Origin of the sequence: Sorangium sp. So ce1504, assembly GCF_051521635.1 — a bacterium.
Taxonomy (GTDB): domain Bacteria; phylum Myxococcota_A; class Polyangia; order Polyangiales; family Polyangiaceae; genus Sorangium; species Sorangium cellulosum_B.
In genome coordinates this window covers 7864651-7920098 of the sequence record NZ_CP150365.1, presented here as the reverse complement: position 1 = coordinate 7920098, position 55448 = coordinate 7864651, and the positions used below count along the sequence as shown (strand labels likewise).

The 55448-nt window shown below is 70.1% G+C and carries 53 protein-coding genes and 1 pseudogene (2 of these 54 only partly in view); 17 read left to right on the top strand and 37 right to left on the bottom strand.

Features of this window, described 5'->3' with window-relative positions; genetic code table 11:
• The 6 genes from WMF39_RS29745 to WMF39_RS29720 form a co-directional block, all read right to left on the bottom strand.
• Window positions 1–328 carry the 5' portion of a hypothetical protein gene (locus WMF39_RS29745; RefSeq protein WP_437739866.1) on the bottom strand. 44 nt of this gene lie to the left of the window's left edge, so the window shows 328 of its 372 coding nt (coding positions 1–328); it begins with the start codon at window positions 326–328; the stop codon falls past the left edge of the window.
• 276 nt (window positions 329–604) lie between these two features.
• On the bottom strand, window positions 605–1033 hold the full coding sequence (locus WMF39_RS29740) for a hypothetical protein (RefSeq protein WP_437739865.1): 429 nt from the start codon (window positions 1031–1033) through the stop codon (window positions 605–607).
• A gap of 301 nt (window positions 1034–1334) precedes the next feature.
• Window positions 1335–1682, bottom strand: a complete 348-nt coding sequence (locus WMF39_RS29735; protein WP_437739864.1) for a tetratricopeptide repeat protein — start codon at window positions 1680–1682, stop codon at window positions 1335–1337.
• A 97-nt stretch (window positions 1683–1779) separates the two neighbouring features.
• Window positions 1780–4326 carry a helicase HerA-like domain-containing protein gene (locus WMF39_RS29730; RefSeq protein WP_437739863.1) on the bottom strand — a complete coding sequence of 849 codons (2547 nt, stop codon included), beginning with the start codon at window positions 4324–4326 and terminating at the stop codon, window positions 1780–1782.
• A 5-nt stretch (window positions 4327–4331) separates the two neighbouring features.
• Complete coding sequence (locus tag WMF39_RS29725) at window positions 4332–6527, bottom strand: hypothetical protein (protein WP_437739862.1); 2196 nt, start codon at window positions 6525–6527, stop codon at window positions 4332–4334.
• Complete coding sequence (locus tag WMF39_RS29720) at window positions 6524–7393, bottom strand: hypothetical protein (RefSeq protein WP_437739861.1); 870 nt, start codon at window positions 7391–7393, stop codon at window positions 6524–6526. The genes WMF39_RS29725 and WMF39_RS29720 overlap by 4 nt, the downstream gene beginning before the upstream one ends.
• 25 nt (window positions 7394–7418) lie before the next feature.
• On the opposite strand from WMF39_RS29720, the gene WMF39_RS29715 reads away from it, so the two are divergent.
• Window positions 7419–7688, top strand: coding sequence for a hypothetical protein (locus tag WMF39_RS29715; protein WP_437739860.1), 270 nt, complete (start codon window positions 7419–7421; stop codon window positions 7686–7688).
• 91 nt (window positions 7689–7779) lie between these two features.
• Window positions 7780–9330, top strand: coding sequence for an outer membrane protein assembly factor BamB family protein (locus WMF39_RS29710; protein WP_437739859.1), 1551 nt, complete (start codon window positions 7780–7782; stop codon window positions 9328–9330).
• A 180-nt stretch (window positions 9331–9510) separates the two neighbouring features.
• Here the strand turns inward: WMF39_RS29710 and WMF39_RS29705 are convergent, their stop codons facing one another.
• The 7 genes from WMF39_RS29705 to WMF39_RS29675 all read right to left on the bottom strand — a co-directional run bounded on the left by WMF39_RS29705 (window position 9511) and on the right by WMF39_RS29675 (window position 16334).
• The gene (locus WMF39_RS29705; protein ID WP_437739858.1) at window positions 9511–10062 is read right to left on the bottom strand and encodes a tyrosine-protein phosphatase; all 552 of its coding nucleotides are present in this window, start codon (window positions 10060–10062) and stop codon (window positions 9511–9513) included.
• A 19-nt stretch (window positions 10063–10081) separates the two neighbouring features.
• The gene (gene xseB / locus WMF39_RS29700; RefSeq protein ID WP_437739857.1) at window positions 10082–10399 is read right to left on the bottom strand and encodes an exodeoxyribonuclease VII small subunit; all 318 of its coding nucleotides are present in this window, start codon (window positions 10397–10399) and stop codon (window positions 10082–10084) included.
• 4 nt (window positions 10400–10403) lie between these two features.
• Window positions 10404–12047, bottom strand: a complete 1644-nt coding sequence (gene xseA / locus WMF39_RS29695) for an exodeoxyribonuclease VII large subunit (protein ID WP_437739856.1) — start codon at window positions 12045–12047, stop codon at window positions 10404–10406.
• A 197-nt stretch (window positions 12048–12244) separates the two neighbouring features.
• Complete coding sequence (locus WMF39_RS29690; RefSeq protein ID WP_437739855.1) at window positions 12245–12868, bottom strand: glutathione S-transferase family protein; 624 nt, start codon at window positions 12866–12868, stop codon at window positions 12245–12247.
• Between the two features lie 206 nt (window positions 12869–13074).
• Window positions 13075–14439: an MATE family efflux transporter gene (locus WMF39_RS29685; RefSeq protein WP_437739854.1), complete on the bottom strand. Its 1365-nt coding sequence runs from the start codon at window positions 14437–14439 to the stop codon at window positions 13075–13077.
• A 6-nt stretch (window positions 14440–14445) separates the two neighbouring features.
• Window positions 14446–15423: a phosphotransferase family protein gene (locus WMF39_RS29680; protein WP_437739853.1), complete on the bottom strand. Its 978-nt coding sequence runs from the start codon at window positions 15421–15423 to the stop codon at window positions 14446–14448.
• A gap of 458 nt (window positions 15424–15881) precedes the next feature.
• Entirely contained in the window at window positions 15882–16334 is a 453-nt protein-coding gene (locus WMF39_RS29675) for an ABC transporter permease (protein ID WP_437739852.1), read from the bottom strand.
• Between WMF39_RS29675 and WMF39_RS29670 the strand changes: the two genes are divergently transcribed.
• Entirely contained in the window at window positions 16333–16626 is a 294-nt protein-coding gene (locus tag WMF39_RS29670) for a TetR-like C-terminal domain-containing protein (RefSeq protein ID WP_437739851.1), read from the top strand. The two genes, WMF39_RS29675 and WMF39_RS29670, sit on opposite strands and share 2 nt — an antisense overlap.
• Window positions 16627–16643: 17 nt before the next feature.
• On the top strand, window positions 16644–17945 hold the full coding sequence (locus tag WMF39_RS29665; RefSeq protein WP_437739850.1) for a DUF3500 domain-containing protein: 1302 nt from the start codon (window positions 16644–16646) through the stop codon (window positions 17943–17945).
• Between the two features lie 73 nt (window positions 17946–18018).
• On the opposite strand, the gene WMF39_RS29660 is transcribed toward WMF39_RS29665, so the two are convergent.
• Window positions 18019–19068, bottom strand: coding sequence for an iron-containing alcohol dehydrogenase family protein (locus WMF39_RS29660; RefSeq protein WP_437739849.1), 1050 nt, complete (start codon window positions 19066–19068; stop codon window positions 18019–18021).
• A 260-nt stretch (window positions 19069–19328) separates the two neighbouring features.
• On the opposite strand from WMF39_RS29660, the gene WMF39_RS29655 reads away from it, so the two are divergent.
• Window positions 19329–20381 carry an ATP-grasp domain-containing protein gene (locus WMF39_RS29655; protein WP_437748049.1) on the top strand — a complete coding sequence of 351 codons (1053 nt, stop codon included), beginning with the start codon at window positions 19329–19331 and terminating at the stop codon, window positions 20379–20381.
• Between the two features lie 99 nt (window positions 20382–20480).
• On the opposite strand, the gene msrB is transcribed toward WMF39_RS29655, so the two are convergent.
• From msrB to WMF39_RS29640, 3 genes are all read right to left on the bottom strand, one after another.
• The gene (gene msrB / locus WMF39_RS29650; RefSeq protein WP_437739848.1) at window positions 20481–20876 is read right to left on the bottom strand and encodes a peptide-methionine (R)-S-oxide reductase MsrB; all 396 of its coding nucleotides are present in this window, start codon (window positions 20874–20876) and stop codon (window positions 20481–20483) included.
• A 263-nt stretch (window positions 20877–21139) separates the two neighbouring features.
• The gene (locus WMF39_RS29645) at window positions 21140–21925 is read right to left on the bottom strand and encodes a hypothetical protein (protein ID WP_437739847.1); all 786 of its coding nucleotides are present in this window, start codon (window positions 21923–21925) and stop codon (window positions 21140–21142) included.
• 103 nt (window positions 21926–22028) lie between these two features.
• Window positions 22029–22814, bottom strand: coding sequence for an ATP-grasp domain-containing protein (locus tag WMF39_RS29640; RefSeq protein ID WP_437739846.1), 786 nt, complete (start codon window positions 22812–22814; stop codon window positions 22029–22031).
• Window positions 22815–23613: 799 nt separating this feature from the next.
• On the opposite strand from WMF39_RS29640, the gene WMF39_RS29635 reads away from it, so the two are divergent.
• Window positions 23614–23874: a hypothetical protein gene (locus tag WMF39_RS29635; protein ID WP_437739845.1), complete on the top strand. Its 261-nt coding sequence runs from the start codon at window positions 23614–23616 to the stop codon at window positions 23872–23874.
• Between the two features lie 50 nt (window positions 23875–23924).
• Here the strand turns inward: WMF39_RS29635 and WMF39_RS29630 are convergent, their stop codons facing one another.
• The 8 genes from WMF39_RS29630 to WMF39_RS29595 all read right to left on the bottom strand — a co-directional run bounded on the left by WMF39_RS29630 (window position 23925) and on the right by WMF39_RS29595 (window position 30318).
• Window positions 23925–24554: an SGNH/GDSL hydrolase family protein gene (locus tag WMF39_RS29630; RefSeq protein WP_437739844.1), complete on the bottom strand. Its 630-nt coding sequence runs from the start codon at window positions 24552–24554 to the stop codon at window positions 23925–23927.
• Between the two features lie 196 nt (window positions 24555–24750).
• Window positions 24751–25155 (bottom strand): 1-deoxy-D-xylulose-5-phosphate synthase, encoded by a 405-nt coding sequence (locus WMF39_RS29625; protein WP_437739843.1) that lies wholly within the window; start codon window positions 25153–25155, stop codon window positions 24751–24753.
• 166 nt (window positions 25156–25321) lie between these two features.
• Window positions 25322–25729 carry a VOC family protein gene (locus WMF39_RS29620; RefSeq protein ID WP_437739842.1) on the bottom strand — a complete coding sequence of 136 codons (408 nt, stop codon included), beginning with the start codon at window positions 25727–25729 and terminating at the stop codon, window positions 25322–25324.
• Window positions 25730–25895: 166 nt separating this feature from the next.
• Complete coding sequence (locus WMF39_RS29615; protein WP_437739841.1) at window positions 25896–26312, bottom strand: DUF6210 family protein; 417 nt, start codon at window positions 26310–26312, stop codon at window positions 25896–25898.
• A gap of 169 nt (window positions 26313–26481) precedes the next feature.
• Entirely contained in the window at window positions 26482–27054 is a 573-nt protein-coding gene (locus WMF39_RS29610; protein ID WP_437739840.1) for a hypothetical protein, read from the bottom strand.
• A gap of 108 nt (window positions 27055–27162) precedes the next feature.
• Entirely contained in the window at window positions 27163–27537 is a 375-nt protein-coding gene (locus tag WMF39_RS29605) for a hypothetical protein (RefSeq protein ID WP_437739839.1), read from the bottom strand.
• Between the two features lie 326 nt (window positions 27538–27863).
• Window positions 27864–29294, bottom strand: coding sequence for an SPFH domain-containing protein (locus WMF39_RS29600; protein WP_437739838.1), 1431 nt, complete (start codon window positions 29292–29294; stop codon window positions 27864–27866).
• Window positions 29295–29478: 184 nt separating this feature from the next.
• Window positions 29479–30318, bottom strand: a complete 840-nt coding sequence (locus tag WMF39_RS29595) for an SDR family NAD(P)-dependent oxidoreductase (RefSeq protein ID WP_437739837.1) — start codon at window positions 30316–30318, stop codon at window positions 29479–29481.
• A 31-nt stretch (window positions 30319–30349) separates the two neighbouring features.
• Between WMF39_RS29595 and WMF39_RS29590 the strand changes: the two genes are divergently transcribed.
• The 4 genes and pseudogenes from WMF39_RS29590 to WMF39_RS29575 all read left to right on the top strand — a co-directional run bounded on the left by WMF39_RS29590 (window position 30350) and on the right by WMF39_RS29575 (window position 32265).
• Complete coding sequence (locus WMF39_RS29590; protein ID WP_437739836.1) at window positions 30350–30472, top strand: hypothetical protein; 123 nt, start codon at window positions 30350–30352, stop codon at window positions 30470–30472.
• Window positions 30473–30535: 63 nt separating this feature from the next.
• Window positions 30536–30763 (top strand): annotated as a pseudogene (locus tag WMF39_RS29585) (DUF3072 domain-containing protein); the annotation flags it as partial.
• Window positions 30758–31003, top strand: a complete 246-nt coding sequence (locus WMF39_RS29580) for a DUF3072 domain-containing protein (RefSeq protein WP_437748048.1) — start codon at window positions 30758–30760, stop codon at window positions 31001–31003. The pseudogene WMF39_RS29585 and the gene WMF39_RS29580, both read left to right, overlap by 6 nt.
• Before the next feature lie 110 nt (window positions 31004–31113).
• Window positions 31114–32265, top strand: coding sequence for a HEAT repeat domain-containing protein (locus WMF39_RS29575; protein ID WP_437739835.1), 1152 nt, complete (start codon window positions 31114–31116; stop codon window positions 32263–32265).
• A gap of 136 nt (window positions 32266–32401) precedes the next feature.
• Here the strand turns inward: WMF39_RS29575 and WMF39_RS29570 are convergent, their stop codons facing one another.
• The 6 genes from WMF39_RS29570 to WMF39_RS29545 form a co-directional block, all read right to left on the bottom strand.
• Entirely contained in the window at window positions 32402–32956 is a 555-nt protein-coding gene (locus WMF39_RS29570) for a hypothetical protein (RefSeq protein ID WP_437739834.1), read from the bottom strand.
• Between the two features lie 128 nt (window positions 32957–33084).
• Complete coding sequence (locus WMF39_RS29565; RefSeq protein WP_437739833.1) at window positions 33085–33624, bottom strand: carboxymuconolactone decarboxylase family protein; 540 nt, start codon at window positions 33622–33624, stop codon at window positions 33085–33087.
• Window positions 33625–33699: 75 nt separating this feature from the next.
• Entirely contained in the window at window positions 33700–34164 is a 465-nt protein-coding gene (locus tag WMF39_RS29560) for a MarR family winged helix-turn-helix transcriptional regulator (RefSeq protein WP_437739832.1), read from the bottom strand.
• Between the two features lie 89 nt (window positions 34165–34253).
• Complete coding sequence (locus WMF39_RS29555; protein WP_437739831.1) at window positions 34254–35573, bottom strand: hypothetical protein; 1320 nt, start codon at window positions 35571–35573, stop codon at window positions 34254–34256.
• 60 nt (window positions 35574–35633) lie between these two features.
• Window positions 35634–36374, bottom strand: a complete 741-nt coding sequence (locus WMF39_RS29550) for a HEAT repeat domain-containing protein (RefSeq protein ID WP_437739830.1) — start codon at window positions 36372–36374, stop codon at window positions 35634–35636.
• Between the two features lie 82 nt (window positions 36375–36456).
• Window positions 36457–36852 (bottom strand): type II toxin-antitoxin system PemK/MazF family toxin, encoded by a 396-nt coding sequence (locus WMF39_RS29545; RefSeq protein ID WP_437748047.1) that lies wholly within the window; start codon window positions 36850–36852, stop codon window positions 36457–36459.
• Window positions 36853–37154: 302 nt separating this feature from the next.
• Between WMF39_RS29545 and WMF39_RS29540 the strand changes: the two genes are divergently transcribed.
• Window positions 37155–38531, top strand: coding sequence for a serpin family protein (locus tag WMF39_RS29540; protein ID WP_437739829.1), 1377 nt, complete (start codon window positions 37155–37157; stop codon window positions 38529–38531).
• A gap of 91 nt (window positions 38532–38622) precedes the next feature.
• On the opposite strand, the gene WMF39_RS29535 is transcribed toward WMF39_RS29540, so the two are convergent.
• Window positions 38623–40140, bottom strand: coding sequence for a xylulokinase (locus tag WMF39_RS29535; protein WP_437739828.1), 1518 nt, complete (start codon window positions 40138–40140; stop codon window positions 38623–38625).
• A 136-nt stretch (window positions 40141–40276) separates the two neighbouring features.
• Between WMF39_RS29535 and WMF39_RS29530 the strand changes: the two genes are divergently transcribed.
• Both WMF39_RS29530 and WMF39_RS29525 read left to right on the top strand, forming a co-directional pair.
• On the top strand, window positions 40277–41311 hold the full coding sequence (locus tag WMF39_RS29530) for a zinc-dependent alcohol dehydrogenase (RefSeq protein ID WP_437739827.1): 1035 nt from the start codon (window positions 40277–40279) through the stop codon (window positions 41309–41311).
• Window positions 41312–41469: 158 nt separating this feature from the next.
• Window positions 41470–42228 carry an SDR family oxidoreductase gene (locus tag WMF39_RS29525; protein ID WP_437739826.1) on the top strand — a complete coding sequence of 253 codons (759 nt, stop codon included), beginning with the start codon at window positions 41470–41472 and terminating at the stop codon, window positions 42226–42228.
• Window positions 42229–42283: 55 nt separating this feature from the next.
• On the opposite strand, the gene WMF39_RS29520 is transcribed toward WMF39_RS29525, so the two are convergent.
• Window positions 42284–42445 (bottom strand): hypothetical protein, encoded by a 162-nt coding sequence (locus WMF39_RS29520; protein WP_437739825.1) that lies wholly within the window; start codon window positions 42443–42445, stop codon window positions 42284–42286.
• Between the two features lie 573 nt (window positions 42446–43018).
• On the opposite strand from WMF39_RS29520, the gene WMF39_RS29515 reads away from it, so the two are divergent.
• A complete protein-coding gene (locus tag WMF39_RS29515) occupies window positions 43019–43174 on the top strand; it encodes an alpha/beta hydrolase (protein ID WP_437748046.1) in 156 nt (51 codons plus the stop codon).
• Between the two features lie 16 nt (window positions 43175–43190).
• Here the strand turns inward: WMF39_RS29515 and WMF39_RS29510 are convergent, their stop codons facing one another.
• The 3 genes from WMF39_RS29510 to WMF39_RS29500 all read right to left on the bottom strand — a co-directional run bounded on the left by WMF39_RS29510 (window position 43191) and on the right by WMF39_RS29500 (window position 49725).
• Window positions 43191–44048: a hypothetical protein gene (locus WMF39_RS29510; RefSeq protein WP_437739824.1), complete on the bottom strand. Its 858-nt coding sequence runs from the start codon at window positions 44046–44048 to the stop codon at window positions 43191–43193.
• A gap of 58 nt (window positions 44049–44106) precedes the next feature.
• Complete coding sequence (locus WMF39_RS29505; protein WP_437739823.1) at window positions 44107–44478, bottom strand: hypothetical protein; 372 nt, start codon at window positions 44476–44478, stop codon at window positions 44107–44109.
• A 216-nt stretch (window positions 44479–44694) separates the two neighbouring features.
• Window positions 44695–49725 (bottom strand): CARDB domain-containing protein, encoded by a 5031-nt coding sequence (locus WMF39_RS29500; RefSeq protein WP_437739822.1) that lies wholly within the window; start codon window positions 49723–49725, stop codon window positions 44695–44697.
• Window positions 49726–49937: 212 nt separating this feature from the next.
• Here WMF39_RS29500 and WMF39_RS29495 point away from each other — a divergent pair, with 212 nt between their 5' ends.
• Both WMF39_RS29495 and WMF39_RS29490 read left to right on the top strand, forming a co-directional pair.
• The gene (locus tag WMF39_RS29495; RefSeq protein ID WP_437739821.1) at window positions 49938–50765 is read left to right on the top strand and encodes an SDR family oxidoreductase; all 828 of its coding nucleotides are present in this window, start codon (window positions 49938–49940) and stop codon (window positions 50763–50765) included.
• A gap of 121 nt (window positions 50766–50886) precedes the next feature.
• Window positions 50887–52107 carry a lanthionine synthetase C family protein gene (locus tag WMF39_RS29490; RefSeq protein ID WP_437739820.1) on the top strand — a complete coding sequence of 407 codons (1221 nt, stop codon included), beginning with the start codon at window positions 50887–50889 and terminating at the stop codon, window positions 52105–52107.
• A 43-nt stretch (window positions 52108–52150) separates the two neighbouring features.
• On the opposite strand, the gene WMF39_RS29485 is transcribed toward WMF39_RS29490, so the two are convergent.
• Window positions 52151–53086 (bottom strand): hypothetical protein, encoded by a 936-nt coding sequence (locus WMF39_RS29485; RefSeq protein ID WP_437739819.1) that lies wholly within the window; start codon window positions 53084–53086, stop codon window positions 52151–52153.
• 351 nt (window positions 53087–53437) lie between these two features.
• Between WMF39_RS29485 and WMF39_RS29480 the strand changes: the two genes are divergently transcribed.
• Window positions 53438–55448, top strand: partial view of a PEP/pyruvate-binding domain-containing protein gene (locus WMF39_RS29480; protein WP_437739818.1) — the 5' portion only. The gene runs 995 nt beyond the window's last position; only the first 2011 of its 3006 coding nucleotides appear in the window; it begins with the start codon at window positions 53438–53440; the stop codon falls past the right edge of the window.

The window sequence follows — 55448 nt, the reverse complement described above, 5'->3', positions numbered from 1 at the left end:
CGCGCACCGGGAGCGAGGACGACCGCTCGCCGAGCAGCTCGAGCACGTCCTCGTCGTCCTCGCCGCACGAGAGCTGTACGGCCGCGACAACGGCCCCGTCGCGCTCGACCGCCAGGTCGAAGATCCCCTCCTCGTCGCTCACCGGCGCGCCGAGCAGCGCCGACAGCCGGCGGCCAAGGAGCTCGGCCAGCGGCTCGTCACCGTCGAGGCTCGCCTCGTCGGGCTCGATGGTGGCCTGGACCGCGCGCGTCGGCGCCCCGCTCACCTCGGCGCCCTCGCGATCGAGCCGGAAACGAAAGCCACGCGCCTCGAAGAACCCCGTCGTCACGCGCGCGATCAAGGCACGCCGCGGGCGCCGGGGCAAGTCCTGCGGGAAGGTTCTCCGAGCGCGGCGCTCTTCTAATAAAGTCATCGCGGACGAGCAGCTACCACAACGCGGGAGGCGGGAAGGCATTGCGTACTCATCGACGACGGTCGTCCCGGCGCGCCCGATCCAATCTCCTGTTGGGCGGAGTACGCACCACGGACGACACGATGCATTCCTCAGATCGGACCGCACGCGAGCACACCTTCGAGCTCCTCGACTTCGATCCCGGGGGCAACCTCACCAGACCGGCTTTCCTGTCCGCTTGAGCGACTGGAGGAAGCGCAGCCGATCGGCCTCGGGCGGCAGCGGATCCGAGCCCTGGGCTTCGACGATGAGGAAGCAGGTCATGTCCTCGAAGTCCACCGTCCGCTGGTGTGCCGCCGGCGGCGTCCCCTTCACCTCGATCCTGTCACGGCCGGGCGCGCGCGCCTCCGGCCCGAGCTTTCCATCTCGCCGCGCCATGCAGCTCGCGCTGAAGGCGAGCCGTCCAGGCGTCTTTCCGCCGACCGTGTGCGTGCGCAGCTCCACGTCGTCGGTGGCCCGGGCGCGCGTTCGAAAGTCGTTGAACGGGAGCGGCAACTCCACGGAGAAGGCGCCTTCCGTCGATCGCGCGAGGTGCCAGCCATCTCCGAGCGGCTGGGTGGCCTGCACTCTGTGCATCGTCATGAAGACGCCTGCGCCGATTTCACGCTCCTCGCCCGGGCCGATGCCCGCCAGTCGCTCGGCCACCTCGTTCTTCGAGGGCGCGGCCTGCCCAGCGACCGGTGCAGCGTGCGATTGTGCCGGTGCGATCGTGCCGCTGGCGGGGGCCGTCGCGCTCGCGGTTGAAATCTCGTTCGATTGTGTGGGTGCTCTTTGGCACCCGCAGAGGGCCACGAACAGCATCAGAGGAAACCGCCTCCTTCTTTCGAGCGCGCTCTTCATGGAAGCTCCTCGTGTCGCGGGCTTTCTGGGGATGTCGCGACCCCTACTCGTCCGGCTGATGCTCGAGGCCGAGCTCGGCCGCGAGCCGGTAGAAGTGCTCGGCCTCCTCTCGGTTGCCAAGCAGCTCATGGGAGCGGCCGAGGTTCACATACAACGAAGGGTAGAAGCTCTGGACACGTTCATCGTCGACCTTCCTTGCGCGAACGAGCGCCTCTCGATTCCACGACATCGCCTCCTCCGGCGTGTCCTGAAACCGTGCGACGTAATGCGCCGCCACGCAGGCGTCGTAGTCGTCCTTGCAGACAGCCCACGCCTGACGATAGAGCTCCCGGGCATCCTCTTTCCTGCCTTCGAACTCCGCCCGGGTACCCTCCGCACAGAGTCGAATCACGGGATTATCGAGGTCCATGCATCACCTTCGTGCCTACCTCGATCCCGGGGAGTGCCTTGCTGGTGAGGAGGCGTCGACCCCGCCCTCGCTCGCCGTCTCACCCGCCCGTGCCACGGAGCCCCGCCTCGGTGACGGCGCGCTCCACGCGGTCGGGCGACCATGCGCCGGCGTGGCGCGTGAAGAGCGTTCGCCCCTTGAACGCGCGGCCCGCGAGCTCCGCGGGCATGTCGGGCCAGCGCGCGACGAAGCTCCCCTTCGGCGCCCCCTTGCGCGCGGCGACCCACGGAGGGGCCCCGCCCTCGATCGTGAACCAGTCGATCACGCGCTCCACGTCCTGGGCCGCCTCGAGCCGCCCGATGAGCTTCGTGCTCGTGTTGCCGAACACGTTGTAATCCACCGATCGAGGGCTCTGGGTGCACAGCAAGCAGCCGACGCCGTACTTCCGGCCCTGGGTGAACAGCCGGATGAGCGGCTGCTTGGCGGGCGGCTTGCTGCCGCCGGCCGGGATCCAGTCGCGCGCCTCGTCGATGTAGAAGAGCAGGTTCACGCCGCCGGAGGTCGCGTCCACGGTCGTGATCATCCAGCGGTACAGCTCCGTCGCGAGGGCGGCGAGGAAGAAGTGTTTCTCATCGTCGTTGCTGAGCGCGTTCAGGTAAACGATGTTGAGCGGGACGCGCCCCGGCTTCGAGGGCCGTAGCAGCTCGGTGAAGTCGAGGCGCGTTCCGCCCGAGAAGAGCCGCGCAGACGGGCCCTGCACGAACGTGTTGAGCTTTCGCGCGAGCCGCTCGCGCTCGGATTTGCGGATCAGGCTGTCGACGTCGTCGATGCCGAGGTCCTCGGGCGCGGTGACGGCGGCCACGATGTCCCTCAGCCGGACCGGCGCCGCGCGCGGCAGGTGCCGCAGCACCTGGTAGAGGAACGTGCGCTGCGACTCCTCCTCGCCGCCGCACGCGCACAGGCTGACGAGGTTGGCCGCCACCGCCACGAGCAAGCCCTCCTCCTCCTCGGCGCGGAGCGCGGGGTTCGCGATGTGCGAGAGCTCGCCCGCGCTCGGGAGCCGCAGGGGGTCGAGGCAGAGCCGCAGGCCGTGCGAGGACCCGGGCGTGAGGATGCGCGGTTCCATGCGCTCCCTCAGCTCCTCCCACGCGCGGTGCAGCTCCGCCGGCACGTCGGACGGCGGGCGCGCTTCCATCATCTGGACGAGATCGCCCTGGGGGTCGATCGCGACGACGGGGACACCGGCGCGCAGCGCCTCCTCCGCGATGACCTTGGCCATCCACGTCTTGCCGCTCCCCGCCGCGCCGACGACCGAGACGTGCGTCCGGAGCACCGCAGGGTCCACGCGGACGGGCGAGCCGCCGTCGTCGAAGCCGAGGAGCATGCCGGTGACGCTCGCGGTCCGGGCCTCCGGCGGCCTCGCTCCCGCGTCGAGCGCCGCGGGGGTCGAGCGCTCACCGCCTGGCGGCGCCTCCGGCGGCCTGGCACCGCCTGGCGGCGCCTCCGCCGGCCTGGCGCTGGTACCGCCCGGCGGCGCCTCCGCGGGCGCCTTTCGCCCGCGGCCCCGCGCCGGCGCCGGCTTCGGGCGCTCGACGGCCGGCTTCACGACCGCCAGCGCCTCATCGAGCTCGGGATCGTCCTCCACCATCGGCTCGTCCGCGGCCGGCTCGTCCGCCGCCGGCGCGCTGGCCGCGGCGGGCTCGCGCCCCTCCGGCGATCCGCCGCCGCGCGTGGCCTCCAGCGCCGTCCAGCGCCTGTCCCACGCGCCCACGTCCTTGTGGCCGAGCTGCGCGACGCACGCCCCGGAGCGCTCGTGCTTGCAGCCGCCGCAGTACGCGCGGTCGCCCGGCGGGGCGAGCCCGCCCGCGCCCACCGCGTGGTCGGACCAGGCCACCATGCTGGCGATGAGCTCGTAGACCTTGCCGCGCTTCGCCTCGATCTCCTCCCAGCGCGCCTCGCGGACGCTGCGCGTGGGGTGCAGGTAGAACACCGCCACGTCCGGCCGGGTGCCGTGCTGGTGGTGGTGCATCAGCGCGTACGTGAAGATCTGGAAGAGATCGCTGTTCGGGGAGGTCGCGGGCGTGAGCTTGTAGTCCACGATGCGGTGCTTCCCGAGCCGCGGATCGAAGTACACGTAGTCGATCGCCCCGGTCACGTGGACGTGGACGTCCTCCCCCACGTGGAACGTCACGTCGACCCGCTTGCGCGAGTCCCCGAAGAGCTGCGCACGGAGCTCCGCCGCGGGCAGGCCCGCGGCCCTCGCGTGCGCCGCGAGCCGCGCGAGCTCCTCCATGTAGAGCTGGACCGCGGAGATGAAGCCCAGCCGCAGCGGCACCGGGCGCGCCGCGAGCGCGTCGAGGTTCAGGCAGGAGGCGTTGAACCAGCGCATCAGCGCCTGCTGGAGGCCCGGGGCGTCGCCGGCGGCCTCCAGCGCCGCCAGCACCTCGTCCGAGCTCGCCGCGGCGGCGTTGAAGCGCTCCACCGCGGTGTGGAACAGCGCCCCGCAGCCGGGCGCCTCCCCGCCCTTGCGCCAGATGCGGCTCACGACCGTCCGCCCGTCCTGCCGCTCGGCCGTGGCGCGCGCGTCGAACCAGTGGAGCCTCGGGCACGTCGCCGCGACGCGGAGCTGGGTCACGTTGACGTGCACGAGCCTCACTTCTTGCCCCGCAGCTGGACGAAGAGGTCGTCGTCGGTCGCGGTCGCGTGGACGTGGCCCTCGTCATGGAGCGCCTGCGCCGTCTTCTTGATGTGCGACCACACCTCCGGGAAGCGCTTCTCGTGCAGCTTCTTCCGGCTCGCGAAGATCTGCGCGAGCTCCTTCGCCATCAGGCCGAGGCGCCACGACAGCTCGGCCATGATGTGCTCCCGCGTCTGCTGCGGATCCCACGCCGGGGGCGGCGTCGAGTCCCCGCCGCCCTTCACGATCTCCTCGGTGAGCAGCTCGCGCAGCAGCGGGTGCGCGAGCAGGAGGCTCTGGCGCTCGAAGGACGCCAGCACCTCGGCCTCGGTCACCTTGCGGTACTGCCCGCGGGGGTGCTCGATCTCGAGATCATGGCTCCTCGCGGCGCCGAGGAGGCCCACCAGCGAGTCGAGCTCCGCGTGCCCGGCGAAGTCGAGGTGGAGGTGGAGGAAGCGCTGGCGGCCCAGCTTGCAGAGCGCGTCGTACGCGGCCTTGCCGGCGCCGCCGAGCCGCAGCGGCCGGCGCTCCTCGTCGGTGACCAGGATGCGCTTGTCCGTGTGCTTCGTGTCCTCGACCATGCGCTGGAGCGGCAGCCGCGCGCCGTGCCCGCTCGGCGCGCAGAGGAACGTCACGCCGGTCGTCACGATGACGCCGTCCGCGCGCTTCTCCTTGGCCACGAGGTGGTGCGCGGGGGCGGCCTTGCCGCGCTTCTTCGCGGTGGCGTGCTCGACGCTCAGGAGCGTCGAGGCGCCCTTGCCGGCGCACCTGGCGAGCAGGTGGTGCGTCAGGCTCGCGAGGTTGTCCTCGTCGGGCGGCAGCGACGCCTGCTGCAGCCGGCGGCGGGTCGTGCCCTCGACGAGCTTCTTCTTCACCTCGGCGTCGATGACGTCCTCCAGCTTCACCGGCGGCGGCTTCGGCCCGTCCTCGGGGCCGGGCCACTCCTTGAGCCAGCGCTTGCCGCCGACGGCCGCGAGCCGGTCCTGCTGCGCCTCCCAGCGGTCGCGCGCCCAGAGGATCGCGTCCCGCGGCCGGAGCTCCTGCACGCCGTCGAGGCGCCGCTCGAGCCACGCGCTGCCGAGCGGGAAGAGCCGATCGCGCTTGCGCGCGGCGATGACCTCCTCGATCTCCTTCTCCTCGAAGCCGGAGAGCGCGGCGTCGAGCCGCCCCTCGAGGATGGCGCGGGCCTCCTCCGGCGAGACCATGTGCAGCTCGAGGATCCGCTCCGCGATGCGGTCCCACGCGGCCGCCGGGATCACCTCGCCGGTGCGCAGGGAGAGCATCGACTGCTTCACGCCCGAGACGATCACGACGAGGTGCTTCGCCCGGTCGAGCAGCGCGTGCGCGTACGACATCAGGGCGCGCACGGCCTCGGCGTCGAGGTTGTCGATCTGGTCGAGGCAGAGCACGAGCGGGAGCTCGGCGAGGGCGCACAGGTGCGCGAGGACGTGGAGGACGCGCTCCACCGCGGCGTCGTCCGCGAGGGCGAGGCCGTCCTCCCCGGCCGCCTGGTCGAGCAGGCGCGCCTCGTCGGGCCCGAGGGTCTCGCCGGAGAGCCACAGCACCGCCGCCTGGGCGCGCTTCTCGGCGCCGGCGTCGCCGAGGCTCGCGTGCGACGTCCCGGTGAGGAACGCGTTGAGCACGGGGATGACCGCGTTCTGCGGGTCGATCTTGGCGCCGAGGCGGGCCAGCGCCTCCTTGCGCGCCTCGATCTCCTTCGGGCCCGTCATCATCCTGCGGCCCTTGAGCGCGCCCGTCCGGATGACGGCGCGGTTGAGGACGGTGTAGAGGCGCGACTGCGTGTAGTCGCTGCCGCGGTGCCCCGCGAGGTCGCTGACGGTCGCGTTGAGCACATACCGGAGCATCCGCTCGGGCGAGGCGAGGATGTTGTGCAGGTAGACGACCGTCGCCCTGTCTTCCCCGGCCCACTGGAACAGCCGCGCGAGCAGGTGGCTCTTGCCGACGCCTGGCGCGCCGATGAGCAGCGCGCCGATGCTGACCGGCTCCTTCGCGGCGTCCTGCACGACGCGCACGAGCTTGGTGAAGGCGTTCTTGTGGATCGACTCGACCGTGGCTTCGCCGCCCCCGACGTCGGTGATGCGGTGGCTGCGGAACGGGTTGGTGCCCCGGACCGCGGCGAGGAAGCGCTCGAACGTCGGCTCCTCGCTCATGCGTCGTCCCTCCGCGCCACGTAGACGAGCAGGTTCCCGGCCTCCATGATGCCGGCGTCGCGCTCCGCCTCGGCCATCTGGTGGTGGCGCCCGTCGGATGGGTCGAGCGAGTAGCGCCGCTGCCGCCGGAGCGCGGCGAGCTCCTCGTCGAAGGTGGCGCGCGGGATGTCCGGCAGCGCGGCGCGGAGCGCGTGGAGGGTGACGTAGTTGAGGCGGCCGGAGGCGCGGTCGAGCGAGGAGAAGGCGGCGTCGAAGCGATCGGCGAAGGAGATGGCCGGCGCGCCGGGGCCGCCGGGGGCCGATGTGCCGGCGCTGCTGGGGGCCGAGCTGCCGGGGCCGTCGGCGGCCGTGGGGCGGGCAGCGCCGTCGGTCGCGATCGCGGCGGGCCGCGCCGGCGCGCCGGCGGCCGGGAGGACGGCGTCTGCGAGGAAGAAGAGCAGCGGCTTCTTCCCGAGCAAGGCGCCGATGGTGCGGGGGAGCCGGCGCTCGGCGATGCGCTGATCGAGCGCCGCCTTGAACGCGCGGCTCAGGGCGGGAAGGAGGCCTTTGGGGAGCTGCGCCAGGTCGACCGCGGGAGCGTCGGCCGTCCGCGCCGACTGGAGCTGCACCTCCAGGAGCCGATCGGACTGCGCGACCGCCTCCAGGTCCTCCGCGAGCAGCACCAGCGTGGCGCTGGGGGCTGGCTTCTTCTTGCCTCCCGCGGCGCGGGAGAGCAGCACGCGCCCCTTCGCCTCCCTGGTCGTCAGCGCCTTGCTCGTCACCGCGAGCGTGTCACCGGTCAGCTCCGTCAGCCGCTCGAGCGTCGGCGGGTACGACGCGCCGCCGAGCTGCTTCTGGGACTCCAGGACGCCGAGGAGCTTCGGCACCGGCGAGGGCGGCGGCTCCTTCTTCTTGCGCGCCGCGCCCTTCTGCCTCGCGGGAGCCTTCGGCGCGGCAGCCTTCCGCGGCGCGGCGGACTTCTCCGGCTCCCCGGCGCTGCTCTTCCTCGCTGCAGTGGTCTTCGTGGTCGTCGCCCGCGAGCGCGGACTCGATGTGCTGTTCCGGTTCGTGGCCCACCTCCCGAGGGGCCGAGATTACCCCGGTATCCAGCCATGGGAAGGGGCTCCGCGCCGCCGCGCCGCCTTTCTCTATCCGATTGACGCCCAGCTCGGTTCCGCGTGACCTAGACTTGGGGCCTCGTGCTGCAGAGGCGACGGAACTGGCGTATCGGGAGGCCGATCGCCGCTCACCTCGATGCCCCAGGAGGAGCACCATGAAACGCATCTTCTGGGTCCGGTCCGCGATCGGGGCCGCCCTATGTCTTGCCTTGCTCAATGTCGTCCTGGGGAGCACGGCCATGGGCACGGGCGCCGGGCGCTGGACCGTCTATGGCTACGATCTGGCCAACACGCATTACGCGCGCGACGAGCACCACCTCGGACCATCGAACGTCGCATCGCTCGCCGTGAAGTGGGCCTTCACCACGACCGGCATCGTCCCCGCGACGCCGGCCGTCGACCACGGCGCTGTCTACTTTCCGGACGGGGGCGGCAAGCTGTACAAGCTCGACGCCAGGACCGGGCACCCGATCTGGACGCGCACGATCGCCGCCCTCACGGGCACGGCCGGCGCCGTCTCGCGCACGACCCCCGCGCTCCACGGCCACACGATGTTCCTCGGTACCCTCGCCGGCGCGCACATGATCGCCGTGGACACGCGCACCGGGGCGCTCCTGTGGAAGAGGCAGCTCGACACGCACCCCGCGGCGATCATCACGCAGTCTCCCGTCGTGCATGGCGGCCGCGTGTACGTGGGTGTCTCCTCGCGCGAGGAGCTCTTCGCGGCGGACAACGCCTATCCGTGCTGCAGCTTCCGCGGCAGCGTGGTCGCGCTCGACGCGGGGACCGGGGCGGTGCTCTGGAAGCGCTACACGGTGCCCGCCGGCTACACCGGCGGCGCCGTGTGGGGCGGCGCGCCCGCGATCGACCTCAAGCGCCGCACGCTGTACGTGACCACCGGCAACAACTACACCGTGCCGCCGTCCGTCTCCGCGTGTGTGGAGGCCGCCGGCGACGACGCCGTCGCCGCCGAGGCCTGCCTTGCGCCGGACGACTATATCGACGCCGTCCTCGCGCTCGACCTCCGCACCGGCGCGCTGAAGTGGGCGCGGCGGCTCCAGGGCTTCGACGCCTGGACGGGAGCCTGCTACTTCGGCGGCGACTGGTGCCCCGATCCGGCGGGCCCGGATTACGACTTCGGCACGGGCGCCACGCTCTTCACGGCCGGCGAGGGGGCGGAGCGCCGCGATCTGGTCGGCGCCGGCCAGAAGAGCGGTATCTTCTGGGCGCTCGATCGGGACGACGGGAGCGTGGTGTGGAGCACGCTGGTCGGTCCCGGCGGGGAGCTGGGCGGCATCATGTGGGGAGTCGCCGTCGACGAGAGCAGGATTTACGTGCCGATCGGCAACAACGGCCAGGTCGAATACACGCTGCAGCCCTCCGGGGAGGTCATCCACTGGGGTTCGTGGAGCGCGCTCGACGCCGCCACGGGCGACATCCTGTGGCAGACGCCCGATCCCACGCCGGGCGCGCAGACCAGGGGGCCGCTGACGGTCGCGAACGGCGTTGTCTACGGCGGCTCGATGAGCGGTGACGTCCACGCGCTCGACGCCGAGACGGGCGACGTCCTCTGGAGCCATCCGGCCGACGGCTCCGTCAACGCCGGGCCGGCGGTGACGCGCGGTACGGTGTTCTGGGGGAGCGGCTACGAGAGCTTCGGCATCGGCACGCCGGGCAACACGCTCTTCGCGTTCGGCTTGCCGTAGCGCTGCCCGCCGCCGGACGGCGCACGCCGGCGCCCGGCCGTGCCGTGATGCCAGGCGCGGGCGCCGGTGGCCGTCCCCGCGCGCCGCCCCTGCGACCTGCGCGCCGATCCGGCGCGACCTCAACCTGGGTGACCTGGGTCGCCTCGATGGTCCGATCGGAAACCCCTGCGTGTCGGCGGCTCAGCTGCCTACGTCCGAGGTCAGCGCGCCTCGCAGCCTTGCCCTGTCGACCTCGGCGGACGGCAGCCACTCCAGGATGCCCTCGATGGCCCGGTCGATGGCGATGCGGTCGGCGCCGTCGCTGAGCATGTACTCCTCCGCGACGACCTGCCGCGGGACGTCGATCGCCAGCAGCGCCGCCGCGATGACGACCCCGGTCCGGTCTCTCCCCGACGTGCAGTGGACGTAGACAGGCCAGGGGAGGGCGGGGGCCGCGAGCGAGGAAAGAGCCTTTCCGATCCAGCTCCTCACCCGTCGCTGCCGCGTGTCGTAGTTCTCGATGTCGTCCTCCGCGGCGACGTGGACAACCTTGATTCCCGTGAGGTGACCAGGATCGGCGCCGCGCCGGAGGTTCAGTATCGTCCCGGGGAAACCGAGGTCGCTCGCCGCTGTCATGAGATCGAATCGCCCGCCGCGGAGCAGGCGGCCGGCAGGGATCGGCGAGACGTCGAGCCAGAGCCCGAGCATCTCGCCGACATCCCGGTAGTTGGCGGGCCGGAACGTCGCGCTCATAGGGGTCGCCGGCGCCCGCCTACTCGTCGTCTTCGTCGTCCTCGTCTTCGTCGTCCGCGTCCGTTGTCACCGGCGCCTCGCGCTCGAGCTGCTCGGTGATGGTCTGTACCTGGATCTCCGCGGCGTGGATCTTCTGGCGGCAGAGCGTCACCAGATCCGCGGCCTCCTTCACGAGCGCGGAGAGCGCGTCGATGTCGACCTGGCCTTCCTCGATGTTCTGCAAGATCTCCTCGAGGCGCGACGACGCCTCGCCATACGAGACCTCTTTCGTGGCGCGCTGCGGGCTTGCCGTGTCCCCGTCGGACAGCTCCTTCGTCCCGCGCTTCGGCTTTGCCATGACCCTATGTCTCCTCCGATCCGTCCGAGCGAAGCCGCAGCACGCCCAGCTTCAGCTCGGCGATGAGCGTCGTCCCCTGGGGTGCGCGCGCCGCGTCGGTGAGCACCGCCCCTTCCGTCGTGCGCAGGATCGCATATCCCCGCTCCACGACGCGGCGCGGATCGAGGAGGCGCAGGCGCCGTTCGCGCGACTCGAGGCGCTCGGATTCGAGCGCGAGCCTCCGGGACGAGCGCGGGCCGAGGAGCGAGGCCATCTCGTCGACCCGATGCGAGGCGGCGTCGAGATCGCGCCTCGCCCCCTGGCGAAGCTGGCGGACCGCCTCCTGGAGCTGGCCCGCGCGGCGCGCGATCAGCAGCGACGCGGAGCGCGGGACCCGGGCCGCCCGGCGGGTGAGATCCGACGAGGCCGACCGGAGGACCCGCCGGCCCTGGTCGAGGATGCTCAGGAGCGACGACTCGACCTCATCCCTCGCCTCCGAGACCCGCTTGACGAGCATCGCGGCCGCGGCGGTCGGGGTCTTCTCGCGAAAGCCCACGAAATCGAGCGCGGAGATGTCTCGCTCGTGCCCGATGCCGACGACCACGGGGAGGGGGAATGTGGCGACGGCGCGGGCGATCGGCTCCGAGTCGAACCAGGCGAGGTCGGTGCGCGAGCCGCCGCCGCGGCAGATCAGCAGCACGTCGAGCTCCGCGGCGCGCGCCCGGAAGTAGTCGAGGGCGTTCAGGACCGATGGCTCCGTCTGCCGCCCCTGGACGCGGACCCCGTGCGCCACGACGCGGAACGCGAAGCCTGACTCCCTGAACGTGCCGAGCACGTCGTTGTAGGCGTCCGAGCCCAGGCTGGTCACGAGGCCCACGCGGAGGGGCAGGGCGGGGAAGGGTAGGGAGCGGTTCCGATCGAGCAGCCCTTCCTCGGCGAGCCGGCGGACGATTTCCTCTCTCCGCCGGGCGGCCTCGCCGAGCGTGTAGCCCACGTCGAGGTCCTCGATCAGGAACCGGTACGAGCCCCAGGGGACGTAGAGCTCCACGCGCCCGCGCACGCGGATCTGGATCTCGTCCTCGATCTGGAACGGGTTGCCCGCCGCGGCGAGGCGCCGCTCGATCTCGGCGCGCGCGCTCTCGAAGAGGGTCGCCTTGACCTGGGCGATCTCCTTTCCGAGGGCGTCGCGCTCGACGAGCTCGAAGCCGACGATGCTCTTGTGGGCGGCCCGGTTGTACCCGCAGACCTCGCCCACCAGCCAGATCGAGGCTGGAAACGCCGCCTCGAGCGCGGCGCGGACCTGCCCGTTGAGCTTCGAAACGGTGAAGTCGGACGCGGCCACCGCTGGCCTCGGCCGCGCGTCCCCGTTGCGCGGCTCATCGGCTCGGGCTGGCTCCGCGGTGGGGAGCGGCGTGACGCCCCCTTCGTCGAGGGCGAGGGCCCCGCCGCGTTCCCGGTAGAGGCGCTGCGTCACCTCGCAGAAGCCGAACCCCTCGGCGAGCAGCACCTCCACCACCGCGACCACGTGCGTCTCCGGGACGCGCCAGGTCTTCTGTTCGGGATTCCAGCGGCGGGACGGGAGCGACTTCACGACGTCCACCAGCCTGCGATCGAAGGCGAAGTGGATCTGGAGGCTCCCGGTCCCGTCGCTGCTGACGCGGCGGCTCATCGCGCCACTCTATCATCGCGCATCGCGGGTCGCGCACGGGCATCGCGGGGGATCTCCCGGCCGGCCTGACGGGGCGCGCGGACGCGCCGCGCGGTCGCCGAGCGTGCGCTGCGTGGCGGCCGAGCGCGCGCTGCGTCACGGCGGCGGCGAGCAAGCCCTCGGCCTGGAGGACGAGAGCTCCTCCAGCCACCTGCCCCTCACGCGTTGAGGCTGGCGAACGCCTGGGCGATGCGCGGGGCCGCGTGCGGCCGGGCGTACATCCGATCCATGTAGGTCCGGAGCTGCGGGAAGTCGTCCAGGAGGTGGGCCTCGTTGGCCCAGTCGAGGGTGTAGGCCATCACGAGATCGGCCACCGTCACGCTGTCGCCGACGACGAACTGCCGCTGATCCATGTGCTTCTCCAGCACGTCGGCCATGGCCTTGAAGTCCTCGCGGGCGACGGGGATGTCGCCCGGCTGGCGTTTGTCCTCCGGATACAGAAACTTGTGACGCGCGATGCGCCACAGCGGCTGCTCCAGCTCGGTCGCCGCGAACAGCAGCCACTGGTTGACCTTGGCCCGCTCCCTGGGGTCTGCCGGGAGCAGCCCCTTGTCGGGGTACTTCTCGGCCAGGTAGAGCACGATGGCAACGGACTCGGTGAGCACGAGGTCGCCGTCGACGAGAACGGGGAGCTTGCCGGCCGGGTTGAGCTTGAGGAACTCGGGGCGGCGATTCTCGCCGGCCCGGAGGTTGACCTGGATGGTCTCGAACTCCACGCCGAGCTCCTGGAGCGCCCAGCGCACACGGATCGAGCGGGTAGGAGCGAACTCATAGAGCTTCATCGATGCCTCCCTCCTCAGCCGCGCGCTGCGGCTGGTATCGTTGCTTCTGTTTACTTACGTCCGGGCCTGCTGTGTTTTGAGACGAACGGCGCCAACCAGCAGGCGAATGGCCGTGTGTATAGCCGCACCGCGCGACGAGTGTCAATGGACACGTTTGCGGTACGCAGATGGCCTCTGCGCCGTTTTTCGGCGGTCTGGAGGCGGGCTCAGCCCGCGTCAGGCGCTCTTGCCATGTTATGACCAGAACCAGCGTGGGCGTTCTTCAGCAGCACGAAGGAGACGATGCAAAGAATCAGCTCCGAGATCGCCTCGGAGGCCCAGATCCCGGTCAGGGAGAACAGGCGGGAGGCCAGCAGCAGCACCGGCAGCTTGACCAGCAGGATGCCCCCGAGGGTGAGCAGCAGCGCCTCCCTGGCCCGGCCCACCGACTGAAACGAGGCCGCCGTGACCATGGCCACGCCGGTCAGGGGGTAAGAGAGCGCCAGCAGCCGCAACGCTGTCTGCCCTTCAGCGATGATCGTGCTCTCCCTGGAGAGCAGGGCGATCAGCGCGGCTGGCGTCGCCAGGCAGACGCCGCAGACGAGCGATCCATAGACGACCGCGGCGCCAAGGGAGAGCCGGATGGCCTCCCGCACCCGCTCGAGCTTCTTCTGGCCGAAGTTGTACCCCACCAGCGGCTGCATCCCCTGGACGATGCCCGTCAGCGGCGCGAGCAGCCCGGAGTAGAGCCGGCTCACGATCGCGAACACGCTCAGCGCGCTGTCGCCTCCGATCCGCCGGAGCAGGTTGTTGGTGACGATGGCGATCAGGCTGACGCTGGCGCTCTTGATGAGCGAGGGGGACCCGATCTTCACCACCTCGATGATGATGGGCCAGTCCGGCCTGAAATAAGACGCCTTGATGCGATAGGAGCGGTTCTTCCTGAAAAAGAAGAAGTGGAGGCCCATGCCGGCCGAGGTGGCCTGGCAACAGACCGTCGCCAGGGCGGCGCCGGAGACGCCCATCTGCAAGATGAGGATGAAGAGCCAGCACAGGACGATGTTGACGCAGATCGGGATGATCCACATGGCGGTCGAGTACCTGGCGTTGCCATCCGCCCTGACGATGGCCGAGTAGCCGGTGCCGGCGATGGCGCCGAGGAAGATGATCCGCCCGTACTCGATGGCATAGGGGGCGACGCTGTCGGTGGCCCCGAGCAGGTAGACGAGCGGCTCGATGAAGACCGAGCCCAGGACCGTGATGGCGAGCGCCGCCGTCCAGAAGATCAGGAAGGTGCTTGCCACCGTCCGGGAGGCCTTCTCCAGGTCCTGCTCGCCGAGCGCCCTGGAGACCACCGAGGCGCCGCCGGCCCCGACGGTCGTGGCGACGGCGCCGAGGGCGATCTGGACCGGCGAGATGATCGAGGCCGCGGCTGCGGCCAGCGCGTTGACGCCCACGGAGAGAAAGTAGATGTCCGTGAGGCTGTAGACGGTAAAGACCAGCAGCGAGAACGTGGTCTGGGAAGACATCTCCAGCAGCAGCTTCCCGACCCGCTCGGTCCCCAGCTTTTCAACCCTGGAGCTCTCGCCCATGAGCGTTCAGTTTGCGCTCAGCCAGGCCATGTGTTCACCCATCCATTGCCTGGAGAGGTTGAGGACGGAGTCGGTGTCGTAGTTGCGGTAATGACACTCCGTGTTCATGACCAGGGCGAGGTGCAGTGAGTACAAGCGGCATCTTCGCTCTTCTTCGGAGGTGAAGGAGGTCTTGCCGTAGCCGCGCATGCTGCTGGTGATGCCGTCGGAAGCGAGCAGCCGGAACTGGGCCTCCATCAAGGGATCGGCCCAGAGCGCCCTCTCGAAGTCGATGATGCCGGCGACCCTGCCTTCCTTGACGAAGACATTGGGATTCCAGACGTCCCAGTGGACCAGGCAGGGGGTGGCGACCTCCTCCAGCGCGGGGGCGTGCCTGAGGACGGCGGCGCGGATCTCGTCGTAGCCCTGGTCGTACGCCACGCCTTTCCGGGCGCCGTCTTCCAGCACCGACTCCATGATCTTGGTGAACGCCTCTCTCCAGGTGCTCGCGCGCAGGTCCGGGTTCCCATCGTAACCAAAATAGGTGCCGGTGAAGCCGTTGATCGCCCGGACGATCTCGCCGATGTGCAGGTCGATGGACGCCTGCGTCTCCGGGGAAAGGCTCGATTTCACGTGCTCGAGGTTGTCCGCGGCGATCTTCTCCATGAAGAAGTAGTCCGAGTCGCACAGGTCGCGGGTGTCGTCGAAATGGTAGATCTGGGGCACCGGGATGGCCGGGTTTCGCCGGACCAGGCGCATGGCGGCGACCTCGGTGGCCATGATGTTCTTTTCGTAGAACATGACCTCCGCGTCTCTCGGCGGCGCGATCTTGAGGATGACCTCCCGGCCATCGGCGAGCCGGACGCTGTACGCCGCGTTGAACCAGCCGTCTTTCAGCTCGACCACGGCGTCGTCGCCGTCCGCGAGCGTCATGCCGCCAAAGGCCCTGGCCGCCATGGCCGCGATCTGCGGGCGTGTCTTCGTGTTCTTGGTCTTGCTCTCCACGGTCTTCCTTCGTCGATTGGCGGCCCTTGTGATGAGCGAAATGGCGTCCATTGTGCTGGATCCTGGGAAGCTGTCAAGTCGCGACCTGGAGTCGTGCCGGGGCCCGGAGCGAGAGGGGGCTAAAGTCGCCGGCGTGGCCGGCAGGGGTGCACGCGGGTTATCGTGTTATCCTGCGCCCCATGCCGACATACGATCCCGAGGAGAGGTGGAGTCGCGGGGTGCTCGCCATGCGCATCGAGGCGCCCCGCGCTCGGGATGGTCGCAGGCGGGCCGTTTGGAATCGACACGATGCCCTTCAATCCATCTTGCCTGCGCCAGCGATTGGCACCTGGAGCAGCGCGAGCGCATGTACTGCGGCCCATGCGTCGAGGCGCGCAAGGCCGTGTCGACCGGCGCGAGCCGCCGCGCCCGCGAGCTCGAAGGGGCGGCGCCGACGCTCGATCACATCACCTTCCGCTTCATCCCGGATGGGTCAGCGCGTGCTTCGCGCGCGCGGTCAGGCGACGGCGCTCGAGGACCGTGGCGACGGCATAGCCGCCGCCGCCGGCGATGGCGAGGACCCAGAAGAGGCCAGGAGTGCCGAGGAAGAGCGCTGCGGTGGAGATCAGGGCGAGCCAGGTGCCGAGGCCGTAGTGCAGCAGGTTGCGGCGGGCGGCGCCTTCGCTGACATAGATCAGGCCGACGATGAGGCCGGAGCCGGTGGGCCAGAGCATGGGCTGCAGGTCGGGCATGTCGAGGGTGTACGCCAGGCCGGTGATGGCGAGGAACAGCGCGGTGAAGGCGCTGACCCAGGAAGCGCCGAGCAACTTGCCGGACAGGGCGTCGGACTCGCTCACGCCGCGCTGGGCGCGGGTGGCGGCGACGGTGGCGTAGACGGTGCCGACCGCGAGCCCCGTTCCCAGGAGCATCATGGGCACCCGCACCATGTTCGGTGGCCTCTGGATACCCACGCTGGGCGACAGCTCCGTGACCGAGCGGGACCTGACCACGCTCGGCCGGGAAGCCCTGCAAATCCTCATCGACGCCCTCGGCGGCTGCGTCACCGCCGGGCATTCCACCAGCGCCGACCCGGTCGCCGACGCGATCGCGCTGTGGTTCGGCCTGCACGGATTCGCACACCAACGTGCCGTGAGCCGCGTCTTTCCCTGGCCCGCCGACACCGCCGGACGCATCATCACCGCGCTTGCGCACCTCAACACCTGAGCCATGCACCGGCAGACGTGAGCGCCACACCTCGATCCGCGGGACATCGCCTCGCCAGCCCCGGTGACGGCACGATCGCGCGGGCCGGTGCGGCCCCGCGCGCGCGCCAGCCGCGCCGCGCCCGCCCGTCCGGGCCGGGCTCGTGGATCGCGATCCTGCTCGCGCTCGTGACGACGACCTCGTGCAACAGCATGCGAACCCAGGAAGGCCCGGCCGGCGAGCCCGCCGCCGCGCCGGGCAGCCCGTCCGCGCCGGCACAGCAGGCCGCCGGGCAGGGCGCCCTGCCCGCCCCGCCCGAGCCTCCGGCGCCCGCGGGGCCTCCGGGCGCCGCGCCTCCGCCGGGCGGCGCTGCGGGACGCGCCACGGCCGAGGCGATCGCGGCCTCCGCGCGTGCCTTCCTGGACGGCCTCGACGGCGAGGCGCGCGGCCGGGCGCTGCTCGCGTTCCAGAGCGGCGAGCGCGAGGACTGGCATTACGTCCCGCGCCGCCGCGCCGGCCTCGCGATCGGCGACATGGATGGCGGCGAGCGCAGCGCGGCGCACGCGCTGCTCCGGGCCGGCCTTAGCCCGGAGGGCTACCGCAAGCTCGAGGGCGTCCTGCTGCTCGAGGGCATCCTCGGGGGCATCGAGGGCAACCCGGCGTTCCGCGACCCGGGCCGTTACCACCTCGCCCTCTTCGGCCAGCCCGGGCCCCGGGCCCCGTGGGGCTTTCGCTTCGAGGGACACCACGTCTCGCTCAACTTCACCGCTGCAGGAGGCGGCGTTGCCACCACCCCGGCGTTCCTGGGCGCCAACCCGGCCGAGGTGCCCTCGGGTCCCCGGAAGGGCCTGCGCGTGCTCGCGGTCGAGGAGGATCTCGGCCGCGCGTTCCTGGCCTCCCTCACCCCCGCGCAGCGTCAGCGCGCCGTGATCGCCCCCGCGGCGCCGCCCGACCTCGTGACCGAGGCCTCCCGTCGGGCCGCGCTGGCGAGCTTCGACGGCCTGCCCGCCGCCGAGATGACCTCGGCCCAGCGCGCCGCGCTGCTGCGCCTCCTGGAGGTCTATGCCCGCAACTTCCCCGCCGACGTCGCCGACGGGCACCTCGACCGCATCGCGCGCGCCGGCGTGGAGCGCCTGCACTTCGCCTGGGCGGGCGGCGCCGCGCCGAAGCAGTCGCATTACTACCGGATCCACGGCCCCACCCACCTCATCGAGTACGACAACCGCGGCGGCGATCACATCCACACCGTGTTCCGCGACCTCCAGGACGACTTCGGCGACAGCCTGCTGGCGCGGCACCTCCAGGAGGGCCACGGCGCCCCCGCCCGCGGTCGGCCTTAGCTCCGCGCGCGGACCTCCCGCCGCCCGTGGCGGCGCCCCTCCTCGCCGGCGCGGACCGAGCGCGGCTGGCGGGTCAGGCGAAGCACCCCTTCAGGCGCGGATCGGTCCGGAGGATCGCCTCGACCTCGGATACGCAGTCGCGGGAGGAGAGGACCGTGTAGTAGCCGGGCTTGATCTCCGGCGCGACGCGGACCGCCTCGATCCACTCGTCGAGCGAGAACGGGTCTGCCCGGATCGCATCCCAGAAGCCCGTCGCGTCGAGGACGGCGGCGATGAGGTCCGTCTCCCGCCCCTGGAGCTGGCTGACCACGTAGGCGGCCGTGCCTACCTGCAGGCCGTGGAGCCGCGGCCGGCCGGAGGTCTGGTCGAGCGCGTGCGAGATGAGGTGCTCGCTGCCGCTCGCCGGCCGGGACGACCCGGCGATCTCCATGGCGATGCCGTTCAGCATGAGCGCCGTCGCGAGCAGGCGCATGCCCTCGAGGTCGCGCCGGGGGCGCGCCATGAACTGGAACACGGTCGCGTCCGAGAGCAGGGCGGCGAAGTCGTTGACCGGCTCGCCGCGCGCGTGGAACGCGAGCTTCCAGTCATGGACCGCGGTGACCTTGGCCGCGAGATCGCCCACGCCGGAGAGCCACAGGACCTCCGGCGCGCGCAGGCAGACCTCGGTGTCGACCACCACGCCGAACGGCACCGCGCACGGAAGCGAGCGGCGCCTGCCGCCCACCGTGAGGCTCGCCGAAGGGCTGCAGAAGCCGTCGTTCGAGAGCGAGGTGGGCACGGCGAGGAACGGCAGCCGGGCGAGGGACGCGAGGTATTTGGCCGTGTCGAGGGCGCGGCCGCCGCCGAGCCCGACGATCGCGTCGCAGCGCGTTGGGAGCGCGGGCAGGAGCGCCGAGGCCTCCTCGACGCTGGCCGAGGCGACCTCGCGCCGGGCCACGACCTCGATCGCCTGCGCGTCCAGGCCCTCGCGCATCGCCGCCTCGATGGCGGCCGGCGTCCCCGCGCTCGCGAGCAGCAGGACGTGGCGGCGCGCCGCCCGCGCGAGGTAGAGCCCGCTGCGCGGGAGCGCCCCGGGCTTGATGCGCACCAGCGTGGGGATGCCGATCTGGGTGGCTGCGGGCATGCGCGGGTCTCCTAGGCCCGCCGCCGCGCCGCGGCTAGTCGCCGCGGGCTGCTCTACTTCCGGCCGAGCCGAACCGCTCCTACGAGGCCCCGAGCCAAACCAGGACAAGAGTCCTCAAATGAGGACGCGACGCTGTCACCTGGGGCGCCGAGTCGTCCTGATCCAGGGAAAAGTGCGATGCTTGACCCGTGTCCCGCGTCGCTCTCATCTCCGACCTCCACCGTGCCTTCGACGCCCAGGCCGACCCCCGCAACGTGGCCATGATCCGGCGTCGCCATGCGTTCTGGGCCCAGCTCGCCCGCCTTCATGGCTGGGACCTCGCGGTCTGCGACGTCGCCCAGCTCGACGCGCCGCAGGGGGTCCGCGGCAGTGTGTCCTGGATCGATCTGCCGATGCTACCCCGCGCCCCATACCACTCCGTCTTCGCTCGAGCGGTCGCTGCCGGCGCCGCGTGCGTGCTCGACCTCCCCGAGCATGTGGAGCGGGTCCTCGGGCTCGATCGATTCTACTCGGTCCTCACGAACGCCGGTGTCCCCACGCCGCGCACCGCGCTACTGCCCGTGGACGCCGCCGTCGCTGCCGCGATCGACTCGCCCGCGGCCGTGCGCCGTCTGTTGACCGAGGCGATCTACGGCGCCCTCTTCGATGCGGAGATCGATCCCCACGCCGGGGTCTTCGTCCGCGGCTTCTACTCGTCGGCCAAGTCCGCCAACCCCGAGCTCTACTACGGCAGCAACCAGGCGGACATCGAGGCCACGGTCTTCGAGGTGGTCCGCCGCCTGCGTGTCGCTCTCGATGTCGGTGGCCTCGCCTTGCGCGAGCACCTCGACCTCGAGCGCATCGAGCTCGCCACCCTGCCCGGCGACCGCAACGCCATCCGGGTGCCCTTCGAAGTGCGGCTGACGGTGCTGGGTGGCCGTCTCCTCATGGCCAGCTACCACGGCCCCTTCGAGGTCCTCATCGACGACGCGCGCCGGCTCCTCGCCGATGAGCTCACTGCCAGGAGCGACGTGGTGCAGCGGGCGGTTCGCGCCGTCGTCCCAGCTCTCCTCACCGCCGACCTCCCGGCGAACTACGTGGCTGACGTGGCCTTCGCTCGAGACGACCAGCCGGTGGTCCTTGAGCTCAACCCACTCTATGCCGCGGGTTACAACGTGCCCTCCGCGCACGCCCTGCTTGTCGCTGCGCTCGGCGCCGACCTCGCCCACCGTGCCGGGTACGCAGCGTTGCCGTGGACCCAGATCCTCGACAGCGCTGCGGCACTTACCGGCGAACGTGTCGAGCAGAGCCCGGCGGTATGGCTGCTCGGGTAGTGGCCGGCCCCTCGCTTCCTGTTCTGGCATCGTCGGTGAGTGCCTCTAGCCTCACCCCGCCATGGCACGGCGTCGACGTGACGCTCGCCGTCTCGCGAGTCATTCGCTCTCGAACTCGAGGCAGGCGGAATTGATGCAGAAGCGCTCGCCCGTCGGCGCTGGCCCGTCGTCGAAGACGTGCCCCAGATGTCCATCACAGCGCGCGCATACGACCTCCACCCGATCGAGGCCATGCTTCCGGTCGGCTCGGCGCTCGATCCGCTTCTCGTCGAGGACCGCGCTGAAGCTGGGCCAGCCGGTCCCAGAGTCGAATTTCGTCTGCGACGAAAAGAGTTGGGTGCCGCAGCCGGCGCATCGATAGACGCCCGTGCCGTGGTGGTTCCAGTACTGCCCCGTGTACGGACGTTCGGTGTTGCCGTAGCGGAGCATTCGGTAGCGGTGCGGCCCGAGCAGCAAGAGCCACTCGGGTTCGGTCTTGATCTTCTTGTCTGCCATCGCTGGATCCCGTCGTCGGGTCCTGGTGTCACGCGCGTTCGGCTCGGCGTCGCCGGCCCACATGGATCTTAAGCTATCCGCCCCCGCATTGCCAGCGCAGCGACCATCGCGGATCTCGCGGGTGCAGCGGCGGCGATGGCGACCGAGAGCAGATCCCGCGCAGGCACACGCCTCCCGGTCTGGCCCGTCTTGGCACGAGCCCCCGCGCTCCCAACGACCACGGGTGTGTTGCAGGGCGCCGCGCCGTCCGCACCAGCTGCTAGCTAGACTTCATCCTCGGGATCGCGTTCATAGTCCAGAGGTTCCTCCTGAATATGCCGAAGCCATTGCGCGAGATCGGGCGCGTAGTGCATGTAGCCGAGATCGCCGCACACTACACCTGTCGCCGCCACCGGCAACGTCTCCTCCAGCCACTTCTGGAGCGCGGCCACGGAAGGCATCCGCGGTGAGCGCGCGTGCTGGGTGTAGCCTTCGACGTCGCCATACAGTGAGAAGTAGACATCGTGGACGGCGTATTCGACGGTACCGTCGCTTCTCGCATGCCGCATCACACGGGGCTGGTAGTACTTGCCGGAAGCCTCGATGCGCAGCTCGGTCGCACGGCTGCGCGCCACGGACGCGGCGATAGGGTGCGTCGCCGCCGCTCGCGCTTCGGCCAGCTGTTCATACCATGCAGCGCCCCGCTCCAGCGTGCTTCGTGACGACTGGCGCCAAAGACTCAGCGCCTCTTCGAGCAGCTTCGCGGCAGACTCCAGACCGCCGGCGCTCGACTCGATTTCGGCATGGCGCGCGAGCCGCGCCGCAAGCTCATCCGGTGAGACGTGATTCTTTCGCAGCAGGTCAATCAGTCGGCCGTAGAGCATGGACGCCTCTGCCCACCGCTCTCGGCCGTCAAGGTAATCGGCGATCGACTCGAAGGCGCGCACGCGCTCCGCTGCTTCGGTCTCCGCCTCCGCGCAACGAATGGCCCGCCCAACGAGCTCGTCGGCACGGGCCGGGTTGTCTCGGTGGTTCCATCGGGCATCATCCAGCAGAGTCTTCCACGCCATGGCTTCACCAGGTCATCGATGCCAGTCTGACGACCTGACGGTGCGCCGCGGGCGCGACGCGCCCTTCGGCATCAGCGCCTGATTGGGCAGAGGGCGGCATGATCTAGGTTGCCCGCTCCTGATGCTCGGAGACGGTTCGTACGAGGCGCTCCACGTCTGCCGAGTAAAAACGGCTTCCGTTGAAGCAGTTGCACTCGACAATCTTCCACGCGCCGTCGACCCGCGCCACGTCGAGAACAAACACGCTCGCCGGCGCCCATCGCGAGGCCGCTTTCTCCGCGAAGTCGATCAGCTCGCGAGGGAGGTGAAAATCCCCGCTCGGCCGGTACATGCTACCTGTCACGACCTCACCGTCTACGACGAAGAGCCGCCATTCTCCATCGATCTCACGCGGTTCGCCAAGGACGACCTCGGACGTGGGCTCCACCGGCCTCGCTGCGCCTCGTAGAGCTTGAAACAGGGTCACGCACTCCGAGAAGCGAAGAATTTGTCCAGTAAAGTGCTTCAGGTCGTCGTTCGGCTTCAGAAAAACAAGCTCGTTCGGAGCACGTGGCTCGCCGAGGAGCCTCTCCCATGACATGACCTGCGCATCGGCGTTCAGCATCTGGTCGCCGTACGCAGCCACGTAGGATCGATGTTGAAATCGCGCGGGGTCGAAGAAGACTCCATGGCGCCATCTTGGGTGCTCGAAGGCGCGCAGGATCAATGTCGTTCGACCGTGAAGGACGACCGGCCCGTCGATACGCGGCAGCTCAGGGAGCATCGCGGAACCAGCAATGACCGAGACTTCATGGAAGGGCCGCTGCTCCGTGGAACACGCACGACGCAGAGCGGCTGGGGATGTCGATCCAGGCTCGACGTTCGTCTGAACGATCCAGGTGGTTCGCATGGCTCGGATCTCCGCTCGCTGCGGGAAGTCTTGTTCCTCCTGTCCAATGGAAGGCATCCCGGACCGGCATCGTCGTGGTGCGACGCTACCACGTTCTACCGCACACGGCAGCATATGAGCCAGTTCGAGGTGCCATCTGTAACGTTCGGCTTCGTCCGACGGCTTCGCTTGCGCCTGGCAACCACGCGTCGTGGTAGCGCCTGGGTGGGATGGTGTCGGCCGCGCGCGAGCAGCGAAGGAAGCTTTCTGGTGGGCCCCGTGTCGAGGATCTCCCCCTGACGACCGGCCGATCGCGTCCGATCTGGAACCCGGCACGCCTCGAGGTGTCGTGCACGAGGTGGAAGACGTGTCGCCCCCTCGCGCGAGCGGTCCCTATCGGAGCCCCTCGCCTGTTCCTCCAAGCGCTCCGCCTGCACCCCGAGTCGCCGGGCTCGGCCTCAAACCAGGCGCGTGTGCGCTCGCCGTCGTTGTTTCGGCGCTCGTCCATGGAGCAGTCCTCGCAACCTCCGCCGTGGCTGCTCCTGGCACGTGGACGCCGGCGCATCCGGAGCCGCCGGAGGACTTCATGTGGGGCGACGGGGCGTTCTTCGTGCGCGCTGCCCCTATCTGCACCATAGGTTCGTGCTTGACGTCGGGGCCGCCGCCGTCGGAGGTAGCGGTGTGCTACAGCCGCCAGGAGCTCTGCGAAGCAGGCTACGAAGTATCTCGTGCTGAGGCGTATGGATACTCCGCGGCGCGTGAGCGAAGCTGGCTCTCGGTTGCCACAGAAGAGAACCCAGGTGGCGCGACGGTTGTTTCGATGGAGTCGTACCGCGCGCTCATCAGTGGATGCATCATCCGGGGAAGTCGACACGGCGAGGTATTCCTTCGCATCGAGCGACGCCGCGACGGGACCGGGATCGCGCGGGCCGAGGCGCGTGACGGTCAGGTGGAACCGGACCTACTGTGCTGTCTACGCGAAGCCCAGAGCACGCTCGTGCGGGCGCTGCGCCCCGGCACGGCACGCGTGCTCATGGTCCGCTTTGACGGTCGGGGTGGGTTTGAAATGACATCCTTCTGACCGGCGCCGAGTCGAAACGGCGGTCGGCTCGCGCAGCCGCAACGGGCTTTCTAGCCGGCGGTCACGGTCGTCGCTCGCTGCTGGACTGCGGCGGCGCCCAGGGCGCGGACGAGCGCCTGTGCGATCTTCAAGCCGCCGGCGCCCGACGGCTCGATGGCGTTCGCGAAGTCCGCCGCCTCCGAGCAGACAAGGCGGAGGTCGACGACGTCGAGCGCGCGCGAGAAAGCTTGACGAAGGATGACGTCATTGAACGTCATCAAGGCGATGCGAGCCCGCTCCGCCTCACCGGGAGCGAGGTTGCCGTTATAGATCGTGCAGACGGTCGTGGGTCGTCCGAGCGCGACGACGGCCTCGAGCGCCCACGAGTAGGATTGCTCGAACGCGTCCACGCGTTCGCGGAATATGTCCAGCGCCTCGGCCGTCGACCGGACGGGCAGTCCGAGAATGTCGGCGTTCGAGAGCGCGTCGTTTCCGCCGAGCGAGAGGAGGACGTGGGTCGCGTCCTTCGGTATTCGATCGAGCTGGGGTCCGATATCAGAGGTGGTCGTACCGTCGACCGCGCACAGGGTGACTCGCCAGGAGGGTAAGAGAGCGCGGAGGTGCGAGGCGACATCGGGCTCGCCGTTGGTATACGAACCATTGTCGAAGATTGAATCGCCCAAGAGAACGACAGACGACATGATTCTCTCCCGTGAAATGAGCCGCAGCGGCTGGTTCGGCGGTCGGTCGGGTCGATTGAGCGCTGCAGCGCGAGCCCGGGGCCGTCACGTCGGAGGACGAGGCGGATCGGCGTCGGCGGCACCGGAGGGCGGGCCCTCGACGCGCGGAGGAGGCGCGCGGCCATCGCCACCCCGTCGTCATCGGCTGCGCCCGCGATCATGCGCTCGGCCGTGGACGGGACCGGGCGCGGCCCCGGACCCGCTCGTCGTTGCGGCGCGTGGCGCCGGCGGTCCGCGTCGAGGCGCCCGCGCGGTACTCGGTGAGCTCCACGAGGTCGGGCCGCTCGCGGATCCGCGTCCAGTACTCGACCCTGGCGTCCTCGTCGATCTGGACGACGCCGCCGTAGAGCCTGTCGGCGCCGTCCTTGCGTGGGCCGGAGACCCAGTACGCCTCCCGGGTCTCCGCGTCGACGCAGTTGTACTTGTATCCGCTCCCCGTCTTGGCCAGGTGGCGACCGCGGTAATGGTACGTCCGCCCCGATCGGGAGAGCTCGACCCAGCCGATGCGACCGTCGCCATCGAGCCCGCCGCGCTTGTTCTCCACGTACATGATCCGGCGCATGGCGACCCCTCTCGTCTGTTTCTATCACGACTCGAGCTCGAACTCGTCCGCCCGGCGCTCCGAGAGCCGCGGCGGCCGGACCGGCCACGAGCCGGGCGGACCCTCGATCGGCCTCGGGGCCCCCCGCCCAGCAGGTTGGCGATCGAGCCGGCCGACGGCCGCACGGTCAACGTTCGTGCAACACCGCCTCCAGCCGGTGGCCGTCGGGGTCGCGAACGAACGACGCGTAGTAGCCGGGATCGTAGTTCTCGCGAACGCCGGGCGGTCCTTCATCGACACCGCCCTTGCTGAGGGCCTCCGCATGGAAGCGATCGACCGCCTCGCGGCTCGGTGCCACAAAGGCGAGGTGGAAGCCTCGACCGGGTGCCTTCGCGTCAGCACCGGACGCGACGATGGCGAAGGGCGGCTCAGCTTCGTATCCCTCGGGCCCGTACGCCACGCTACGGGCGTTCTGCGAGAGCCGGACGAAACCGAGCGGCGCCAGACAGGCGTCGTAGAACTCCGCAGCACGCTCGAGGTTCTCGACACCGACCGAGACGTGATCGAACACGAAGACTCTGGCGTCCTTGGGCATGGGGACGAGGTACCTCTTGCGGTCGTCCGTGGCAAGCGACAAGGCGCGGGAGGACCTGCACGAACGCGCCGGAGAGAGCGGCACCGAGCGGACAGCCGAAGACTGCGGAGGACAAGGTATGCCCGGCGCTCGCCGCCGAGCAGCTCGCGCCCGACGAGCGCGGCCCTCAATCGGAATTGGGCCAGGTAAGAATCCCAGGACGCGGGTACGGTCCGAACCCAGTGAAAGGGCTCCAATCCGATTCGCCTTCTATCACGGCGTGCACCCACGCTTCGTGTGAGTCTACGAGACGTGCCCGGTCGGTCACGATTCCAACGATGCGACACTCGCGCAGGATGCGGTCAACGACATCCGCGTCCTCCTGGTCGAGTCCTAGCATCGCGCCGCTGCCCATGTACTTCGGTCCTTCGAAGTGCGCCGCGAGGGAGCGCCACCCGTCTTCGGCGTCCAGCGGAACGAATACGCCCTCGATCTCGGGCTGCATGCAAATGTTCCCACAGGTCTGATTCGAGTAGATGACCCCGCTCGGGCAGGGGATGAGCAGGCCGAGGCCTGCGTCGTATAGCCTGATCGTTTTGTTCATCGACCTCGCCTCCCGAACGCCCTGCGCCTCAGCCGCGCCGTGCAGCGGCGTCGATCGCCGCCGCTTGCTGGGCAGCTCGCGCGACGGTTCGCGAGCAAGCCGGCCTATCTGGGTCCGCGATTTTTTGCCCACGAGACAATGGTCCCAGACCGGGGGCCATGGCGCAGGCTCAAGGTGAGAAGTCGAAGGAAGACTCCACCAGCTCAAGGCCAGGCTTCGCGTCCTTCATGTCGTCGTCATAGCATTGCTCCACCGCGATGAACGAACGTTTGTCGTCCGCGTGAGAAAACACTCGAACTGAGCCCGCGCTCACGCCCAGCAGCTTCCCTTTCAGGAGCATGCCTTGTCCGGCGTACTTGCCCCATGTGGTAAACGGCGTGCGGGCAGGCGCAGAGAGCAACTTGGGGACGAACCCGTCGATCTGCGCTTGAACGTTGTCTGCGGGATCGGTCGGCACGTCAAAGACGAAGATCATCGTCATGCACGAACCGGGGCTCTCGACGTTCACGTGGTGATCGGGATCATTCTCCGGGGAGTCCGCCTCGACTCTCCAGTTCCCTGGGTATTTGAAGGAGAAGCCGGGCCGCACATAGCTCTGGGCGCGCACCAGATCGGCAGGCGCCTCGCTGGACGCGAGATCTTCGAGGAACGCAGCGCCGGCCTTCGTCGCTCCGATTCCGGCGAAGAACCCCGCCACGAGCCCGATGAAGAGGAACAGGAAAGCGACGGCGGTCTTGCTCATTCCGCCAGCTGATCGCGGCGGGCCGTGGGGTGTCATCATCGGTAGATCCTGCTGTCTTTCAGGCTGGTGACTACAGCAGCCTGATGCCGTGCCTGTCCAGCGACTCGTTCAGGTGCGCGTGTTTCGCGCGTCCATCGACTCGGTGCCTCCCACGGGGCTGTTTCTGGTGCCGAACAATGCGAGCATCACGAGGACGAGCCCGACCAGCTCCAGGAGGTGAGAGACGAGGCCGGTCAGGTAGGCAACAGGGACCAGTCCTTGCGCTGCGCCACCGTTCCGATAACTGGATATCTGCCAGTACATGTGCGCAGCATTGATGAGCCAGCCCATGACAAACAAGAAGAACCCGCAGCCCGCAAGGAGAGCCGGCTTGCCTTGCGTTGGATAGCGATAGAACGCGAGGGCGATCGCCGCGATGTAGGCGATGAGAGATGGTATGTGGAGGATTTGCGACCCCAGGAACGTCAGCATCGTCTCACCCATGATTGTGCGCAGCTCCTCTCGGGATCCGCCGTTTCTTGTCTGGAGGGTTCATCGCCCGACGTCACAACCAGCTGTGATGCACGACCTGTCTACGCGGTGTTACGTGTAGGCGCGCGATCCGCGTCGACCGCGGTCCCCCCGGCGTCATCAGACCCTTCACCGCTGACCGCGGCCTCAGCGCCGAGCGCCTTGAACTCCGACCCCACCCCGTCGTGCCGCCCCCGCTCATCGTGGAAAGGTAGCGTAGCTGACGGTTACCCCGCCTTGTCAAGGAGACCAACGCGTGATCGCGTGGGCTCCAACGCCGGACGACGGCGCGGACGAGCTCAACGCCGGCCGCTGTCCAGCCCGCTCTCCTCGGTCAGCTCCGCCTTCTGCGCGCGCGCCGACGGCACCTCGAGCCCTGCCGCGCGAGCCAGCCCCATCACCCCCTCCACGGCCGCCGCGATGTATCCGAACGGGTTCGCCCCATCGACGGCCGTCACGTGCACCTCTCCCATCCGCTGCTGGAACGCGGCGGCGAGCGCCGGCATCTGCTGCGCGACCGTCAACCGGATGACCTCCGGCGACACGGTGTTCTCGATCTCCCGGAGCGCCCGCGCGCGGTCGATCTCGATCTCCTGCGTGAGGCGCGCCTTTTTCGCCTCGATCTCGGCGATGGCGAGCTCGGCCTCGGCCACGAGCCGGCGCGCGCCCGCGATCGCCGCGCGCTGCCGGAGCAGGTCGATCTCATGGGCGCTCGCGGCCATCTTCGCCGCGTGGCGCGCCGCCTCCGCCTCCGCCTCGAGCGTCGTCTTCTCGATCTCGGCCCTCAGCGTGACCGCCGCGATCTGCTGCTCGTGGGCCAGCCGCGTCTCCTTCAGCCGCGCCTCGGAGGCGAGCTCCTCGAGCCGGGCCTTCTCGCTGGTCTCCTGGCGTCGCGTGCGCAGCTCGACCTCGGCGGAGAGCCTGGTCAGCTCGATCGCGCGCTGCGCCTCGGCCTCGCCCTGCCGGACCGCGCGCTCGGTGAGCAGCGACGCCTCCCTGGCCTTCCGCTCCTGCTCCTGGCGATAGTGCGCCTGCAGGTTGCCGAACACCGCCGGAGAGAGGATGCGCACGTCCTGGATCTCGATGGTATCGATGAGGACGCCCCACCCCTTGTCGGTGGCGTCCTCGGCGCTGCCGCGCCCGGAGACGACGGGCACGATCTCTCGTATCAGCTCGCTGGCGAGCCCTTCCTTCCGCCGCGTCAGGCATTCCTCGACGGAGAGGTTCGCGACCAGCCGGCGCGCGGCGCCGGCAAACATGTCCACGAGGAGCGCCTCGAGCTTCTCCTGCGCGCGCTCCGGGAACGAGAAGTTCAGCATCCGGAACGCGATGAGCGGCTCCGCGATGCGGTAGACGGCGAGCCCCGTGATCTCCACGCCGACCTTCTCGAGGGTGACCTGGTCGGCCGTGAACTGGAGCTTCTGGACCGTGGTCGGCACGATGGCGACGCTGTCGCCCGGGAGCTTGAAGCACGAGGCGCCCTGACCGGAGGTGGGCCGGAGGCTACCCCGCCGCATGTGAATCAGGTACTCGCTCGGCTTCGCGCTGACACGGCCCCATCTCTTGAGCTTCTCTGGATCTTCGGCCGGCTTGCCGGCGCGCCAGCCCTGATCGTACCGCCCGAGACCGGCCGCCCCGGTCCCGTGATCGTCCGCGTGGAGGACCGCCGCGGCGCCGCCCGGCACGCTGCCCTCATGGATGATGACCCTGCGTTGCTCGATGTGCGTCATGACCTCTACCTCGCGAGAACGGCTTTCGCAGGAAGCGGGCCAGGCAGGAGCCACGGCGAAGGAGGCGTCACGGGGCCGCGCCGCGCGCCGGCGACCCGCGATAGGCGAGGGCCCGATCCGGAATGGAGCGCAGCGCCGATCCGGAATGGAGCGCAGCGCCGGTCCAGGATGGAGCGCTGTCGCCTCATAACCAGGGAATTATCCGTCGGTGCTGCACGAGCTCACCATGAACTGCGCGCGTCGACTCGGCGGGTTGCGTGCAGATCCAGAGGACGTTCTTTGCGGCATCCGCTGGCGACTGCGCCGACGACATGTCGTCGAACCACGGGCGCGACGCGTCGGTGTCCACGAGCCCGGGGCAGAGCGCGGCGATGGTGAGCCCGCGCTGCGCGGCCTCGGCCTGCCGCTGGCGCGCATAGATCTTCATCGAGGCGACCTGCGCGACCTTGGATGGGATATTGATCCACGCCGGCCAGTGGTGGACCTCTGCTTCGCCGCGCTCGACCAGCTCGACGTACTCGTCCATGACGCGCTCGATGTCCTCGAGAGATCGCGTGGCGGGGTCGAAGCGGTGGTGCAGCCGAGAATCCAGCTTACCCAGGGAGCCGAAGGAGCTCGCGACCACGAGGAACCGCCCGCCGTCGCGCAGCAGGTGCCCGAAGGCGCCGATCATCCGGTAGGTGCCGTGGTTGTTCGTGTCGATGAAGGTGCGGACCTGGACCGCCTGCGGCAGGTCCTTCGCGATGCGCGCGGCCGCGTTCGAGAGCACGATATCTATCCCGCCGTGACGGCGCGCCACCGTCTCCGCCAGGGCCTGGACGCTGGCGTCGTCGGTCACGTCCAGCCGGGCCAGCGACGGCTGCAGGCCTTGCTCGCGCAGGCGCGCCACGGCCGCCTCGCCGCGCTCCGGATCCCGCGCCCCCAGGTACACGGTGCTGCCCGGCGGCAACTCCTGGCACAGACGGGCCACCATCGCGTAACCGAGGCCCTGGTTCGCGCCTGTAACGAGTGCGATTTTCGACATCGATCCCTCCTCACTCCCGCGCCGCGAAGACGTGGTGTTCGAGAAGTGCTACCTCAGCCTGGCTCGGGGCGCGACGATCGTCGTTCACGGCGCGCGCGATCCGTTCGACCCGCCCGGCTCCCGCAGGCTGAAGCGCTCGTTCTGCGGGACGTGACGACGAATCGCGCGGCGTCCTCGCGGGCTTGCCACGCGCGCTCCCGGGATTAGGAAACCGGAGATGAGCACGAAAAGAGACCAGCAGACGGCCGATCCCAGGGCCGCGGGGCAAGCAGGCGAACAGCGGCCCTCGAACGTCCAGAAGGATCCGCGCGACTGGAAGACGGGCGACGAGCGGATGACGGGCGCGCAGGCGTCGTACCTGCACACGCTCGCAGAGCAGCACGGCGAAGAGGTCCCCGACGACCTGACCAAGGCGGAGGCGTCCGAGAAGATCGACGACTTGCGGGACGCCGTGGGCGTCTCCGGCGGCGCGGAGGGGGCTGCCGGCGTCGAGAACACGCGCAAGGACCCCGAGCAGTGGAAGACGGGCGACGAGCCGATGACAGGAGCGCAGGCCTCGTATCTCCAGACGCTCTCCCAGGAGGCGGGCGTGGACTTCGAGGCGAACCTGACCAAGGCGGAGGCCTCGAAGCGCATCGACGAGCTGCAGGCGAAGACCGGGCGCGGGCAGAAGCTGCGGGAGTGACCCAGGCAGGGTGGGCGGCCTGAGCGAGGCCAGCCGGAGCGAAATCAGCCCTGCCGAGTCGTGTCGGGCAGCGCTTGCCGACTGCGCGCCAGCACCGCATGCATGGCTCCATGCCGCCCTCGCCCATCGCGCTCCTCATGATGGCGTTCGCCCTCCCTGCCTGCGACGGTTCCGCGGCGTCGGAGGTAGCGCCCGCTCCGCCGCCTCCTCCGCCTGCGGCGGCCGCCTCGCCGCCCACCTCGGCGACCCCTGCCGCTTCGGCCGCGCCCGCCGCTCCGCCGGCGGCCCCGCTGGCCGTGCTGAAGGGGGTCGACGTCTACGGCACCGACCGGTTCGACGGCGCCTGGGTGAAGACGCGCTTCGGCGACGTGCTTCAGCGCTTCTTCGGCACGGAGGACGAGGCGGAGAGGAAGGCCCTCGCAAAGGAGATGGTCGAGGTGATCCTCGCCGAGCACAAGGCGATCGGTTGGATCGAGCTCTCACCCATCATCTATTACGGCAGGGGCGAGGCCCTGAAGGCCTATGTCACCGTCGACGTGGTGGAGCGCAGGGATTTGAAGAAGCGCCTCACCTTCGGCCCGCAGCCCAAGGGCGATTTCGAGGATCCGGCGGGCCTGCTCGCGGCGTGGAAGGACTACCAGGAGACGTACTTCCGCATGATGTATGAGAAGGCGATCGGCCCTGAGCGCGCCGCGTGCCCCGCGTTTCATTGCCTGGGCGGCTACGAGCACGACAAGCTGCGCCCGTACGGCGAGAGATTCGTGAACGACGTTCCGCCGAACGAGGACAAGCTCATCCGCATCCTCGAGGCGGACAAGGACCCGGAAGACCGGGGCGCGGCGGCGTTTCTGCTCGCGCACATCAAGGATGGCGAGAAGCTCGTCTCGCTGATGCTGCCCATGCTGAACGATCCCGACGCCCTCGTGCGGAACAATGCCATGCGCGTGGTCGCGCACGTCGCCATGTTCCACCACGACGTGCCCGTCCCGCTGGCGCCGTTCCTCAAGGCCCTGGACGGCCCGACGACGACGGACCGAAACAAGGCGGCCGCCGTGACGTGGGGCCTCATCGACCGGCCGGAGGGCACGAAGCTTCATGCACAGGTCATCAAGGAGGCGGGGCCGACGCTCCTCAAGCTGCTCAAGCTCGAGCAGCCGAACAACCACGACTTCGCGTACCTGATCCTGAAAAAGGTGAGCGGGAAAGATTTCCCGGAGCGCGATTACGCGGCCTGGGAGAAGTGGCTCGCCGCGGCGGCGTAGCGGGCTTTCGTCGCTGACGCGAGCGCGTCACCGCCATCCCACCGAGGGGAGTCAAGGCCTGCTCGCGCCCGCCCAACGGCCTGCGGCCCTGCCGCCGCGCGTAGCGCGGCCGGTAGCAGCCGCGGATTGGGCCGCGTCAGTACTTGCGGGAAAAGGCACGCTCGACCCACGCCTCGATGTCCTCGTGGGAGCTCCCCGGGCCTGGCTCATCCGTGCCCGCGATGCGGCTGCGGATGTCGGCCATCGGCTTCGAGCAGTCGGTGACGCGCGAGATGCGTCCCGCCTCGAGCTCCACCTCGAGGACGTGGGCGTATTTCCACGCCGGGTGGAAGCCCATGTGAACATACAGATCGAGCAAGAAATCGCGCGCGAGAAGCAGGCCACCGCTGAAGGGGACGTGGAGCCCGACGCCTTCGTAGGCGGCCGTGAATCCCAAGGGCGTCTTCGGCTCCTGTGGCATCCTGTCCAACAGGGGAGGAGCTTCGCCTTCGAGCGCGACGTCCAGGCCGTCGAGGTACAGGGCGTTGTCGCGGAGCTCATAGCGACAAACGAAGCCACGCCAGCACGCAGTGCTCGCCGGGCGAACACGAAGTCCGTAGCTCGCCGGGTCGAACAGCTCGCCGCCGTTCACGCCCGCCAGGCTCCAGTCAGCGCCCGCATAGGCGACGTCGTCACCGATTTGCGCAGTCATACACCTGTTACCTCGAATCCTTCTGTCGTGGAGAGCCAGCGTACCTGACGCTTCCCCCGCCTTGTCAAGGAGACCAACGCGAGATCACCGCAGCGCTTCCGCTCTCGAGCCCCGCGCTTCTGTCGCGATCAGCGCAGCGCGTGGGAGCGGGTCATCCGGTTCGCGAACGTCGACAGCGTGTAGGTGCCGATACCGACGATCACCTCGAGGGCCTGCTCGGCGGTGAAGCCCGCGCCGAGGAAGGCGTCGAGATCGGCGTCCGGCACCTGGCCCCGCTCGCGCAGCGTCGCCTCGGTGAACGCCGCGAGCGCCTGGAGGCGCGCGTCGGGCGCCGGCCTTCGCTCGAACAGCGCCGCGGCGACCTCGGGGGAAGCCCCCGCGCGGAGGAGCAACCCGCGGTGCATCGTGCGGCAGAGATCGCAGCCGTTCTCGCCGGCGACGACCATCACCACGACCTCGCGCTCCACCGGCGAGAGCGTCGCCCCCTCGAAGACCGCGAGGAGCTCATCGAAGGCGCGCACAAGGAGCGGCGAGGTCGCGAAGCGCGCCAAGGGCAGCGGCAGGAAACCGAACTTCCGCGAAGCCCGCTCCAGCGCGGGGCGGGCCGCCGCGGGCGCCGTGTCGAGCGTGTGCGCAGGAAAGTGAGGGGAAGCAGCGGTCTGGCTCATGCGGGTCTCTCCTGAATTGGTTGTCTATGCAATTAATTGATGAGGAAGAAGGCGGCGTGGAGGGCGGGGCTACCTTCAGCCCTCGGGCTCGAGGTTCGCGAGGATGCGCTGCAGCGTGCGCCGGGTCGTGAGGAGATCGTCCTCCGGGATGCCGGCGCGCCCCTCGTCCACGAGGGCCTTGGCCTCGCCCGACAGGGCCTTGCGCAGCGCTCGCCCGCGCGCGGTGAGGTAGACGAGCCGCGCGCGCCGGTCCGTCGGATCGAGCCGGCGCTCGACAAGCCCGTCGCGCTCCATGAGCGCGAGGATCCGGCTCATCGTGGGCACGTCCCGGAAGGTGCGCTCGGCCAGGTGCGTCTGCGTGACGCCCTCCTGCTCCCACAGGCGGACGAGGACCATCCATTGCTCGGGCGTGATCTCGACGCCGTGCGCGCGGAAGCGCCGGTACATCGCGGCGCGGGAGGCGAGGTAGACGCGCGCCACCCAGAAGCCGAGCGCGTTGTCGAGGACGATCCCCCCGTCGGCCGTGAACTGGTCGCGCATGATGGCCGATCCTACCGCAAGGGATTTGGTTGTCAATGCAATCAATTCGGCCCGCTGCGAGCCGACCAGCCTGTCGAGCGACATGGCTCTCAGCGCGCCGCGAGCTGGGTCTCGAGCAGGTGCGCGAGCGCGCTCCGCCGCTCGTACATCGACGCGTGCGACGGAAACGATCTCCCGGACTGGGCCAGAGGACGAAGCTCCGCGTAGAGGGCGTCCCTGGCTATCGGCTCGGCCTGGAACGCCGAGCTCGTGGCCGGCAACAGGTAGCGCGGCACCGCGGTCGGCCCGGCATCCCTGGAGATGAGCAGATCGCGCATCACGTCGTCGCGGGTGATGAACTCCGCCCACGCGGCGGCCGCGGCATTGCAGGCCGGGTCGCCGGAGCATCCCTTTCGCCGCACGAAGGCGTCGGTGAACAGGAGGGGCGTGGCGCTGGTGCCGAGCGGGATCGTCGACACACGCAGCCCCTCGACGGGCACGCCCTGCGCCTTCATGAGCGTGACGGTCCGATGCAGGCGCTCGCTGTATCCCCAGTACCCGATCGCGTTGCCCTTCACGAACTCCTCGACCGGACCCTCCAGTGTCTCGTCGTACGTGCCGTCGATGCAAGGGTTCCTGTCACCCTGTCGACAGAGCTCGGCAAGCTGCTTGAGCGCCGCTGTGCTGCCGGCGTGAAGGGGTGGCTTCACGGCGTTGCTCAGGGTCAGCGGGTCCGTGGCATCGAGCCCGTTGTCGACGCGTGCGTCCAGGTAGAGGGCGGGTAGATCCCAGCTGCTCGCGAAATTCCCGAGGAGGGGCTTCCCGCTCTCGCGCGCGGCCTTCACGAGGCCGGCGATGCTGGAAGCGGCGTCGAGCTTCTCGGATCTCGTGACCAGGAAGAACCCGCAGCTGAGATGGGGTACACCCCACCAGACGGACTTGCCACTTCGGTCGATCTCGGCGCTGGCTGACCTGGCTGCGGCAAGGTAGTCGCGCTCCGGCACGGAAGGCCACGGCTCGAGGACGCCGGCGTCGATCAGATCGCCCAGCACCACGGTGTCGATCTCGACGAGATCGTGGCGACCGGACGCGAGCCATCCGGCGAGGCGCGTCGGATTGTGGTAGCTGTCATCGGACTTGACGAGGCGCAGCTCGAGATCGATCGCAACATGCTGCGATTCGAACCCGTCCTCGATCATCGTTCGCAGGGACGCGAAGTCATCGCCGGCGGCGTCTGGAATCCACGGGATGAGGGCAACGCTGAGCTTCGTGCGGCCAGGCTTGCCGGCGGAATCGACCGACGAGGCCGCCGGAGGCGGCGTGGGGGGTGGGCAGGGCATGCTGGCGGCGGTGCCCCCCACGCCTCCGCAGCCGGCAGCGGAGAGCGCGAGCACGGCGGTCCGCAGGCAGGCGCTCGATCGTCGGATCATGGCATGTTGTCCATGGACGGAGGCGCTGGCATGGCCTCGCGTGTGCGTGAATGGACCCGTTCAGGGGTTACCCTGGTTCGCACGAAGCTCCCCTACGAGCCGCTCGATCGTGAATCTCGATTCGTGCCACGACGTGTCGCTCCGGCTGGGACCGGAGGTCCGGTCCAGGAGCTCGTTCAGCTCGGGCAGCAGCGCGGACGCATCCCGGCCAAGGGCGGCGACCGCGCGCAGCCAGCCATCGAGCCGATAGGCAGCGAGCCAGGCGTCGAGCCGTGGACGCGACGCCGCAAGGATGGGCGCCAGCGGGTGTTCGTCGCCGCTGCGCGCGAGCGCCTCCACCGCCAGCCAGCGCACGGTGAACAGCTCGTCGGAGAGCGCACGACGGAGCGCCGGAGCCTGCTCGGGACACGGCGCAGCGCGCGCGAGCACGCGGGCTGCGGCGAGCCGCACGACGGGCCCCTTGCTCGTCAGGGCATCGGCCACCGTACCCAGAACAGGCTGCGCAGCCGCCCCAGCCTTCTCGAGGGCGGAGAGGGCGGCTCGCTGGACGTTAGGATTGGACGCAGCCACCCAGCGCGCCACGCTCTTCACGCCACGCTCGGTCGGGGCGACAGGCGGCAGCCACCTACCGAAACAACTCCGATAGTGAACCGGGCGGCCCCACGCCTCGGCCAGCGCGATCAGGAACCGCTCAGGCTTCGGCTTTTCCCCCGAAAGCCGCTCGATCGCCGCCTCGATGCGCGCCCGATCCTGGGCAAGCCTCGTCCTGAAAGCGTCCTCCGGGTCACCGCGGTGAGCCATTCATCCTTCTCCCCAGAAGCCGCGCTCGCACAACGCCACAGCCGCGGTGAAGTTGACCTGCCCCATGAGGTGCACCCCCTCGCTACCGCCTGAAGAACGACGCCTGCTGGAAGCGCAGGCCGGCCAGGATCTGCTCCACCCGTGCGTCGGACAGCGACCCGATCCGCTCGCCCAGGCGGGCCTTCTCGACCGAGGAGATCTGCGACACGACCACGACGCTCTGCCTGGGAAGGTTCCCCTCGCCCACATCGAGCAGGATGTTCCCAGGCTCGTTCGCCCGGTGCAAGTTCGACGTCAGCGCGCACACGACCACGGTCGTGATGCGCGAGTGGTTGAAGACGTCGTCCTGGACCACCACATGGGGATGGGAGTAGCTCGGGACAGGCCCCCGCGAGTCATCGGGCCCTATCCAGAACACGTCGCCGCGATCGATCCGCGCTGAGCGCGTGCCTGTCGGTTCTCCTGCGCCCTCGTCCATCTTCATGTGCCTCGCGCGTCGGCCCGAAGGATGGTCCGTGGCGCACCTCGGCGCAACCCGCTCCTGCTGCACGACCTTCCCAGCACACCACGGTGTCTGGCAAGGAGGCACAGGCACATCGACCCCGCCGAGCCATCGGTTGCGCCATCACCGGCGCCTCCCGGCTCACTCGTGAGCACCGCGCGCGGCTCATCTTGGCACAATCTGCTCCAGGCTTGCTGGCAGCGCTCGTCTCCCCGGGACAAACATGCGATTTGCGGCGCAAAAGCGCTCTGGCACGCAGGCTGCAAAACCCTGGCATCATGAGAACATCAATTGTCTTGGCGACCGTGCTCATGTCGGCTCTCGCGGGGTGCAGCTCGAACGATGGAGGCGGCACCGGCGGCGGTGGCCCGGACGAGGGAGAGGGCGGCTCGGGCCAGGGAGGGGGCGGCGGGGCCGTCGAGTGCTTCGAGAAGAAGGCGGGCTGCGTGCTGCCGTCGGACGCGGCGCGGATCGAGAGCCCGGTCGTCTCGGAGGAGGATCAGGTGTTGCTGACGCGCAACAACGCGAGCTTCGCGCTCGACCTCGGCCGCGTGCTCCCCAGCGCGAGCGGGAACCTCGTCTATTCGCCTTACAGCATCTCGACGGCGCTCGCCATGACGTACGCGGGCGCGCGGACCACCACGGAGCAGGCGATGGCCGCGGCGATGCGGTTCGAGCTCCCGCAGGAGCGGCTGCACCCGGCGTTCAACTACGTGGATCTCGAGCTCCACAAGCGCGCCGAGGGCTCCAGCAACGTCGAGGGAGGCGGCTTCCGGCTCCACACGGCCAACGCGATCTGGTCGCAGCTCGACCTCCCGCTCGAGCAGCCGTTCTTGACGGTGCTCGGCGAGAACTACGGGGCGCGCGTGCGGCTCGCCGACTTCGCCTCCGCGCCGGACGAGGCCGAGCGCCTCATCAACGCGTGGGTGAAGGACCAGACGGAGGGCATGATTCCGGAGCTCCTCAAGAAGAACGTGAACCCGGAGACGCTCGTCGTGCTCACCAACGCCATCTACTTCGACGCCGCGTGGCACACGCCGTTCAAAGAGGACGCGACGAAGGCCGGGGAGTTCCAGCGCGGCGACGGCACGAGCGTCACCGCCCAGATGATGCACGGCACACAGGAGACGCGCTACGGCGCCGGCGACGGCTGGGAAGCGGTGGAGATCCCTTATGCGGGCACCCCTGTCTCGATGTTCCTCGTCCTGCCCGCCGAGGGGAACGCGGACGCGCTGGCGGAGTCCCTCGACGGCGCGGCGCTCGAGACGATCATCGCCTCGACGCAGTCGCGGTCGGTCGACATCACGATGCCGAAGTTCTCGTTCGGCACCTCGGCCTCTCTCAAGAACGCGCTGACGGAGCTCGGCATGGGGGCCGCCTTCGGCCCCGGCGCCGACTTCTCTGGGCTGCTCCCGGTCGAACCGGACGAAGATCTCTTCATCCAGGACGTCATCCACAAGGCGGTCATCGACGTGGACGAGGCCGGGACCGAGGCCGCAGCGGCGACGGCGGTCCTCATCGGCTCCACGGGCTCAGGCCTCTTCCCCGAGCCCGCGGAGATCGTGCTGGACCGGCCGTTCTTCTTCTTCATCAGCGATCTGCCGACGGGGGCGCTCCTCTTCGCGGGGCGCGTCAACGATCCGACGGCGCACTGAGGAGACGTCGGCCAGGTCCTTCCAACCGTCGTCGGATCGGTAGGATCCTGATCATGACGCCTTCAATGAAAGCTCGACCTCCTCCGTGCGCCTAGTCCCTCGTGAAGGCCGAGAGGCGGCGCAGCAGCCCCGAGAGCTGCGGATACATGTCCCGGTAGATCCCCAGCAGCGCCGCGTAGCGCCCCCGGCGCCCGGCATCGGGATGGAACGTCGCCGTGGCGGTCCCGCGCATCGCCCTCGCGGCCGCCTCGATGCTCCCGGCCAGCCCGGCGCCGGCGGCCGCGCACATGGCGGCGCCCAGGCACGCCGCCTCGACCGTCTCGGACCGCTCGATGGCGACGCCCGTCGCATCGGCCATCACGGCGCACCAGAGGTCGCTCGCGGCCACGCCGCCGACCGCGGCGAACTCCGCGACCTCGATCCCCGCCGCGCCGCGCATCAGGTCCAGCACCAGCGCCTGCTCGAGCGCGACGCCCTCGATCAGGGCGCGGTAGACGTGGCCGCGCCCGTGCGCGTCCGTGAGGCCCAGGATCGCGCCGCGGGCGTCGGGATCCCAGTGGGGGTTCATGGCGCCCTCCCAGTAGGGCAAGAGCAGCAGGCCGCCGCTGCCGGGCGGCAGCGACGCCGCCTCGGCCTCGAGCGCGGCCATCGCGGCCCCGTCGCGCGGATCGACGCCCAGCTGGCGGCGCAGGTACCAGTCCGAGAGCAGCGCCCCGCTGCGCAGGCTGCTCTCCAGCACGTAGCCGCGGCCGGAGGCGCTCGTCATGGTCCGCCACGCCGGGTCCTGCCGCGGCTCGGGGCAAAAGACGCCGAAGACCACCGCCGTGCCGAGGTTCAGGTAGGCGCGCCGCGGGTCCAGGGCGTCGACGCCGAGCCCGGCCATCTGGCCGTCGCCGCCGCCGGCCAGCACCGGCGTGCCCTCGCGCAGCCCGGTGGCCGCCGCGGCGGCCGCCGACACCGCGCCGAGCGGCGCGCCGGGAGGGAGCGCCTCCGGCAGCCGGTCGGGCGTGATGCCGGCGGCGGCGCAGAGCTCCTCGGACCAGCGGCGCGCGCCGATGTCGAAGAGCGCGAGCGGGTCGGCGCTTGCCCAGCTGGTGCGGGCGCGCCCGGTCAGCGCCTGCACGAGGTACGCCTGCACGTCGCAGAAGAGGGCCGTGCGGCGGTGGGTGTCCGGCTCCTCGCTGGCCAGCCAGGCGATCTTGGGCAGCGCCGGGCCGAAGTCCGCGGCCTTGCCGGACAGCGCCCGCAGGCGGTCTCGCCCGATGCGGTCGATCACGGCGCCGAGGTGCCCGCGCGCGCGGCCGTCCAGCCAGAGCATGGCGGGGCGGAGCGGCTCGCCGTCGGGACCGAGGCAGGCGAAGGTCTCGCGCTGGTGCGCGATCGCGAGGCCAGCGATGCGGCCCGGGTCCACCGCGGCGGTGACGCCGGCGACCGCCTGGCACAGGGCGGCCCACCAGTCCCGGGGATCCTGCTCGAATCGCTCAGGAGCCGGCCGGGCCAGCGAGAGCGGCGCCCGGCCGGCGGCGTGCAAGCGCCCCTGGACGTCGAAGGCCGCCGCCTTGGCCGCGGTGGTGCTCAGGTCGATGCCAAGGACGAGGTCGGCCGGCATGGCGCCGTCAGCGCCCCGGAACGCAGGATTGACAAGCGATCACGGGCGCAGACTACAGTAGGGAATCGCGCCGGCACAATCGTCCAGCGCGGCGCCGCCGGGGAGCCGGCGGAGCTTTGAAAGGGAGTCTGGAACGGTGCGCGCAACCTTCATTCACGGTATCCGCGATGTCCGGCTCGGCGAGGTCGAACCTCCGCGGCCTCGCGAGGGCATGGTGACGATCCAGGTCGCGGGCTGCGGGATCTGCGGCAGCGATCTGCACTATTACCTGGAGGGCGGGATCGGCGCGGCGCAGGTCCGGGACCCCTTCGTGCCAGGGCACGAGTTCGCCGGCTGGGTCGTCGACGACCACCCGGCGCTGGGCCTGTCGAGGGGCCAGCTGGTCGCCGTCGACCCCGCGCACGCCTGCGGCCGCTGCGAGTGGTGCCATCGCGGCCACGTGAACCTGTGCCCGCACGTGGAGTTCCTTGGCGCGCCGCCGCTCCACGGCGGCATGGCGGAGCGGCTGGCGGTGCGCCCCGAGCAGCTGGTGCCGGTCCCCCGCGGCTTCTCGGTGCGAAAGGCCGTGATGCTGGAGCCGCTGGGCGTCGCGATCCACGCGATGGACCTGGCGCGGCCCCACCTGCAGGAGACGGTGGCGGTGCTGGGGTGCGGGCCGATCGCCCTGTGCCTGGTCCAGCTCGCGCGCCTGGCCGGCGTCGAGCGCGTCTTCGCGATCGACCCTGTCGCCTACCGGGCCGAGGCCGCGCGCCGGCTGGGCGCGCACGACGCTGCGCCGACGTTCGCGGCCATCGCGGAGTGGACGGGCGGCCGCGGCGTCGATCTCGTGATCGAGGCGACGAACTCGCCCGAGGGCTTCCACCACGCGGCCGAGGCCGCGCGCATCGGCGGGAGGATCCTGCTGGCGGGCATCCCCGAGGGCGATCGCTATTCGCTGCCGGCGGCGCTGTGCCGCCGCAAGGGGCTGAAGATCAAGTTCTCCCGGCGCATGGGGCACGTGTACCCGCGGGCGATCCGCCTGGTCGCCGAGGGGGCGGTGGACGTCGAGTCCATCGTCACCCACCGGTTCGACCTGTCCGAAGCCGAGAAGGGCTTCCGCCTGCAGGCGGATTGCCAGGACGGGGCGCTGAAGTCGATCATCGTTCCGGACGAAGGCGACACGCCGTTCTGATCGGGGTCGTCGCGCGGGGTCTCCAAGCGAGGCGGCGCGGCTGTCATTTTTCCTTCGCCCCATGTCACACGAGCTATACCCGCTTCGTCATTGACGGCGAGCGCGGGGTCACAGGAGCAAGGCGCCGGTCGCTCGCGTGATCGACAAGGGAGAAAGACATGAAGATCGTGGTTATCGGTGGGACCGGGCTGATCGGGACGAAGCTCGTGCGCAGGCTCCGCCAGCAGGGCCATGAGGTCGTCGCGGCGTCGCCTTCCTCGGGCGTCAACAGCCTCACGGGCGAGGGGCTCGCCGGAGCGCTCGCAGGAGCCGAGGTCGTTGTCGATGTGGCGAACTCGCCGTCGTTCGAGGACAAGGCGGTCCTCGACTTCTTCGAGACCTCGGGCCGCAACCTGCTCGCCGCCGAGGCCGCCGCGGGCGTCAAACATCATGTGGCGCTCTCGGTGGTCGGCACCGATCGAATGCTCGGCAGCGGCTATTTTCGCGCGAAGATGGCGCAGGAGGCGCTGATCGAGGCCTCCGGGATCCCCTACACCCTCCTGCGGGCCACGCAGTTCTTCGAGTTCATGGACGGCATCGCGCGCTCCAGCGCTGACGCTGAGCGGGTCCGCCTCTCGTCGGCGCACCTGCAGCCGATCGCGTCCGAGGACGTCGCCGAGGCCCTGGCCGACGTCACGCTCGGGGCGCCCGTGAACGGCATCCTCGAGGTGGCCGGCCCCGAGAGGCGCCCGCTCGCCGAGTTCGTCGGCAAGTACCTGAGCGCGAAGAAGGACCGCCGCGAGGTGATCGCCGACGCGGAAGCGCCCTATTTTGGTCTCCGGATCGACGATCGGTCGCTCACCCCGGGCGACGGCGCGCGCGTCATGCCGACGCGCTTCGACGACTGGCTCGCCCTGTCGCTGGCTGGCGCGGCGTGAGGCATACGATGGAACGCTCAATGCGAGCTATCGATCGTATCCCTGCGAGGCGTGATCAGCGCCGTCCGAGCGGCTTCACGACGAGCGCCCCGGTCTTGACATAGCGCTCGTAGACGACACGCAGCTCCGCGTCGTTGAGCCCCTGCTCGTCGTCGATGATGTAGACCCCGCGCTGCGGGTCGCGGTAAACGTTCGCCTGGAACTCTTCCCAGCTCATGGTTTCGTCTCGGTCCGGCGTGGAGTCGTCGGACTCGGACGAAGAGGAGGGCTCCGTGCCGCCGCAACCGGCGAGCGCGAGCGCCACCACGGGCACGCAGAGAAGGACAGACAGGGAGCTCCCGACGCGGCTCCTGGACAGACGTCTCGAAGACGATCCTTGATTCATTGAAACACCTTTCACGGTAAGGTCACACGTTGTTCGCAACCAAGAGAATCCTGCCGGCGGCGATTGGACATTCAGCGCCGCGAGCATCTGGCATATTTACACAGGAATCGAGGGACATGGAAGTCCCATGCGGGAGTAGCAGGGCGCTTTCATCGCCGCATCGCCGCATCGCCGCATCGTCGCATCGCCGCGTCGCCGCCAGCGGGGGTGCGGTCTCGGTGGTGACTGCGCCTTGCGAGCCAGGAGGATGACGAGAAGCGCGCACAGCGTCTGCCACAGGTCGTGTAAATCGAATGAATCCGGCGCGCCTGGGCTACTTCGGCCCCATCACGGCGCGCGTCGGAGGGGGTCGACTTGGCTCCGGGGTCTGCGGGGTGGTGACGAAGTGATTTTCACCCGCTTCCTCTGTACCCTCTTCGTTCGCGGGGAGGTCTTGTCACGATCCAGGCCGGGCCGTGTGGGCACATCAACGTCGACGCCGGCTTCGGGCCCTGGCCCGAGGGGGAGCGGCTCCTCGCGGCGCTGATAGGGGAGCCCGTCTCACGGGTGTTCCGCGCTTGAGTTGGCGAGCGCCGTCTCAGCGATTCTCGGCCTGGGCCGGGACTTCGAGGCGCAACGCCCAGGCCTCGTACGCCGGCACGCCCAGCGCGGCGAGCGAGGGGAGGATCACGCGGTCGATCCGGTCGTAAAAGGCGCGCGCCGCGGCCGGACGCGAGGGGATCCCGAGGTTCGGGCCGGCGGGCGGAGGCGCCTCGGGGAGCGGCTCGCCGTCGGCGCGCGAGGCGCCGGCGTGGATGCGGTCGTAGTGCGCGAGCGAGAACGCCAGATCGGCGGCGAGCCAGTCGCGCTCGTCGTCGGTGAGGCGAGGAAAGACGAGGCGCGCGAGCGCCCAGCCAAAGCGGTCGTGGAGGATCTCGTCCCGCAGGAGGGTGCCCACGACCACCTGCAGGCAAGGATCGGTGGTGTGCTGCTGGAGGACGTCGAGGATGCCGACGGACGCGGATTCGCCCACGCAGAACATCGATGCGGTCCACCGGGCGACGAAGAGATGGGCCGGGAGGCCGTTCCGCGGGAGGTGGAGATCCGAGGGGGCGAGCGTCGCTCCGTGGTTGCCGCCGAGCGCGTCGGCCGCGCGCGCGCAGAGCTCGGTGTGGCGAGCCTCGTCCTGGAGGAGGCGCGAGGCCGCGGTCGTGACCTCCAGGGGCAAGCGCAGCTCGGCGAAGCGGGCGATGAGCTCGCCGAAGACGATCATGGAGCGGTATTCGGCGACCGCGCGCGCGGCCCACGCCTGGCGGGCGATCTCGACGTCGGCTGGCGGGAGCGCCGCCGGGTCGAGGCGGTCCCACGGGGGCGCGGGGTAATGGCGATCGAGGAAGCGGCGGTGGAGCGTCGCGAAGAGCCGCTCGGTCGTGCCGAGAGGGAACGCGGTGTTCATGAGGGGATGGGGCGCGGCCGCCGGCGAGCGAGGGGGGCGGCGGGAGGTGTCGCTCGCGTCACGGCTTCGTGCGCGGCGGCGTGTTGATGTGCAGCGGCGACGTCGGCGGGGGTTGTCCGGGCGGAGGACGACCCACGGTCGCGGAGGATGACGCAGGGGGCGCCGTCGGCGGCACTGGCGGGGGCGTGTTCACGTCCACCGGCGGCTTGGGCGGGGCGTCGCTCGGATTGGCCTCCGGAGCTTCCGGCGGGGTCGCGGAGGACGAGGACTCGGTGGGCGCCGCGGTCGGCGTCGGCGGGACGTGGTCGATGGGAGCCCGTTCGTTGATCGTGTGGTCGGGCGCGGAGCTCCCGCCGCAGCCGGTGACGAGCGCGGCAGCCGCCAGGAAATGGGCGCGAACACGGGCGAGGCGCTGCGGGTCGAGGGGCATGCGGCGAGCCTAGCGGGGCACGCGGGGGTTGGGAAGCGGGAGAGGGGAGCGATGGGGGCCTGGTGCTTCAGCTCGACGACGCGGCGATGGGGCCGCTCTGCACGCGAGTCGTGCAGCACGCGCCCTCGACAACTACCTCATTTATCCATTCCTTGGTTCTCCGCCTCGAGCCGGGTGAGCGCGGTCACGTCCGCGAAATGTGGAAGCGGGCGATGATCAGAAGCTGACGACGAGCTCGCCGCCTGCCGTGGCGTTGTTGCCCTCGCGGAGCTCGGGGACCTCGCCGTAGGCGTCCACGATGGCCCCGAGCGTGTAGGTGTCCACGGAGACGTAGGTGTCAGCGGAAACGAGGAGGCTCTCGCACTGGCCTACGCCGAGGCTCGGCACCCAGGCGCCTCCGGCGAGGAAGTCAGCCGTCGTGATCGTCGCGTCGGCCGACAGGCGGACTTCCACCATGGTGCCGTAGCTCGGGGCCGTCCCCTCGTTGCACACGGTGACCGAGGCGTCGAAGAGGCTGCCCTGCGTGGCGCTCGGCGGACCGCTCACCGCGGAGACGACGAGATCGGGGCCGTAGCCGATGGCCATCCGCTCGCCGGCGGCGGCGTTGTTGGTCTCGATGAGCTCCTGGACCGGGCCGTTCAGGTCCACGATCGCGCCGAGATGATAGGCGCCGTCAGGAGCGTAGGCGCCGGCGGCCACGGTGACGCCTTCGCACTGGCCAGGGCTGAGCCCGGGGACCCAGCTGTTGCCGATATGGATATCGGAGGGCGTGACCGTCCCGTCTGACGACAGCAGCACATCGACGCTCGTACCGCCGCTCGGGGTCGTGCCCTGGTTGCACACGGTGACGATGGCGTCGAAGCCGCTGCCCGGCGCGGCGGTCGATGGGCCGCTCACGGACGCGATGAGATCCGGCCGGTAGCCGACGCCGAACACGCTGCTTGCGTTGGTGTTGTTGGTCTCGATGAGCTCCTGCGTCCACGCGTAGGGGTCCACGATGGCGCCGAGGTGATAGGTGCCGTCGGGCGCCGCCAGGGAGGTGGAGATGGTCACGACCGTGCACTGGTCAGGATCCAGGTACGGCACCGGCGCGCTTCCGAGGTAGAATCCGGTGTAGGCCGCGTGATCGTCGGTCGCCAGTCGCAGCTCCACGTCGCCGCCGTAGCTCGGCAGCGTTCCCTGGTTGCAGACGGTGACCTCGGCGTCGAAGCTGCTGCCCGGGAGGGCGCTGGGCGGGCCCTCCACCGCGGAGACGATGAGGTCCGGTCCATGGCCGACGCCGAGCACGCTGCCCGCCGCGGCGTTGTTGGTCTCGATGAGCTCGGGAGTCCAGCCGTACGGATCGACGATCGCGCCGAGGTGATAGGCGCCCCAGGGCACGTACGACGCGCTCGCCGGGAAGGTCACGGTGGCGCACTGGCCCGGCGCCAGGTGCGGCACCGGCCCGTTTCCGGCCAGGAAGTCGGCCGTCGTGATGGTCGCGTCCAAGGAGAGGCGCAGCTCCACGTCGCCGCCGTAGCCCGCCTGCGTGCCCTGGTTGCAGACGGTGACCTCGGCGTTGAAGTTATCACCCGGTGCGAGGCTCGGCGGTCCGCTCATGGCGGAGACGATGAAATCCGGCCCGAAGCCGACGCCGATCACGCTGCCCGCCACAGCGTTGTTGCTCTCGATGAGCTCGACGAGCGATTCGCCCGGGTCCACGATCGCCCCGAGGTGGTAGGCGCCATCGGTCCCATAGGCGCTCGCGGGGACGAGCACGGAGGTGCACTGTCCAGGGCTCAGGCCGGGCACATAGCCGCTCCCGGCGTGGATGTCCGCGGGCGAGATCGCGTCGTCGCTCGACAGGAAGAGCTCGAGGTCGACCCCGTAGCTCGGGGACGTGCCCTGGTTACAGACGGTGGCGGAAGCGTCGAAGACGCTGCCCGGCGGGGCGCTGGGCGGGCCGCTGACCGCCGAGACGACGAGGTCGGGCTGGAAGCCCACGCCGATGAGGTCGCCCGAGGCGGCGTTGTTCGACTCGATCAGCTCTTCGTGCCAGTCGTTCACATCGACGATCGCTCCGAGGTGATACGCGCCATCGGGAACATAGGCGCTCGCGAGGACGAGCACGGAGGTGCACTGCCCGGGCGCCAGGAAGGGGACCATGCCGGCGCCAGCGTGCGTGTCGTCTTCCGTGATCGCGGCGTCGTCGGACAGGTAGAGCTCCACGTCGCTGCCGTAGCTCGGCTGCGTGCCCTGGTTGCACACGGTGACGGAAGCGTCGAAGCCGCTGCCCGGCATGGCGCTGGGCGGGCCGCTGACCGCGGAGACGATGAGGTCGGGCCAGTTGCCGACGCCGATCACGGCGCTCACCTCGGCGTTGTTCGTCTCGATGAGCTCGGGAACCCAGTTGTCCCGGTCGACGATCGCGCCCAGGTGATAGGCACCGTCGGGCACGTACGCGCTCGCCGGGAAGGTCACGGTGGCGCACTGGCCCGGATCCAGGTACGGCGCCGGACCGCTGCCAGCAGGGGAGTCGGCGATCGTGAGGGTCGCATCCGCGGAGAGCAGCAGCTCCACCTGGGTGCCATAGCTCGGCTGCGTACCCTGGTTGCAGACCGTGACCGACGCGTCGAAGCTTCCGCCAGGGATGATGCTCGGCGGCCCGCTCACGGCGGAGACGACGAGATCCGGCGCGTGGCCGACGCCGATCACGCTGCCCGCCGCGGCGTTGTTGGTCTCGATGAGCTCGGCGATCGCGCCGCTCGGGTCCACGATCGCGCCGAGGTGATGCGCGCCGTCGGGCACATAGGCGCTCGCGGGCACGACGACGGCGGCGCACTGCCCGGGGTTCAGCCCGGGGACGTAGCCGTTCCCGGCGTGGCTGTCCGAGGGCGTGATCGCCCCGTCGTTCGACAGCAGCAGCTCGACGTCGACGCTGTAGCTCTGCGTCGTGCCCTGATTGCAGACGGTGACGGCGGCGTTGAAGCTGCTGCCGGGGGTCACGCTCGACGGCCCGCTCACGGCGGAGACGACGAGGTCGGGCCAATAACCGACGCCGATCAGATCGCCCGGCGCCGCGTTGTTGGTCTCGATCAACTCGGGCTGCCAGCCGTGCGGATCGACGATCCCGCCGAGGTGGTAGGCGCCGTCGGCCACGTAGACGCTGGCGGGGATCGTCACGGCCGCGCACTGGCCGGGATCCAGGTAAGGCGTCGGCGCGCCGCCCGCGAGCGCGTCGGCCTCCGTGATCGTGGCGTCGGCGGACAGGCGCAGCTCCACCATGCTGGAGCCCGGGGTCATGCCCTGATTGCAGACGGTGATCTCCGCGTCGAAGCCGCTGCCCGGCAGGACGCTGGGCGGGCCGCTCACGGAAGCGACGGTGAAGTCAGGCAAGTAGCCGATGCCGATCAGAGCGCCTGAGGCCGCGTTGTTGGTCTCGATGAGCTCGGGGACCCCGCCCTGCGGGTCGACGATCGCGCCGAGGTGGTAGGCACCCTCGGGCACATGAGCGCTCGCCGGGAAGGTCACGGTGGCGCACTGGCCCGGATCCAGGTACGGCACAGGACCGCCGCCGGCGAGGAAGTCGGCGGTCGTGAGCGTCGCATCCGCGGAGACGCGCAGCTCCACGTGGGTGCCGTAGCTCGTCTGCGTGCCCTGGTTGCAGACGGTGACCGACGCATCGAAGCCGCCGCCGGGGAACACGCTCGGCGGCCCGCTCACGGCGGAGACGATGAGATCCGGCCGATAGCCCACGCCGAGCAGCCCGCCCGACGCGGCGTTGTTGGCCTCGTTCAGCTCTTCTTGCGAGTTGTACAGATCGACGATCGCGCCGAGGTGATAGACGCCGTCTGGCACGTAAGCGCTCGCCGGGATCGTCACGGCGGCGCATTGCCCCGGATCCAGGTACGGCGCCTGGGCGCCGCCGGCGGGCGGGTCGGTCCACGTGATGTTGTCGTCGGGTGACAGGCGCAGCTCCAGGGCGGCGCTGTAGCTCGGGCTCGTGCCCTGGTTGCAGACGGTGACGGTGGCGCCGAAGCCGCTGCCCGGAAGGGCGCTCGGCGGGGCGCTCACCGAGGAGACGATGAGATCCGGCCGATAGCCGACGCCGACCACGGCGCCAGCTGTGGCGTTGTTGTTCTCGATGAGCTCGGGAACCCCATCGTACGGATCGACGATCGCGCCGAGGTGATAGGCGCCGTCAGGCACGTAAACGCTCGGCTGGAAGGTCCGGGTCGCGCACTGCCCCGGATCGAGGTACGGCACCGAATCGCCGCCCAGGGGGGCGTCGGCCGCCGTGATGATCGCGTCCGAAGAGACGTACAGCTCCACGTTGCTGCCGTAGCTCGGGGTCGTGCCCTGGTTGCAGACGGTCACCAAGGCGTCGATGATGCCGCCAGGCGTCGCGCTCGGCGGCCCGCTCACCGCCGAGACGACGAGGTCCGGCTGGTAGCCGACGCCGAGCAGCCCGCCCGCCAGCGCGTTGTTGGACGTGATGAGCTCCTCGTCCCAGCCGTTCTCGTGCGCGATCGCGCCGAGGTGATAGGCGCCTTCGGGGACACTGGCGCTGGCGGGCATGGTCACCGACTCGCACTGGCCAGGATCCAGCCATGGAACCGGAATGCCGCCGAGGAGGTGATCCGACGGCTCGATCGCGGCGTCCGGCGAGAGGAGCACATCCACGAGCGCGCTCTGGCTCGGCGTCGTGCCCTGGTTGCACACCGTGGCCTGGACCTCGAAGCCGCCGCCGGGGAGCGCGCTGGGCGGGCCGCTCACGGCCGAGACGATGAGATCTGGGCCATAGCCGATGCCGATCTCGCCTGCGACCGCCGCGTTGTTGGTCTCCGACAGCTCGATCACCTGCTCGAACGAGTCCACCACGACGCCGAGCGTGTACGCGCCATCGGGCACCGCCGCGGCGGTCTGGACGCCGAGCTCGACGCATTGCCCCGCGTCGAGATACCCCAGCGGCGCATAGCCGGTGATGGGATCCGACGGTGTGATGATGTCGTCGTCCGACAGACTCACCTCGACCTGGGTGCTGTAGCTCGCCGAATTGCCCTGGTTGCACACAGTGACCCACGTCGTGAAATAGCCGCCCGGCAGGACGCTGGGCGGCGCGCTCGCGCTCGAGATCACGAGGTCCGGCTCGTCGCCCGTGAGCGCCCCGGTCGCGGCCCCGAGCGGCTCGGGTTCGCCAGGGGGTCCGCTGCTCCCGCACCCCACGGTCATCGCCAGCATGCCGAACACGAAGCACGCCCGTCGCACCAGAGATACTCTTAGGCTGAGCATAGAGAATCAGGAGAAGCTGGGGGCGCGTCCACGTCAAGGGGGTCGCGATTCTCGCTGGAGTTTCGCGGGATAGGGACCTTGCGCCGTCACGAGGCGGGGGGGGCGCCTCGGCGTCCCTGGCGTCTTCGGTGGCGAGGCGCGCGCGCGGTGGCCTTGCGCTCACCGCTGGAACCTGAGAGAGGAGCGCCATGAACGGGAAGGTCTGCGTCGTCACCGGCGGCAACACGGGCATTGGCAAGGAGACGGCCCGCGGCTTCGCTCAGCGCGGCGCGAAGGTGGTGCTGGCGTGCCGCGACACGGGCAGAGGGGAGGCGGCGCGCGACGACATCGCGCGCTCCACCGGCCGCAAGGACGTGGAGGTGATCGCGCTGGATCTCGGGAGCAAGGCGAGCATCCGCGCCTTCGGCGAGCGGTTCCGCGCGGCGCACGAGCGCCTGGACGTCCTTGTGAACAACGCCGGGGTATGGCGGAGCTCGCGCGGCACGACCGAGGACGGGCTCGAGGCGACGTTCGGAGTGAACCACGTGGGGACGTGGCTGCTCACGCAGGACCTCCTCCCGCTCCTGAAGAAGAGCGCGCCGTCGCGGGTCGTGGTCCTGTCCTCGAAGCTGCACTACCGCGGCCGGATGGACTGGGAGGACCTGCAGTTCGAGCGGCGGAAGTACGGCACGACCGCGGCATACGCCCAGTCGAAGCTCGCGAACGTGCTCTTCACCAAGGCGCTGGCCCGGCGGCTCGAGGGCACCGGCGTCACCGTCAACGCCGTCCATCCGGGGGTGGTCAGGACTGACCTGATGCGCGATTATCCAAAGCTCCTTATGAAGCTCTTCAACCTGTTCCTGCTCACGCCCGAGCAAGGGGCCGAGTGCTCGCTGCACGTGGCCACGGCGCCGGAGCTGGCCGGGGTGACGGGCGAATACTTCGAGAAGAGCCGCATCAAGCCGGCGGCTGAGGCGGCGCTCGACGAGGCCGCGCAGGAGCGGCTCTGGAAGCTGACCGAGGCGCTGGCGGTGTAGAGGCCGCGCGGCGGCCTGTGGTCGAGCGCGACGCTCGCCCGAGGCGCCGGCAGGTCTCCTCCTCCGCAGCCGCTCACCCTCCTGAAAAGAGCTACACTCGCGGAGCAGGCAAAGGCACCGCATGCTGCACGAACCCGAACGCCACGAGGCATTGACATCCATCGCATGGGACGAGGACGTCGCGCGCGACGCCATCCAGGGCATCGTTCGCGACACCGAGGCGCGCTTCTCGGAAGACGCGTACTGGCCGCTGCACCCGAAGGACGTCGAGCCCGGCGACGACCCGAGCCAGCCGGCGCTGCCGCTCTACCACGGCGCTTCAGGCGTCATCTGGGCGCTGCGCTACCTGCATGCGGTGGGGGCGGCGCCGGACGCGAGGCGCTATACAGAGCAGCTCGACGAGCTCGTGCCACGCAACCGCGCATGGCTGGCCTCGATGCCGGGTGATGAGAGCGCCGCGTTCATGATGGGGGAAACGCCCATCCTCCTGATGGCGCAGGGCGAGCGGCCCACCGAGGAGCGAGCCGATCGGCTCGCGGCGCTCATCGAGCGCAACCTCGAGCACCCGGCGCGGGAGCTGATGTGGGGGGCGCCCGGCACCATGCTGGCGGCGTCGTTCCTGCACGAGCGCTTCGGCGACGCGCGCTGGGCCGATCTCTTCCGCCGCACCGCCGCGCGCCTCTGGTCGCAGCTTCAGTGGTCCGATGAGCACGGCTGCCATTACTGGTCGCAAGACCTCTACGGCCGCCGGAGCACCTATCTCGACGCCGTCCACGGGTTCGTCGCGACCGCGCGTGCGCTCCTCCATGGCCGGCACCTGCTGGACGCCGGCGACTGGGCAGCCTGGGAGCAGGTCATCGCCACCACGATCGGGCGGACAGCCACGCGAGAAGGCAAGATGGCCAGCTGGCCAGCGCAGCTGGCTTCACAAGGCGATGCCCCGTACCCCCGGCTGATGCAGTTCTGCCACGGCGCGCCCGGCTTCGTCATCTGTCTTGCCGAACTCCCCAGCTCCACGCTCGACGAGCTCCTTTGGGCCGCTGGCGAGGCGACGTGGGCGGCCGGGCCTCTTTGCAAAGGCTCGAACCTTTGCCATGGCACGGGCGGAAACGGCTACGCCTTCCTCAAGCTCCACGAGCGCACGGGCGACGCTCTCTGGCTGGATCGCGCGCGCGCCTTCGCGATGCACGGCATCCTGCAGACGCAGGAGGACGCGCGCCGGTACGGACAGCTGCGCTACTCGCTCTGGACGGGCGATCTGGGGTTCGCGATCTACCTCTGGGATTGCATCCGCGCCAAACCGGCTTTCCCGACGCTCGATGTCTTCTATCCGCCCGCGTAGCGAAGCCCTGGAGGCGCCGCGGCCTCGCTCGGCCCACTGCGTCTCAGGGGCAGCTCGGCCGCCAAGCGTCGTCGGCGAAGTACCTGGCGATGAGGTCGTGGAGCGGGCGATCGTAGTCGCGCAGCTCGGCCCGCGTGTTGATCTCGTTGTGGATCCCGTTCGTGGGGATCGCCTCGGTGTTGGCGTCGAACCAGGACTGGACCCCCTCGGCCCAGTATTCGTCCTTGTTCGTCGCCGCGTAGGTGTTCTCCCATTTCCCGGCCTGGAGCGCGGCATCGAAGACGTCCTCGAGCTCCCTGTTGAACGCCGGCTCGACGAAGGCGATGCCCATGATCGCGATGGCGTGCGAGAACTCGTGCACCAGGATGTCCTCGCCGAGGTACGGATCGCTCGGATAACACAGGACATTCTCCTCGGCGCAGGAGCTCGCGGGCCGGGCGGGGGTCGCGCCGAGGCCGCGGGCGCGCGTGTCCCAGTCCGTCCCCGGGAACGCCTCGTACAGGTCGCTGTGCTCGGGGATGTCGGTTGTCACCTCCGTCTCCGCCATCACGGCGACGCGCGTGTGGTTCTCGATCATCGCCTGACGCACGTCGTCGCGTTGGCCGAGCATGCGGACGACCACCGAGCAGGTGCGCAGCAGCGCCGCGTCTGGCACCTTCTCGGAGCTGATGACGGGAATCCCCGCGGCGTCGATGTACTTCCTGTAGAAGGGGTCGAACCCCAGCTCGGGCGGCACCTCCGAGACGCTCCCGCACTCGCCCTCGGGCTCTCCTCCTCCTCCGCCGCCGCCGCCGCTGCCGCCGGCCCCGGCGCCCGTCGCGGCGCTGGAAGTCGCGCCCTCGGCCGCGCTCGAGCTGGCCTCCGCGGCGCCGCCGGAGCCGCCGCTGCCGGCTGGACCCGCGCCGCCGCCGCCCGCGCCACCCTCGTCGGCCGGCGACTCAGAACAGGCGGCCAGGGCGCAGGTGAGGAGAGCGATCAAAGCAACTCGTCCATGCACGCTTTCACGCATGCGCCCGAGGCTACAAGAGCTCAAGCCAGCATCCAAGGCGCGAGCCGGCTGAATGCGCAGTTGACCGTGTCAGCCGGCGCGGCCCCCTGGCGGTGACGGCGCAGGAGCTGGCACAGCCCGGCGCACGGCGAGCCACGCCGTGCGGCCGAAGGACTGGATTCCACGAGCTTTCTGCGCCGCGCCAGGCGCCGGTGCGTGCGGCACGCCGCGTGCTGTCGGAGCGGGCATGACGGTGCAGGAACGACGGGAGCATGCATGATGGAGCGCTCACCCAGCGATCGCGTTCACCCTTGGCCCCAGCCGCGTGTGGGTGCGGCTCTCTTGTCGCTTGCCCTTGGCGTCGGCTGCTCGGGCGAGACCCAGCTCCCGACGGAGGAGCACCCACCGAAGCCGGAGGTGTGCGACTTCGAGCTTCCCGTGGCCGCCGCGCCTGCGCTGAGCGGCGATCTTCGGATCAACGAGGTGATGACCGGCAACGACGGCGCCTGGGTCGACGAGGTCGGCGAGACGGACGATTTCATCGAGCTGATGAACATCGGCCAGCGCGCGCTCGATCTCGGGGAGTACGCGCTGAGCGACAAGTCCGGCAAGGCGACGCGGCTGCCGAAGATGGCGCTCGGGCCGGGGCGAACGGTGCTGCTCTGGGCCGACGACGCGCCGGAGCAGGGCCCGCTGCACCTGCCGTTCAAGCTCTCGAATTCGGGCGCGCGCGTGGCGCTGTGGTCGGCGTCGTGCGAGCTCGCCGACCTGGTGAATGTGCCGGAGCTGCCGCGGTCCGAGAGCTACGCGCGCTTGCCCGACGGCACGGGCGAGCCGTCGATCTGCCGCTATGCCACGCCCGAGCGAGAGAACGGCGAGACCTGCGGTCCGCCGGATCCGCCGAACCTCGACGACAGCATCCGCTTCGCGCCTTTCCAGTGGCCCGAGCCGTTCCCGGCCATCGCCGGGCCGCTGGTCATCTCCGAGCTCTCGCTGCGGCCCGCGGGGTTCGTCGAGGTGCTGAACGCGAGCGGCGCGCCCGTCGCGCTCGACGGCTTCGCGCTGCGCCTCGCGGCGCTCTCTCCGGGGCAAGCGCTGCCCGGCGCCGATGCGGGCGTGCTGCTCGCGTGGCCCGAGCCGTCCGCCACGCTCGCACCGGGGGAGCGGTTGAGCGTCCCGGTGAGCGCGAGCGACACGGCCGAGATCGAGGCCTCGCCCGATTTCGAGGGCGTGGCGACGCTGTGGCGCGAGGACAGCCCGGAGCCGAGCGATCGCGTCGACTTCATGGCCTGGCCCGAGGGCGCGTCGCTGGCCCGCGTGCCCGACGCCGACGGGGCGCCGCGCTTCTGCGGGGCGGCGAGCCCCGGCGCCGCGAACGAGGGCTGCGCCGAGCTCCCGGGGCGTGAGCTCGCGAGCGGGCGCACGCACCGGCTGGAGACGGCGGCGGACTTCGCCGAGCTGGCCGAGGGCGGCACCGCGGTCGGTGAGCTCGGCGTCAAGTTCGTCGTCGACATGGCCGCGAACGACACGGTGCACCTCCTGAGCACGCGCGATTGGGCGCTCCACTACACCTTTGTCCGCGAGCAGATCCGGAAGGAGCCCCACCTCGATCGCTGCGATCCCGAGCAAGCCGCGGAGTTCAACGTCGGCTGGGGCTTGTTCAGCCAGACCGAGTACTTCCGGTCCGAGGGCCGTCGCTACCTCCTCGGCACGCTGGTCGAGCACACCAACGGAGCCAAGACCGTCGAGTTCTCGCCCGGCGACCAGATCGTCGGCGAGCAGATGCGGCGCGCGTTCTTCGCGGCGATGAAGGCGGTGCCCGACCCGGAGGCGTGGGCGATTCGGCCCACCGAAGGGCGCCAGATCCTCGAGCTGCGGGCGATCGAAGGGACCGCGCCCATCGTGGGGCCGAACGCGCCGTACAAGGGGCTCACGTACCAGTCGCTGAACCCGGCCGAGGGCTTTGGTACGCTGACGTTCGTCCCGGCGCGCGATCTGGAGACGGCCGAGCTCGGGCCGAACGTGATCGTGGTGACCGACGACGTGCCGAACGAGACCGCGTTCATGGGCGGCCTCATCACCGAGGCGTTCCAGACGCCGCTCGCGCACGTGAACGTGCTGGCGCGCGGCCGGGGCACGCCGAACATGGCCCTGCGCGGCGCGCGCGACGACGAGCGCCTGAAGGCCCTGTTCGGCAAGCTGGTGCGGCTCGAGGTGCGCGCGTCGGACTTCGACATCCGCGAGGCCACCGCGCAGGAGGCGGACGCTTACTGGGAGAAGCGCAAGCCGACCGGCGCGCGGCTCTCGCCGGCGCTCGACCTCTCGGTGCGCGGGGTCGTGCCGCTCGACGCCG

What these genes read in the sequence shown, in the direction of transcription:
- WMF39_RS29655 (WP_437748049.1), top strand. Translation starts at nt 19,329, where the DNA reads ATGATCCGGCGTCGCCATGCGTTCTGGGCCCAGCTCGCCCGCCTTCAT.
- WMF39_RS29545 (WP_437748047.1), bottom strand. Translation starts at nt 36,852, where the DNA reads ATGGACGAGGGCGCAGGAGAACCGACAGGCACGCGCTCAGCGCGGATC.
- WMF39_RS29625 (WP_437739843.1), bottom strand. Translation starts at nt 25,155, where the DNA reads ATGCGCCGGATCATGTACGTGGAGAACAAGCGCGGCGGGCTCGATGGC.
- WMF39_RS29575 (WP_437739835.1), top strand. Translation starts at nt 31,114, where the DNA reads ATGCCGCCCTCGCCCATCGCGCTCCTCATGATGGCGTTCGCCCTCCCT.
- WMF39_RS29495 (WP_437739821.1), top strand. Translation starts at nt 49,938, where the DNA reads ATGAACGGGAAGGTCTGCGTCGTCACCGGCGGCAACACGGGCATTGGC.
- WMF39_RS29555 (WP_437739831.1), bottom strand. Translation starts at nt 35,573, where the DNA reads ATGATCCGACGATCGAGCGCCTGCCTGCGGACCGCCGTGCTCGCGCTC.
- WMF39_RS29565 (WP_437739833.1), bottom strand. Translation starts at nt 33,624, where the DNA reads ATGAGCCAGACCGCTGCTTCCCCTCACTTTCCTGCGCACACGCTCGAC.
- WMF39_RS29725 (WP_437739862.1), bottom strand. Translation starts at nt 6,527, where the DNA reads ATGAGCGAGGAGCCGACGTTCGAGCGCTTCCTCGCCGCGGTCCGGGGC.
- WMF39_RS29595 (WP_437739837.1), bottom strand. Translation starts at nt 30,318, where the DNA reads ATGTCGAAAATCGCACTCGTTACAGGCGCGAACCAGGGCCTCGGTTAC.
- WMF39_RS29570 (WP_437739834.1), bottom strand. Translation starts at nt 32,956, where the DNA reads ATGACTGCGCAAATCGGTGACGACGTCGCCTATGCGGGCGCTGACTGG.
- WMF39_RS29540 (WP_437739829.1), top strand. Translation starts at nt 37,155, where the DNA reads ATGAGAACATCAATTGTCTTGGCGACCGTGCTCATGTCGGCTCTCGCG.
- WMF39_RS29615 (WP_437739841.1), bottom strand. Translation starts at nt 26,312, where the DNA reads ATGAACAAAACGATCAGGCTATACGACGCAGGCCTCGGCCTGCTCATC.
- WMF39_RS29620 (WP_437739842.1), bottom strand. Translation starts at nt 25,729, where the DNA reads ATGCCCAAGGACGCCAGAGTCTTCGTGTTCGATCACGTCTCGGTCGGT.
- WMF39_RS29660 (WP_437739849.1), bottom strand. Translation starts at nt 19,068, where the DNA reads ATGCCCGCAGCCACCCAGATCGGCATCCCCACGCTGGTGCGCATCAAG.
- WMF39_RS29525 (WP_437739826.1), top strand. Translation starts at nt 41,470, where the DNA reads ATGAAGATCGTGGTTATCGGTGGGACCGGGCTGATCGGGACGAAGCTC.
- WMF39_RS29670 (WP_437739851.1), top strand. Translation starts at nt 16,333, where the DNA reads ATGGGCACCCGCACCATGTTCGGTGGCCTCTGGATACCCACGCTGGGC.
- WMF39_RS29630 (WP_437739844.1), bottom strand. Translation starts at nt 24,554, where the DNA reads ATGTCGTCTGTCGTTCTCTTGGGCGATTCAATCTTCGACAATGGTTCG.
- WMF39_RS29610 (WP_437739840.1), bottom strand. Translation starts at nt 27,054, where the DNA reads ATGAGCAAGACCGCCGTCGCTTTCCTGTTCCTCTTCATCGGGCTCGTG.
- msrB (WP_437739848.1), bottom strand. Translation starts at nt 20,876, where the DNA reads ATGGCAGACAAGAAGATCAAGACCGAACCCGAGTGGCTCTTGCTGCTC.
- WMF39_RS29635 (WP_437739845.1), top strand. Translation starts at nt 23,614, where the DNA reads ATGGAGTCGTACCGCGCGCTCATCAGTGGATGCATCATCCGGGGAAGT.
- WMF39_RS29560 (WP_437739832.1), bottom strand. Translation starts at nt 34,164, where the DNA reads ATGCGCGACCAGTTCACGGCCGACGGGGGGATCGTCCTCGACAACGCG.
- WMF39_RS29605 (WP_437739839.1), bottom strand. Translation starts at nt 27,537, where the DNA reads ATGGGTGAGACGATGCTGACGTTCCTGGGGTCGCAAATCCTCCACATA.
- WMF39_RS29550 (WP_437739830.1), bottom strand. Translation starts at nt 36,374, where the DNA reads ATGGCTCACCGCGGTGACCCGGAGGACGCTTTCAGGACGAGGCTTGCC.
- WMF39_RS29710 (WP_437739859.1), top strand. Translation starts at nt 7,780, where the DNA reads ATGAAACGCATCTTCTGGGTCCGGTCCGCGATCGGGGCCGCCCTATGT.
- WMF39_RS29645 (WP_437739847.1), bottom strand. Translation starts at nt 21,925, where the DNA reads ATGGCGTGGAAGACTCTGCTGGATGATGCCCGATGGAACCACCGAGAC.
- WMF39_RS29535 (WP_437739828.1), bottom strand. Translation starts at nt 40,140, where the DNA reads ATGCCGGCCGACCTCGTCCTTGGCATCGACCTGAGCACCACCGCGGCC.
- WMF39_RS29510 (WP_437739824.1), bottom strand. Translation starts at nt 44,048, where the DNA reads ATGAACACCGCGTTCCCTCTCGGCACGACCGAGCGGCTCTTCGCGACG.
- WMF39_RS29640 (WP_437739846.1), bottom strand. Translation starts at nt 22,814, where the DNA reads ATGCGAACCACCTGGATCGTTCAGACGAACGTCGAGCCTGGATCGACA.
- xseB (WP_437739857.1), bottom strand. Translation starts at nt 10,399, where the DNA reads ATGGCAAAGCCGAAGCGCGGGACGAAGGAGCTGTCCGACGGGGACACG.
- WMF39_RS29675 (WP_437739852.1), bottom strand. Translation starts at nt 16,334, where the DNA reads ATGATGCTCCTGGGAACGGGGCTCGCGGTCGGCACCGTCTACGCCACC.
- WMF39_RS29690 (WP_437739855.1), bottom strand. Translation starts at nt 12,868, where the DNA reads ATGAAGCTCTATGAGTTCGCTCCTACCCGCTCGATCCGTGTGCGCTGG.
- WMF39_RS29520 (WP_437739825.1), bottom strand. Translation starts at nt 42,445, where the DNA reads ATGAGCTGGGAAGAGTTCCAGGCGAACGTTTACCGCGACCCGCAGCGC.
- WMF39_RS29505 (WP_437739823.1), bottom strand. Translation starts at nt 44,478, where the DNA reads ATGCCCCTCGACCCGCAGCGCCTCGCCCGTGTTCGCGCCCATTTCCTG.
- WMF39_RS29600 (WP_437739838.1), bottom strand. Translation starts at nt 29,294, where the DNA reads ATGACGCACATCGAGCAACGCAGGGTCATCATCCATGAGGGCAGCGTG.
- xseA (WP_437739856.1), bottom strand. Translation starts at nt 12,047, where the DNA reads ATGAGCCGCCGCGTCAGCAGCGACGGGACCGGGAGCCTCCAGATCCAC.
- WMF39_RS29705 (WP_437739858.1), bottom strand. Translation starts at nt 10,062, where the DNA reads ATGAGCGCGACGTTCCGGCCCGCCAACTACCGGGATGTCGGCGAGATG.
- WMF39_RS29490 (WP_437739820.1), top strand. Translation starts at nt 50,887, where the DNA reads ATGCTGCACGAACCCGAACGCCACGAGGCATTGACATCCATCGCATGG.
- WMF39_RS29740 (WP_437739865.1), bottom strand. Translation starts at nt 1,033, where the DNA reads ATGACGATGCACAGAGTGCAGGCCACCCAGCCGCTCGGAGATGGCTGG.
- WMF39_RS29685 (WP_437739854.1), bottom strand. Translation starts at nt 14,439, where the DNA reads ATGGGCGAGAGCTCCAGGGTTGAAAAGCTGGGGACCGAGCGGGTCGGG.